General features: G+C 39.5%; 53 protein-coding genes and 1 tRNA gene (1 of these 54 cut by a window edge). 13 read left to right on the top strand and 41 right to left on the bottom strand.

Annotated features, from left to right (window positions below; genetic code table 11):
• Positions 1-59: 59 nt before the first annotated feature.
• From ruvX to P6280_RS03435, 6 genes are all read right to left on the bottom strand, one after another.
• On the bottom strand, positions 60-464 hold the full coding sequence (gene ruvX, locus P6280_RS03460) for a Holliday junction resolvase RuvX (protein ID WP_075645903.1): 405 nt from the start codon (positions 462-464) through the stop codon (positions 60-62).
• Positions 461-1,261 carry a DNA-processing protein DprA gene (gene dprA / locus P6280_RS03455; protein ID WP_283237003.1) on the bottom strand — a complete coding sequence of 267 codons (801 nt, stop codon included), beginning with the start codon at positions 1,259-1,261 and terminating at the stop codon, positions 461-463. Before dprA ends, ruvX begins: the two co-directional genes overlap by 4 nt.
• Before the next feature lie 11 nt (positions 1,262-1,272).
• Entirely contained in the window at positions 1,273-1,506 is a 234-nt protein-coding gene (minE, locus tag P6280_RS03450) for a cell division topological specificity factor MinE (RefSeq protein WP_000051412.1), read from the bottom strand.
• On the bottom strand, positions 1,503-2,309 hold the full coding sequence (minD, locus tag P6280_RS03445; protein ID WP_001019098.1) for a septum site-determining protein MinD: 807 nt from the start codon (positions 2,307-2,309) through the stop codon (positions 1,503-1,505). The genes minE and minD overlap by 4 nt, the downstream gene beginning before the upstream one ends.
• A 24-nt stretch (positions 2,310-2,333) precedes the next feature.
• Complete coding sequence (gene ilvC / locus P6280_RS03440) at positions 2,334-3,326, bottom strand: ketol-acid reductoisomerase (RefSeq protein WP_283237002.1); 993 nt, start codon at positions 3,324-3,326, stop codon at positions 2,334-2,336.
• Between the two features lie 87 nt (positions 3,327-3,413).
• Positions 3,414-3,490: transfer RNA gene (locus P6280_RS03435), tRNA-Arg, on the bottom strand.
• An 84-nt stretch (positions 3,491-3,574) separates the two neighbouring features.
• Between P6280_RS03435 and P6280_RS03430 the strand changes: the two genes are divergently transcribed.
• Positions 3,575-4,357, top strand: coding sequence for an NAD+ synthase (locus P6280_RS03430; protein WP_283237001.1), 783 nt, complete (start codon positions 3,575-3,577; stop codon positions 4,355-4,357).
• Positions 4,354-5,292: a tetraacyldisaccharide 4'-kinase gene (locus P6280_RS03425; protein WP_283237000.1), complete on the top strand. Its 939-nt coding sequence runs from the start codon at positions 4,354-4,356 to the stop codon at positions 5,290-5,292. The genes P6280_RS03430 and P6280_RS03425 overlap by 4 nt, the downstream gene beginning before the upstream one ends.
• On the opposite strand, the gene pseH is transcribed toward P6280_RS03425, so the two are convergent.
• Genes pseH through flgH form a run of 4 tightly spaced genes read right to left on the bottom strand, consistent with a single transcriptional unit; the run spans position 5,225 to position 8,041 of the window.
• Positions 5,225-5,767 carry a UDP-4-amino-4,6-dideoxy-N-acetyl-beta-L-altrosamine N-acetyltransferase gene (pseH, locus tag P6280_RS03420; protein WP_000742663.1) on the bottom strand — a complete coding sequence of 181 codons (543 nt, stop codon included), beginning with the start codon at positions 5,765-5,767 and terminating at the stop codon, positions 5,225-5,227. The two genes, P6280_RS03425 and pseH, sit on opposite strands and share 68 nt — an antisense overlap.
• Positions 5,764-6,636, bottom strand: a complete 873-nt coding sequence (locus tag P6280_RS03415; RefSeq protein WP_283236999.1) for a CMP-N-acetylneuraminic acid synthetase — start codon at positions 6,634-6,636, stop codon at positions 5,764-5,766. The genes pseH and P6280_RS03415 overlap by 4 nt, the downstream gene beginning before the upstream one ends.
• Complete coding sequence (pseF, locus tag P6280_RS03410) at positions 6,627-7,310, bottom strand: pseudaminic acid cytidylyltransferase (RefSeq protein WP_283236998.1); 684 nt, start codon at positions 7,308-7,310, stop codon at positions 6,627-6,629. Before pseF ends, P6280_RS03415 begins: the two co-directional genes overlap by 10 nt.
• A 17-nt stretch (positions 7,311-7,327) precedes the next feature.
• Positions 7,328-8,041, bottom strand: a complete 714-nt coding sequence (gene flgH / locus P6280_RS03405; protein ID WP_000710003.1) for a flagellar basal body L-ring protein FlgH — start codon at positions 8,039-8,041, stop codon at positions 7,328-7,330.
• A gap of 129 nt (positions 8,042-8,170) precedes the next feature.
• Between flgH and P6280_RS03400 the strand changes: the two genes are divergently transcribed.
• Positions 8,171-8,908 (top strand): outer membrane protein, encoded by a 738-nt coding sequence (locus P6280_RS03400; protein ID WP_164543850.1) that lies wholly within the window; start codon positions 8,171-8,173, stop codon positions 8,906-8,908.
• Between the two features lie 6 nt (positions 8,909-8,914).
• On the opposite strand, the gene P6280_RS03395 is transcribed toward P6280_RS03400, so the two are convergent.
• Complete coding sequence (locus P6280_RS03395) at positions 8,915-9,457, bottom strand: phospholipase D-like domain-containing protein (protein WP_283236997.1); 543 nt, start codon at positions 9,455-9,457, stop codon at positions 8,915-8,917.
• A 141-nt stretch (positions 9,458-9,598) separates the two neighbouring features.
• Here P6280_RS03395 and P6280_RS03390 point away from each other — a divergent pair, with 141 nt between their 5' ends.
• From P6280_RS03390 to P6280_RS03365, 6 genes are all read left to right on the top strand, one after another.
• Entirely contained in the window at positions 9,599-11,092 is a 1,494-nt protein-coding gene (locus P6280_RS03390) for a hypothetical protein (RefSeq protein ID WP_283236996.1), read from the top strand.
• Positions 11,085-11,705, top strand: a complete 621-nt coding sequence (gene gmk / locus P6280_RS03385) for a guanylate kinase (RefSeq protein ID WP_000551231.1) — start codon at positions 11,085-11,087, stop codon at positions 11,703-11,705. The genes P6280_RS03390 and gmk overlap by 8 nt, the downstream gene beginning before the upstream one ends.
• A gap of 69 nt (positions 11,706-11,774) precedes the next feature.
• Positions 11,775-12,014 (top strand): twin-arginine translocase TatA/TatE family subunit, encoded by a 240-nt coding sequence (gene tatA, locus P6280_RS03380; protein WP_000508590.1) that lies wholly within the window; start codon positions 11,775-11,777, stop codon positions 12,012-12,014.
• Between the two features lie 2 nt (positions 12,015-12,016).
• Positions 12,017-13,642, top strand: coding sequence for an arginine--tRNA ligase (argS, locus tag P6280_RS03375; RefSeq protein WP_283236995.1), 1,626 nt, complete (start codon positions 12,017-12,019; stop codon positions 13,640-13,642).
• Between the two features lie 60 nt (positions 13,643-13,702).
• A complete protein-coding gene (locus P6280_RS03370) occupies positions 13,703-14,458 on the top strand; it encodes a HugZ family heme oxygenase (RefSeq protein WP_283236994.1) in 756 nt (251 codons plus the stop codon).
• A gap of 487 nt (positions 14,459-14,945) precedes the next feature.
• Positions 14,946-16,091 carry a YbfB/YjiJ family MFS transporter gene (locus tag P6280_RS03365; protein ID WP_283236993.1) on the top strand — a complete coding sequence of 382 codons (1,146 nt, stop codon included), beginning with the start codon at positions 14,946-14,948 and terminating at the stop codon, positions 16,089-16,091.
• 5 nt (positions 16,092-16,096) lie between these two features.
• On the opposite strand, the gene P6280_RS03360 is transcribed toward P6280_RS03365, so the two are convergent.
• Both P6280_RS03360 and P6280_RS03355 read right to left on the bottom strand, forming a co-directional pair.
• Positions 16,097-17,062, bottom strand: a complete 966-nt coding sequence (locus P6280_RS03360; RefSeq protein ID WP_283236992.1) for a CobW family GTP-binding protein — start codon at positions 17,060-17,062, stop codon at positions 16,097-16,099.
• On the bottom strand, positions 17,062-17,421 hold the full coding sequence (locus P6280_RS03355; protein ID WP_283236991.1) for a hypothetical protein: 360 nt from the start codon (positions 17,419-17,421) through the stop codon (positions 17,062-17,064). Before P6280_RS03355 ends, P6280_RS03360 begins: the two co-directional genes overlap by 1 nt.
• Before the next feature lie 95 nt (positions 17,422-17,516).
• On the opposite strand from P6280_RS03355, the gene P6280_RS03350 reads away from it, so the two are divergent.
• Both P6280_RS03350 and P6280_RS03345 read left to right on the top strand, forming a co-directional pair.
• Complete coding sequence (locus tag P6280_RS03350) at positions 17,517-18,626, top strand: DNA-methyltransferase (RefSeq protein ID WP_180387831.1); 1,110 nt, start codon at positions 17,517-17,519, stop codon at positions 18,624-18,626.
• Positions 18,627-18,636: 10 nt separating this feature from the next.
• Positions 18,637-19,329 carry a restriction endonuclease gene (locus P6280_RS03345; RefSeq protein ID WP_180387830.1) on the top strand — a complete coding sequence of 231 codons (693 nt, stop codon included), beginning with the start codon at positions 18,637-18,639 and terminating at the stop codon, positions 19,327-19,329.
• Positions 19,330-19,382: 53 nt separating this feature from the next.
• Here P6280_RS03345 and P6280_RS03340 read toward each other — a convergent pair whose 3' ends face one another.
• The 15 genes from P6280_RS03340 to rplU form a co-directional block, all read right to left on the bottom strand.
• Positions 19,383-20,264 (bottom strand): polysaccharide deacetylase family protein, encoded by an 882-nt coding sequence (locus P6280_RS03340; protein ID WP_220933896.1) that lies wholly within the window; start codon positions 20,262-20,264, stop codon positions 19,383-19,385.
• Positions 20,265-20,276: 12 nt separating this feature from the next.
• Positions 20,277-21,155: a carbon-nitrogen hydrolase family protein gene (locus tag P6280_RS03335; protein ID WP_283236990.1), complete on the bottom strand. Its 879-nt coding sequence runs from the start codon at positions 21,153-21,155 to the stop codon at positions 20,277-20,279.
• An 83-nt stretch (positions 21,156-21,238) separates the two neighbouring features.
• Positions 21,239-21,643 (bottom strand): hypothetical protein, encoded by a 405-nt coding sequence (locus P6280_RS03330; protein ID WP_000336438.1) that lies wholly within the window; start codon positions 21,641-21,643, stop codon positions 21,239-21,241.
• A 15-nt stretch (positions 21,644-21,658) separates the two neighbouring features.
• Positions 21,659-21,922 carry an AtpZ/AtpI family protein gene (locus P6280_RS03325; protein WP_014535352.1) on the bottom strand — a complete coding sequence of 88 codons (264 nt, stop codon included), beginning with the start codon at positions 21,920-21,922 and terminating at the stop codon, positions 21,659-21,661.
• A gap of 4 nt (positions 21,923-21,926) precedes the next feature.
• On the bottom strand, positions 21,927-23,219 hold the full coding sequence (gene hemL, locus P6280_RS03320; protein ID WP_283236989.1) for a glutamate-1-semialdehyde 2,1-aminomutase: 1,293 nt from the start codon (positions 23,217-23,219) through the stop codon (positions 21,927-21,929).
• A 9-nt stretch (positions 23,220-23,228) separates the two neighbouring features.
• A complete protein-coding gene (locus tag P6280_RS03315; RefSeq protein ID WP_000738934.1) occupies positions 23,229-23,783 on the bottom strand; it encodes a YceI family protein in 555 nt (184 codons plus the stop codon).
• Positions 23,784-24,028: 245 nt separating this feature from the next.
• A complete protein-coding gene (locus tag P6280_RS03310; protein WP_180511324.1) occupies positions 24,029-25,024 on the bottom strand; it encodes an alginate lyase family protein in 996 nt (331 codons plus the stop codon).
• Positions 25,025-25,066: 42 nt separating this feature from the next.
• Positions 25,067-26,149 (bottom strand): GTPase ObgE, encoded by a 1,083-nt coding sequence (gene obgE / locus P6280_RS03305; protein ID WP_283236988.1) that lies wholly within the window; start codon positions 26,147-26,149, stop codon positions 25,067-25,069.
• A gap of 19 nt (positions 26,150-26,168) precedes the next feature.
• On the bottom strand, positions 26,169-26,975 hold the full coding sequence (locus P6280_RS03300; RefSeq protein ID WP_180519342.1) for an ABC transporter ATP-binding protein: 807 nt from the start codon (positions 26,973-26,975) through the stop codon (positions 26,169-26,171).
• Complete coding sequence (locus tag P6280_RS03295; protein ID WP_000599882.1) at positions 26,972-27,835, bottom strand: ABC transporter ATP-binding protein; 864 nt, start codon at positions 27,833-27,835, stop codon at positions 26,972-26,974. Before P6280_RS03295 ends, P6280_RS03300 begins: the two co-directional genes overlap by 4 nt.
• A gap of 11 nt (positions 27,836-27,846) precedes the next feature.
• Positions 27,847-28,704: an ABC transporter permease gene (locus tag P6280_RS03290; protein ID WP_283236987.1), complete on the bottom strand. Its 858-nt coding sequence runs from the start codon at positions 28,702-28,704 to the stop codon at positions 27,847-27,849.
• Positions 28,704-29,708 carry an ABC transporter permease gene (locus tag P6280_RS03285; protein WP_000947972.1) on the bottom strand — a complete coding sequence of 335 codons (1,005 nt, stop codon included), beginning with the start codon at positions 29,706-29,708 and terminating at the stop codon, positions 28,704-28,706. Before P6280_RS03285 ends, P6280_RS03290 begins: the two co-directional genes overlap by 1 nt.
• A gap of 10 nt (positions 29,709-29,718) precedes the next feature.
• Positions 29,719-31,368, bottom strand: coding sequence for an ABC transporter substrate-binding protein (locus P6280_RS03280; RefSeq protein ID WP_283236986.1), 1,650 nt, complete (start codon positions 31,366-31,368; stop codon positions 29,719-29,721).
• 116 nt (positions 31,369-31,484) lie between these two features.
• On the bottom strand, positions 31,485-31,751 hold the full coding sequence (gene rpmA / locus P6280_RS03275; protein ID WP_000940602.1) for a 50S ribosomal protein L27: 267 nt from the start codon (positions 31,749-31,751) through the stop codon (positions 31,485-31,487).
• 14 nt (positions 31,752-31,765) lie between these two features.
• The gene (gene rplU / locus P6280_RS03270; RefSeq protein WP_000119313.1) at positions 31,766-32,080 is read right to left on the bottom strand and encodes a 50S ribosomal protein L21; all 315 of its coding nucleotides are present in this window, start codon (positions 32,078-32,080) and stop codon (positions 31,766-31,768) included.
• 230 nt (positions 32,081-32,310) lie between these two features.
• On the opposite strand from rplU, the gene flgL reads away from it, so the two are divergent.
• Positions 32,311-34,797, top strand: a complete 2,487-nt coding sequence (flgL, locus tag P6280_RS03265; protein ID WP_283236985.1) for a flagellar hook-associated protein FlgL — start codon at positions 32,311-32,313, stop codon at positions 34,795-34,797.
• A gap of 82 nt (positions 34,798-34,879) precedes the next feature.
• Here the strand turns inward: flgL and P6280_RS03260 are convergent, their stop codons facing one another.
• From P6280_RS03260 to P6280_RS03200, 13 genes are all read right to left on the bottom strand, one after another.
• Positions 34,880-35,863 carry an aliphatic amidase gene (locus P6280_RS03260; RefSeq protein WP_349306380.1) on the bottom strand — a complete coding sequence of 328 codons (984 nt, stop codon included), beginning with the start codon at positions 35,861-35,863 and terminating at the stop codon, positions 34,880-34,882.
• 211 nt (positions 35,864-36,074) lie between these two features.
• Positions 36,075-37,760: a bifunctional chorismate-binding protein/class IV aminotransferase gene (locus P6280_RS03255; protein ID WP_283236983.1), complete on the bottom strand. Its 1,686-nt coding sequence runs from the start codon at positions 37,758-37,760 to the stop codon at positions 36,075-36,077.
• On the bottom strand, positions 37,761-38,633 hold the full coding sequence (locus P6280_RS03250; RefSeq protein ID WP_283236982.1) for a DUF2156 domain-containing protein: 873 nt from the start codon (positions 38,631-38,633) through the stop codon (positions 37,761-37,763). It abuts the gene before it with no gap.
• A 12-nt stretch (positions 38,634-38,645) separates the two neighbouring features.
• Positions 38,646-38,936 carry a chorismate mutase gene (locus P6280_RS03245; RefSeq protein WP_001171391.1) on the bottom strand — a complete coding sequence of 97 codons (291 nt, stop codon included), beginning with the start codon at positions 38,934-38,936 and terminating at the stop codon, positions 38,646-38,648.
• A gap of 4 nt (positions 38,937-38,940) precedes the next feature.
• Entirely contained in the window at positions 38,941-40,158 is a 1,218-nt protein-coding gene (lysA, locus tag P6280_RS03240) for a diaminopimelate decarboxylase (protein WP_283236981.1), read from the bottom strand.
• 47 nt (positions 40,159-40,205) lie between these two features.
• Complete coding sequence (gene imaA, locus P6280_RS03235) at positions 40,206-48,911, bottom strand: immunomodulatory autotransporter protein ImaA (RefSeq protein WP_283236980.1); 8,706 nt, start codon at positions 48,909-48,911, stop codon at positions 40,206-40,208.
• A 50-nt stretch (positions 48,912-48,961) separates the two neighbouring features.
• Entirely contained in the window at positions 48,962-49,435 is a 474-nt protein-coding gene (locus P6280_RS03230) for a DUF4149 domain-containing protein (protein WP_015643923.1), read from the bottom strand.
• Positions 49,436-49,447: 12 nt separating this feature from the next.
• The gene (gene bioV / locus P6280_RS03225; protein ID WP_283236979.1) at positions 49,448-49,966 is read right to left on the bottom strand and encodes a pimelyl-ACP methyl ester esterase BioV; all 519 of its coding nucleotides are present in this window, start codon (positions 49,964-49,966) and stop codon (positions 49,448-49,450) included.
• Positions 49,967-49,968: 2 nt separating this feature from the next.
• Complete coding sequence (locus tag P6280_RS03220; protein ID WP_283236978.1) at positions 49,969-51,621, bottom strand: AAA family ATPase; 1,653 nt, start codon at positions 51,619-51,621, stop codon at positions 49,969-49,971.
• On the bottom strand, positions 51,608-52,864 hold the full coding sequence (gene mtaB / locus P6280_RS03215) for a tRNA (N(6)-L-threonylcarbamoyladenosine(37)-C(2))-methylthiotransferase MtaB (protein WP_283236977.1): 1,257 nt from the start codon (positions 52,862-52,864) through the stop codon (positions 51,608-51,610). Before mtaB ends, P6280_RS03220 begins: the two co-directional genes overlap by 14 nt.
• Positions 52,861-54,432: a mechanosensitive ion channel family protein gene (locus P6280_RS03210; RefSeq protein ID WP_180430385.1), complete on the bottom strand. Its 1,572-nt coding sequence runs from the start codon at positions 54,430-54,432 to the stop codon at positions 52,861-52,863. Before P6280_RS03210 ends, mtaB begins: the two co-directional genes overlap by 4 nt.
• Complete coding sequence (gene aroB / locus P6280_RS03205) at positions 54,423-55,454, bottom strand: 3-dehydroquinate synthase (RefSeq protein WP_283236976.1); 1,032 nt, start codon at positions 55,452-55,454, stop codon at positions 54,423-54,425. The genes P6280_RS03210 and aroB overlap by 10 nt, the downstream gene beginning before the upstream one ends.
• Positions 55,455-55,460: 6 nt before the next feature.
• Positions 55,461-56,897 carry a COG3400 family protein gene (locus tag P6280_RS03200; RefSeq protein ID WP_000717253.1) on the bottom strand — a complete coding sequence of 479 codons (1,437 nt, stop codon included), beginning with the start codon at positions 56,895-56,897 and terminating at the stop codon, positions 55,461-55,463.
• A 56-nt stretch (positions 56,898-56,953) separates the two neighbouring features.
• Here P6280_RS03200 and tgt point away from each other — a divergent pair, with 56 nt between their 5' ends.
• A protein-coding gene (gene tgt / locus P6280_RS03195) for a tRNA guanosine(34) transglycosylase Tgt (RefSeq protein WP_283236975.1) crosses the window boundary here: on the top strand, positions 56,954-57,671 show its 5' portion. 398 nt of this gene lie beyond the right edge of the window; 718 of the gene's 1,116 nt are visible here — the first part of the coding sequence; it begins with the start codon at positions 56,954-56,956; its stop codon lies beyond the right edge, outside the window.

The raw sequence follows: 57,671 nt of genomic DNA, 5'->3' as shown, positions 1-57,671 counted from the left end.
GACGCTATTCTCCCTTTTAAAAAAAATTAGACTTTATTATAATCAAATTGCAATCAAATCTAGCGCTTTTTTAAAACCTGCTGGCAATAGCGCTCCAAGATCCTGCAAGCGCTCAAAGAGTCTAGCCGGCCGTCTTTAATAGCGAGCCGCTTGTTTTTCTTGCCCAAATGCTCTAAATTTTCATAGGCTTCTATGCTGGATCTGTCTTCATTAATAAAAACGATTTCGCCCTTAAAATCCAAAAGCTTGATGAAATGTTCAATGCGCGCGTTCGTGTCCGCATAGCTTTCATTGGGCTTGCCCACCACCAGCACCTGAATGTTTTTTTCCCTCAATAAATCGCTCAAATCCCTAGAGGCCTGATTCCTGTTGTGGCGCAAAATCGCTTCTAAAGGCAAGATAACGCCGTTTAAAAGCGCAGCGATCCCAATGCGTTTTAATCCTACATCGCATGCCAAAATCACACTAACACCACGATATGATTGATGCGTTTAATCTTACCCAACAGCTCATATTCTAAAAGCTTGTCCCCAAATTTGAGATACGCCTCTTCATAGCTAGGGTTTTTGGCGCAATATTCTAAAAATTCATCTTTGATTTCAGGCATTTCTTTTAAATGGTGGTCTTTTAAAAGGGTGTTTATAAAATTTTGAATATTAAATATCCCTTGAGCCTGCCCTTTTTCTAAAAGCTCATTAGTGCCATCGCTCTCATTCAAGTGCTGGGGTAAAACAAATAAAGGCTTTTGGTATTTTTGAGCTAATCTCGCACTACTCATAGAGCCGCTTTTTAAATCCGCTTGGGGGATAATCACCGCATCGCTTAAAGCGATCACTAGGCGGTTTCTCGCTAAAAAAGAGCCTTTAACGGGCATGAAATCCTTTTCATATTCGCTTAAAATCAAGCCGTTTTGCGCGATTTCTTGGATCACTTTATGGTTGTTCGTGGGATAGATAAAATCCAAACTGCAAGGCGAAAGCATGATGGTTTTTGGTAAGGCGTTTTCTTGAGCGATAATATCCACGCCTAACGCTCCTCCACTCACAATAACCGCACCATTTTTAGCAAGCTCTCTGGCTAGAGTGATGGTGTGTTGCTTGCTGTAAGGGGTGGGTCTTCTTGTGCCGATGATAGCCACTTTTAAAGGCGCGTCTAAAAGCTTTATATCGCCCACACAATAGAGCTTTTTAGGGGGGTCTTTGAGAATGTCAAAGGCTTTAGGGATATTCTCTAGCGTGCTGTATTGGAAGTTGCTTTTCATTCGTTGATCAACTATTTAGGCAATATAATCTCCACTTCAATCGTTTCCACGCTTTGATTGCCATCAAGGGTTTTGAAATGGATGTCTGAAGATTTAGTGTATTTTTGAATGACGGCAATGATTTCTTTACGCATCTCTTCCATGTAGGGTAAATTTAAAGTGCGCTCTTTGGCTAAAATCAATTTTAATCTGTCTGTTGCGGTAGCCGCGCTCCCTTTGTTTTTAAAGAAATCAAACAAACTCATGAAAATATCCCTTTTAACGCGCTAAAAAAGCCTTTTTTAGCCTTAAATTCCACATACTCCACTTCTTCGCCTAAAATCCTTCTGGTGATGCGCTGGTAAGCTTTCGCGCTCTCGCAATCCGTGCGAATCACCGGCTCGCCCTTGTTGGTCGCTGAAATAATATGGTGATCTTCTGGAATGATCCCAATTAAAGGCAGGCATAAAATCTTAAGCACTTCTTCTATGGAAATCATTTCGCCATTTGCCACTAATTCGGGTTTTAAGCGATTGATTATCAAATGCTTATGCACCTCCATGCCCTTTTTGGCCCGATTAGACTTCGCATCAATAATGCCAATCACTCTGTCGCTATCCCTTAAAGAGCTTACCTCCGGCGTTACCACCACTAACGCCATGTCCGCATGCAAAATCGCATGCTCAAAACCGCTTTCAATCCCAGCCGGTGAGTCAATCAAAATATAGTCAAAATCCGCCCTTAAAGCGTTGATTAAAATCGCTACTTTTTCCTTATCTAAAACATTTTTATCCTTGCTTTGTGAAGCCGCTAAAAAAGAAAGGTTTTTGGTCTTTTTATCCGTGATTAAAGCCTGCGAAAGGTTGCAATTTTTTTCCATCACATCCACCACATCATAAACAATGCGGTTTTCTAAGCCTAAAATCATATCCAAATTCCTAAGGCCTATGTCAAAATCAACCGCTACGACTTTTTTACCGCTCTCAGCCAAGCCAATCGCTAAATTAGCCGTGGTGGTGCTTTTACCCACGCCCCCCTTACCTGAAGTGATAGTAACTACTATTGCCATATAATTCCTTTTAATTTAATTGATTTATTTTTTATGATTGAATGGGGCGCGTAAAATTTCCCCAATTTGTTCTATTTTAGTCTCTTTAAGGGCTTTCCTCTCTGTGTTTAACCTGGGGTAATTCAAACTCTTTTCCAGTAAAAAATCCTTAGCGAATGAGCCGTTTTGAATCTTTTTTAAGATTTTTTGCATGCGTTTTTCTAACAGATTTCCCATAGGCTCTCTAGCTTTAATCGCTCCAAATTCAGCGGTGTTAGAAATGTGTTTCCTTAAGCCCTCTACCCCCTTATAATGCAATAAATCCGCTACTAACTTCACTTCATGCACGCATTCAAAATAGGCTAATTCTTCAGGGTATCCTGCCTTAATTAAAGTTTCAAACCCCATCCTCACAATCGCTTCTAACCCTCCGCACAAAACCGCTTGCTCGCCGAATAAATCGCTCTCGCATTCTTCTTTAAAGCTCGTTTCTAAAACCCCCATTCTCCCCCCACCCATTGCTTTAGCATAGCTTAAAGCCACCGCTTTAGCGTTATTTTTTGAGCTTTCTTGCTCTATGGCGATCAAATGGTATAAGCCCCTATTTTTAAGGTATTCTTCTCTTAGAGCGCTCCCGGGCCCTTTTGGCGCGACTAAAATTGCGCCCACGCCTTTTGGAAGAACAACCTGATTGAAATGCACGCTAAAACCATGGGCAAAGCCCACAATTTGCCCCTCTTTTAAAAAAGGGATCACTTCTTTTTCTAACACTTCCTTATGCAATTCATCTGGGAGTAGCGCCATGATCAGATCAGATTGTTGGACTAGTTCTTTGACTTCTAGCACCTCAAAGCCCTCTGCCTTTGCTTTTGAAGCGCTCAAACTCCCTTGATACAAGCCAATACATGCTCTTACTTTAGAGTCCCTCAAATTGAGCGCTTGGGCTTTTCCTTGTGCACCATAGCCAATAATGCCCACTTGTAAGGATTGGATAACGCCTAAATCAATGTCTTTATCATAATAAATGGGTAATGCCAAAATCAAATCTCCTAGCGTGTTTAAGCAAGTATTTATTTTACCATAATGGGAGCGATAATGTTTAAAAACATGCAGAATATTAAGAAATGGTGTGCTCGGAGGGATTCAAACCCCCGACCTACAGGACCGCAACCTGTTGCTCTATTCAGCTGAGCTACGAGCACTTTTAAAGAAGTGAAACGATGATTATAGCAAAAAAAGCTAATTTTTCACTTAAACGATGTGTTTTTTCTATTATAATTTAAGGCATGCAAAAAGATTACCAAAAACTCATCGCTTATTTATGCGATTTTTTAGAAAAAGAAGCGCAAAAACGAGGCTTTAAAAAAGTCGTTTACGGGCTGAGTGGGGGGCTAGATAGCGCGGTCGTTGGGGTGCTGTGTCAAAAAGTTTTTAAAGAAAACGCTCATGCCCTTTTAATGCCCTCTTTGGTTTCTATGCCAGAAAGTAAAACAGACGCTTTAGATTTGTGCGAAACATTTTCTATCCCTTATACAGAATATTCCATCGCTCCCTATGACGCCATCTTTAGCTCTCATTTTAAAGACGCAAGCCTTACCAGAAAGGGGAATTTTTGCGCAAGATTGCGCATGGCATTTTTATACGATTATTCTTTAAAAAGCGATTCTTTAGTCATTGGCACGAGCAATAAAAGCGAAAGAATGCTAGGCTATGGCACTTTATTTGGGGATTTGGCGTGCGCGATTAACCCGATTGGGGAATTATTTAAAACCGAAGTTTATGAGCTCGCTTGCCATTTGAATATCCCTAAAAAGATTTTAAATAAGCCCCCTAGCGCGGATTTATTTGTAGGGCAAAGCGATGAAAAAGATTTGGGCTATCCTTATAGCGTGATCGATCCTTTATTGAAGAATATTGAAGCGTTGTTTCAAAACAAGCCCATTGATGCAGAAACGCTCACCCAATTAGGCTATGATGAAATTTTAGTGAAAAACATCACAAGCCGTATCCAAAAAAACGCTTTCAAATTAGAATTACCCACCATCGCCAAACGATTTAACCCTAAATGAAAAGCGATAAACCCTTTTTAGAACGCTATTTTTATGACCCCACTCTTTTGCAAAAGGGGTTGATTTTTGCGCTCTATCCTTTTTCTTTAATCTATCAAGGCATCGCCACCTTAAAAAGAAAAATGGCGAAAAAACATGATTTTAAAATCCCCCTTATCAGCGTAGGCAATTTGATCGCTGGGGGGAGCGGTAAAACGCCCTTTATTTTAGAGATCGCTCCAAGATACCAAGAAGTGGCGGTTATTTCTAGGGGGTACCAACGAGATTCTAAAGGCTTAGTGGTGGTGAGCGTTAAAGGAAATATTTTAGTTTCCCAACAAACAGCGGGCGATGAAGCCTATCTTTTAGCCTTAAAATTAAAACAAGCGAGCGTGATTGTGAGCGAAAAAAGAGAGCTAGGCGTTTTAAAAGCCCTTGAATTAGGGGCAAAGATCGTGTTTTTAGACGATGGTTTCAGGTTTAATTTCAACCAATTCAATTTGCTTTTAAAGCCTAAAACCCCCCCCTACTACCCCTTTTGTTTGCCTAGCGGGTTGTATAGAGAAAGCATCAAAAGCTATAAAGAAGCCCATTTAGTCATTACAGAAGATAAGGATTATAAAAGAATCACCTCTATTTCTCACCCCACCAAACGCATGCTTTTAGTAACGGCTATCGCTAATCCTAGCAGGCTTGATGCGTTTTTACCTAAAGAAGTGGTTAAAAAATTGTATTTTAGAGATCATGCCCCTTTTGATTTGAAGCTTTTAGAAAAAGAGTTTTATCAAAATAACGCCACTTCCTTATTGGTTACTTCAAAAGATCTCGTCAAATTACAAGATTGCAACTTGCCCTTAAGCGTATTGGACTTAAAGCTAGAAATTTGCCCTAAAATTTTAGAGCAGATCGATCATTATATCCTTTCTTATCCTTGTAATACAAAAGAACATCTATAAATTCCTTTTCTTTAGAGATGAAGCCTTTCAAACGCCCCTCTAACTCATAATGGTTTTTTTCATAAAAAGCGATCGCTTTGAAATTGTTTTCCATCACTTCTAAGTGCAAAGAATTTAATTGGAACTCTTCAAAAGCGATGCGTTCTAAAGCTTTTAAAATAGTTTCTCCCCTATTTTTCAAAAAAGGGTTTTTATAAATCCCCAAATACCCATGCTTATGAAAAAAATTGATTTTAGTGATAGAGCCAACCCCTAAATAAACGCCCTCTTCTTTAAACAAAAAATAGCGGTGGTTGGGCGAGTTTTTTAAATCTTCTATGAATTGCAAATGCGTTTTTAAAGAAATAAAAGCGCTATACATCCATAAGGCAGTGTTTGGATGGTTACGAAACTCTAAAACCAACAACTTTTCTTCATCGTTTAAATGCACAAAATCAATCGCTTGGATATTTCCATAAGAATAATTTTTTTTCAAATTTCTAAAAACTCCCTTAATGCGCCCTCTAGCTCACTCCCAAAGGCCAGGTTTTTTGCCCAGGCTTGATTTTTTTGAATTTGTAAATTTTCAAAATCTTTCGCTAAAGTTTTCAAACTCGTTTGTTTGAAAATACCCAAGCTTTCAAATTCTTGGCTTTGAATGATTTGATTAGAAGCAATGGGAATGATAAGAGAGGGCGTTTGAGAAAGGGCTAATTCATAGAGAGTTTGGCCTGCAGCGCTAATGGCACAAGCGCAAAATTTCATCAAAAAACTGAACTCCAAAGGGTTCAAAGGGCTGTAATAATGCGTGTTTTTGGGAGGATTTTTGGGGATATAAGGTGAAATGATATGCAAATGCATGCCCTTATTTTCTAAAATTTTGACTATCTCTTTGAGTGTTTTTTGCTCGCTCCCCCCTAGAGTGATCAGCACTTCTTTATTTTCTGTATTGATAGGGCGCTCATAGACAAAACGCATATCAACAGGGTAAAACCCCACCCCCAAATAATACTGATAATCTTTTGATAAATAATGATAATGTTTTAAAGCGTTCAGCGTGAAATTTAGGATCTTGGTGTTTTTAGGGTAAAACCCCTTAGCATGTTCTTTATCTTCTATGACCATAAGGCTTTTAGCTTTTTCTTTTAAAAGATAAAAATCCTTTGAATTTAAACAATAACTATCTATAATCAAAAAATCATCATTGCCAACGCCCTCTAAAAAAGCGCTTATATTATTGTGCTTATATAAATAAAGATCCGCTTTAACCTCTAATTTTTCTATACAAGAAAGGATTTTTTCACAACGCCTCACATGCCCTAAACCGCTTGTTAAAAAACAATCGCACAAAATTTTTACTGGCATGCGTTTTTCAAACGGCTGTATTTGAGCTTGGCTAATTCTAAATCTTCTAAAGTGTCAATATCTTGGACTTCTAAGGGCGATAATTCTAAAGCGATAGAATTTTGACTAAAAATAGGCCGCATTTCTTTAAAGGCTTGAGCCTTCCCCATATAAAGCAATCCTGCGTCATGATAGAGCGTTTTTAAATCTTGCGTGCGCGTGTTTAAATGCTCTTTAAAAGCCATTTGAACGCCGTTTTCAAGGCTAAAAGAACGATAGGGCGAAGCGCTGAATGGAGAGCATGTGAAAACATAATCCGTATTTCCTTTTAACATTTCAAAAGCGTTTTTTAAATGCTTTTCTTGTAAAAGCGCTGAAGTGCCATACAAGCAACACGCAATATCTTCATCTTTTAACTCTAATTCTTTCATGTGATAGGCCATCACTTCTAAAGTCGTGGCTCTATCGTGTGCTAAAACTTTAGGGCGCAAATTCAAAAAACTCGCCCCATAATTTTTAGCTAAATGAACATACTCCATGCTATCGCTAGAGATAAACACCTTTTCAAAGAGCTTGGAATTTAGCGCCGCTTCAATAGGGTAAGCGAGCATGGGTTTATTGAAAAAATCAATGATATTTTTATTTTTGATTCTTTTACTGGAACTTCTGGCTAAAACAATAGCAATCGCTCTCATGCTAGGCTTTGCTCTTTTTAATAAGGCATTTGGGTTTCCATCGCATCAGCAGCGAATTTCTTTTTATTGGAATCGCTCAAATGCCCTAAATTCGTGTATTCAATCTTAGCGTCAGCCAAAAACTTGGATTGGATGGTGTTGTTCCTTTCAATATCATAAGGGCGGATCACCCCACTCACCTTAAGGATTTGCTTTTCCCCATCCACTAGCACTTCCTTATTCCCATAGATGAAATAATTCCCGTTTTCTAGCACTTTAATGATTCGAGCGCTCAACACAATCTCTAAATCTTCGCTCTTTTTTTGCGAGCCACCGCCTTTAAAATTCGTGTTATTGCTGGATTTGGTGAAATTGTAATTATTCTTATCGTCTAAATACTGCGCTTCTTGTTTCTTTCTTTCATCTAGCCCGTTATAAGTGAGTCTTGGGGGCGTGGAATTACCCCCTGAAGCGCTTTTATAATCTTTAGAGCTGGAATAATTCGCGCTCGCTTTTTCAGAAACAATGATTGTGATCAAATCGTTAGGCTTCATCGCCCTCCTGTCCGCAAATAAAGGGCGCTCACCCTGCCCAAACAAACTCCCCAACTTGTTCAATTCAGGGATAAATTCTTTAGAGGGGGTCTCTTCTACATAACTAGGAGGGTTAAAATCAATTTTTGGCTCATTGGCTGATGCCATGCTGAATGCAACGCTAAACGCAACAGCCCCTAAATAAAGTGCTTTTTTCATCCATTAGCCTTATTTGAGTTATTTTAAGCCTCAAATTATACTCTCTTATAAAGAATAAATGCTTAATTTTGAGTAAGTTGTTGTAAAATTTAGATCTTTATAATGAAACTTAACTTGCAGGAGATAATATTGAGAACCTTGTTAAAAATGTTAGTTGGTGCAAGCTTGCTGACACACGCCTTAATAGCTAAAGAAGAAAGCGCAGCGCCTTCTTGGACAAAAAATTTGTATATGGGAGTCAATTACCAAACAGGTTCTATCAATTTAATGACTAATATCCATGAAGTTAGAGAAATCACTAACTATCAAACCGGTTACACCAATATCATAACTAGCGTTAATAGCGTTAGAAAACTCACCAACATGGGATCTAATGGGATTGGATTAGTCATGGGCTATAACCACTTTTTCCATCCGGATAAAATCTTGGGCTTGCGCTATTTTGCTTTTTTAGACTGGCAAGGCTATGGCATGAGATACCCTAAAGGCTATTATGGCGGCAATAACATGATCACTTATGGCGTGGGCGTGGATGCGATGTGGAATTTCTTCCAAGGGAGTTTCTATCAAGATGATATTAGCGTGGATATTGGCGTTTTTGGGGGGATTGCGATTGCGGGGAATAGCTGGTATATTGGCAATAAAGGGCAGGAATTATTAGGCATCACTAACAGCAGTGCGGTTGATAACACCTCTTTTCAATTCCTATTCAACTTTGGTTTCAAGGCTTTATTTGTAGATGAACATGAATTTGAAATCGGTTTTAAATTCCCCACCATTAATAACAAATACTACACCACTGATGCGCTCAAGGTTCAAATGCGTAGGGTCTTTGCCTTTTATGTGGGGTATAATTACCACTTCTAAAGGGCTTTAAAACCCAACGCAACTTCCTAACATCTTTTGGTAGTAACTCTTGGCTTTGAGGATCGTCTCTGTGTCATCGGTTTTTAAAAGCACTTCGTAATTGTTTTCAAAAGCGTTTTTGCTCCAATTCGCTGAGCCTAAAAACACGATCTTATCATCAATGATCGCTATTTTTTGGTGCATGATGCCATGATAATTCCCGTTTTTAGCCTTAAGCCCTTTCAATAAGCACACTTTCGTGTTAGGGTATTTGTCCAAATAGCCGATAGTGGATTGATTATTGCTATGATTGCTCCCGTAATCATAAATGATTTGCACCTTAATCCCCTTACTCGCTACGCTTTTAATCGCTCTTGCAATATCTCTGTGCGTGAAACTATAGATAGCGATTTTCACGCTTTCTCTGGCGTTACTAATGCCAGAAATTAAAGAATTGAGAGCGTCTTTTTGCTCATAAGGTAAGACAAATAAGCTGTTTTTAGCTTGTAAAACCCCTAAACAGCCCACCAACACACCCACGCCAACGATTTTTTTAAACTTGTTTAACATCAAATGATCCTTATTTTAAATTACACTCATGATAAAAACAACCAACCAAGTGGATTTTTGATTATAATAAAAGATTTAAAAAAAGCGATAAAAATTGATAGGCTTAAAGAAGCGTTTCTTATCAAATAAGGAGTCCCTAAAATGAAAATGATTCTATTCAACCAAAACCCCATGATCACAAAGCTGCTTGAGAGTGTTTCTAAGAAATTAGAATTGTCTATGGAAGATTTTAACCGCTATCAAGAGCTATCCACACGCCTTAAAGAAGATCCAGAATGGATTTTGATAGCTGATGATGAATGTTTGGAAAAACTAGACCAAGTGGATTGGCTAGAATTAAAAGAGATCATCTCTCAAAATAAAAACAGCGTGTGCATGTATAAAAAAGGCAATGAAGCGCAGCCCTTCTTAGAGGGCTTTGAGATGAAAATCAAAAAACCTTTTTTACCCACTGAGGTTTTAAAAGTCTTTCAAAAAAAGCTTGGTTCTAACGCAAGCGAGCTAGAGCCTAGCCAGAATTTAGACCCAACTCAAGAAGTTTTAGAAACCAATTGGGACGAATTAGAAAATTTAGGCGATTTAAAAGCCTTAGTGCAAGAAGAGCCTAACAACGAAGAGCAACTGCTCCCCACTTTAAACGTGCAAGAAGAAAAAGAAGAGGTTAAAGAAGAAGAAAAAGAAGAGGTTAAAGAAACTCCCCAAGAAGAAGAAAAACCTAAAGATGATGAAATACAAGAGAGTGAAACCCAAAAAAATGAAGAAGTTTCTAAAGAGTTGGAAACGCAAGAAGAATTAGAAATCCCTAAAGAAGAAACGCAAGAGCAAGTCAAAGAACAAGAGCAAGTCAAAGAACAAGAGCAAGTCAAAGAACAAGAGCAAGTCAAAGAACAAGAGCAAGTCAAAGAACAAGAGCAAGTCAAAGAACAAGAGCAAGTCAAAGAACAAGAGCCAATCAAAGAAGAAACGCAAGAAAATAAGGAGGAAAAACAAGAAAAAACACAAGATTCCCCAAGCGCGCAAGAATTAGAGGCCATGCAAGAATTAGTCAAAGAAATCCAAGAAAATTCTAACGGCCAAGAGGATAAAAAAGAAACGCAAGAAAATACAGAAACCCCACAAGAATTAGAAAAACAAGAGTTAGAAAAGCAAGAAAAAACCCAAGAGAGTGCAGAAACACCGCAAGATGTAGAAACCCCACAAGAAAAAGAAACGCAAGAATTAGAAACCCCACAAGAAACCCCACAAGAAAAAGAAATCCCACAAGAAAATACAGAAACACCGCAAAAATTAGAAACCCAAGAAGACCATTACGAAAGCATTGAAGACATTCCTGAGCCGGTGATGGCTCAAGCGATGGGGGAAGAATTGCCCTTTTTGAATGAAGCCGTTGCAAAAACTTCTAATAATGAGAACGACACAGAAACCCCTAAAGAGAGCGTTATCAAAACCCCACAAGAAAAAGAAGAAAGCATAGAAACCCCTAAAGAAAGCGATAAAACTTCCAGCCCCTTAGAATTGCGCTTGAATTTGCAAGATTTATTAAACAGCCTCAATCAAGAGTCCTTAAAAAGCCTTTTAGAAAACAAGACCTTAAGCATTAAAATCACTTTAGAGGATAAAAAACCTGATGCATAATGATTTTAATTTACTCATCCTTTCAGGCCCTAGCGGAGCGGGTAAAAGCACCCTTACAAAGTATTTGCAAGAAAAAATCCCAAAAACCCATTTTTCCCTTTCCACCACCACACGAAAGCCCAGAGAGGGCGAAGTTGATGGCTTGCATTACAATTTTGTCAGCGAAGAAGAATTTAAACAAGGCATAGAAAAAGGGCAGTTTTTAGAATGGGCGATCGTGCATAACCACTATTATGGCACTTCTAAAATCCCTGTAGAAAAAGCCTTAAAAGAGGGCAAAATCGTCATTTTTGATATTGATGTGCAAGGGCATGAGATCCTTAAAAAGCATTACCCCAACGCATGCTCTGTGTTTATTAGCACCAAAAACCAAGAGATTTTAAAAGAGCGCTTGCTCTTAAGGGGGACGGATTCTAAAGAAACGATAGAAAAACGCTTGATCAACGCTTATAAGGAAATGCAGTGCTTGGAGAGCTTTGATTACCTCATCATCAATGAAGATTTGGAAAAATCCAAAGAAATCATCTTAAGCATCGCAAAAACTTTAGTCTATCGCTTAAAAGCGTTTAATTTTGAAAAAATATGCAAGGCTTGGAAAAACGAATCCTTATAAAACCTATCAATTATTTTTTAAAAAAGCTATAATTCAAAGAAAACCAACTAATAGATTAAGGAGTAAAGTATGGGCGGATTCACAAGCATATGGCATTGGGTCATTGTTTTATTAGTGATTGTGTTGTTATTTGGGGCTAAAAAGATCCCAGAGTTGGCTAAGGGTTTAGGCAGTGGGATTAAAAATTTCAAAAAAGCCGTGAAAGACGATGAAGAAGAGGCTAAAAACGAGCCAAAAACCCTAGACGCTCAAGCAACACAAACCAAAGTGCATGAAACTAGTGAGATTAAAAGCAAACAAGAAAGTTAAACATGCACACTCTCATTAAGGGCGTTTTAGAAGAGATTTTAGAAGAAGAAGTCATTATTGAATACCCTAAAGACAGAGAGCATGGGCATTACGCTACGCCCATTGCTTTCAATCTCGCCAAAGTTTTTAAAAAATCGCCCTTAGCTATCGCTGAAGAATTAGCCCTTAAAATCAGCACGCATGAAAAAACTCAAGGGCTTTTTGACAGCGTAGTGGCTTGTAAAGGCTATATCAATTTCACGCTTTCTTTAGATTTTTTAGAGCGTTTCACCCAAAAGGCTTTAGAATTAAAAGAAAAATTTGGCTCTCAACCCAAAAGCGAATATTCTCAAAAAATCTTTTTAGAATTTGTGAGCGCTAACCCTACAGGGCCTTTACACATAGGGCATGCTAGAGGGGCGGTGTTTGGCGATAGTTTGGCTAAAATCGCTCGCTTTTTAGGGCATGAAGTTTTGTGCGAATATTATGTTAATGACATGGGATCTCAAATCCGCTTGCTAGGGCTTTCTGTATGGATCGCTTACAGAGAGCATGTTTTACAAGAAAGCGTAACTTACCCAGAAGTCTTTTACAAAGGCGAATACATCATTGAAATCGCTAAAAAGGCGAACAACGATTTAGAGCCAAGCCTTTTTAAAGAAAACGAAGAGACTATTATTGAAGTTTTAAGCGGCTATGCTAAAGATTTAATGCTTTTAGAAATTAAAGATAATTTAGACGCTTTAGGCATTCATTTTGATTCCTATGCGAGCGAAAGAGAAGTTTTTAAACGTAAAGATGCGGTGTTTGAACGATTAGAAAAAGCGAACGCCCTTTATGAAAAGGATTCTAAAATCTGGCTCAAATCTTCACTCTACCAAGATGAAAGCGATCGGGTGCTCATTAAAGAAGATAAGAGCTACACTTATTTAGCCGGCGATATTGTCTATCATGATGAAAAATTCAAGCAAAACTACGCCAAATATATCAACATTTGGGGGGCAGACCACCACGGCTATATCGCTAGAGTGAAAGCTAGCCTTGAGTTTTTGGGCTATGATTCCAACAAGCTTGAAGTCTTGCTCGCTCAAATGGTGCGCTTGCTCAAAGATAACGAGCCTTACAAGATGAGTAAAAGAGCGGGTAATTTCATTTTGATTAAAGATGTGATTGATGATGTGGGTAAGGACGCTTTAAGGTTTATTTTTTTAAGCAAACGGCTTGACACGCATTTAGAATTTGATGTCAATACTTTAAAAAAGCAAGACAGCTCAAACCCTATTTACTATATCCATTACGCTAATTCGCGCATCCACACCATGCTAGAAAAATCGCCTTTTTCTAAAGAAGAAATTTTACAAACCCCTTTAACCCATTTAAACGCTGAAGAAAAATACCTGCTTTTTAGTGCTTTAAGCTTGCCTAAAATCATTGAATCTTCTTTTGAAGAATACGGCTTGCAAAAAATGTGCGAATACGCAAAAACTCTCGCTTCAGAATTCCACCGCTTCTATAACGCTGGCAAGATTTTAAACACCCCTAAAGCTAAAGAGCTTTTAAAGATTTGTTTAATGGTGAGCTTGAGTTTAAGCAACGCTTTCAAACTTTTAGGCATAGAGATAAAAACCAAAATTTCCGCTAAAGATTAAGCTAATATTTAATTTTTTGTTATAACATTCCCCTTATTTTTTGAAACTAAGGAGAATATTTTGCTTAATCGTATTATAGCACACATGAACGCTCACCATGTAGAAGACATGAAAGGTTTGTTGAAAAAATTCGGGCAAGTCCATCACGCTGAAAATGTCGCCTTTAAAAGCGTGGATTCTCAAGGCGTTGTGATTGGTTATAACAACAATCAAACCTTAAGGATTGAATTTAACCACGAAGTCAAAGACCCTAAAGACTACAAAAACGCTATCATTGAATTGTGCCAAAGCGTAGAAAAAACCCATGATTTAAAAGGCGTGGAAGAAGAAGTTAAAGCCTTTAAAGAAGGCTTTGATTCTGTTTGTTTAGCGACCTTACACCCTAATGGGCATGTGGTATGCTCTTATGCACCTTTAATGAGCGATGGCAAACAATACTATATTTATGTGAGCGAAGTGGCGGAGCATTTTGCCGGCCTTAAACACAACCCACACAATGTGGAAGTGATGTTTTTAGAAGACGAAAGCAAGGCTAAATCAGCTATTTTGAGAAAACGCTTGCGTTATAAAACCAACGCTCGTTTTATTGAAAGAGGGGCAGAGTTTGACAAAGCGTTTGATTCTTTCATTGAAAAAACCGGCGGAGCTGGGGGCATTAAAACCATTCGCACCATGCAAGATTTCCATTTGATCGCATTGGATTTCAAAGAAGGGCGTTTCGTGAAAGGCTTTGGTCAAGCTTATGATATTTTAGGCGACAAAATCGCTTATGTTGGGGGTAAAGGCAACCCACACGATTTCGCTCACAAGAAATAAACTTTCTCACTCATAAGGGGTGAACGCCCCAAAAAGACCGCTTTTTAGAGGGGTTATGGCAAAGTCAAGCCCTTTACCATCCACTCTTAAAAAATGCTAAAGGTCTTTTTATGGGCTAACACCAAACAAAAAGCATCAAAAGCAAAAAATGACAAAATTTTTCCAAAATGACAAAAGAAACGCTTCCATGCTATTCAGTGATGCTCTTTTTAAGCCTAGCCCATAGTTGTTAGCGTCTTTTCAGTAATGATACCGCAAAGCCTTATTCTAATAGAAGCCTTGTTTTTATGAAGCGCTTTTGAAGCAAGCTCTATAGGCGCTAATAACCACCCTTTTTTGCTCAATCGTGGGATCTCTTTAATAATACGGGTATTGATAAAGGACGCTCCTTAAATTTATTCTTATCATGCTTTCATTATGCGCTATCAATTAACAAGTTTCAATATAATATAAGATCTTGTTTTTTATAACTTTGTTAAGGATCAAAATGCGCGTGTTTGTTTGCTTTTTAGGGGTTTTTGTGTCTAACGGCTTGGCTCGTTTTGGCTATGTGGTTTTAATCCCCCTACTCATTTTATCAGGGAGTTTAACCCCAAACCAAAGCTTCCAACTGGGTATTGCGGTGTTAATGGGCTATGTTTTTGGGAGTTTTTTAATCCAATTTTTAAGCCCGCTAATGTCATTAGAAAGCATCGCTAAAATCAGTTTTGGTTTGATCGCTTTGAGTTTTTTAATCTGTTATTTTGATAGTATCCCTTTCTTTTGGCTTTGGATCTGGCGTTTTATCGCCGGTGTGGCTAGCAGCGCGTTAATGATTTTAGTCGCCCCTCTCTCTTTGCCCTATGTCAAAGAAAATAAAAAAGCCTTAGTGGGGGGGTTTATTTTTAGCGCTGTAGGCATTGGATCTGTCTTTAGCGGGTTTGTTCTGCCCTGGATTAGCTCTTATAATATCAAATGGGCATGGATTTTTTTAGGGGGCAGTTGTTTGATAGCCTTTATTCTTTCCTTGGTTGGGTTAAAAAACCATTCTTTAAAGAAAAAATCCGTTAAAAAAGAAGAAAGCACGTTTAAAATCCCCTTTCATTTGTGGTTATTGCTCATTTCTTGCGCGCTCAATGCGATTGGTTTTTTACCGCACACGCTTTTTTGGGTGGATTATTTGATCCGCCATTTAAATATCTCCCCCACTACCGCTGGAACTTCATGGGCGCTTTTTGGTTTTGGGGCCACGCTTGGCTCTTTAATCAGCGGCCCCATGGCTCAAAAACTAGGGGCTAAAAACGCCAATATCTTTATCCTTATTTTAAAATCTATCGCATGCTTTTTACCCATTTTTTTCCACCAAATCCCTTTACTCAATTTAAGCATCTTTATAATGGGAGCGGCCACAACCGCCAATATCAATTTATTCAGCATGATGGCTTTAAAAATTGCAGGCGCAAAGCATTTCGCTAAAGCGTCTTCGTGGGTGGTGTTTTCTTTTGGCATTTTCCAAGCGCTTTTTTCGTATCTTTTCACGATCTTTTTAGGGGATTTGGGCTATCTTTTGATTTTTGTTATTTGTGGGGTGTGTTTGGTTTTAAGCTTTATCGTTCTTTTCCCTATCAAAATGCAAACAGCCATCAATAAATAGAAAAATTATTGGGTTTCAAAACCCTTAATGCCGAGAAAATCCTTAAAACCCTTTAATGAATTTAAGATTTTTTCACGCTCTAAATGGCGCATGATAAAAACGAGGTTAGAGCCGTTTTGATCCTTTAAAATGTGCTTAGGCGGGTAAATGATATGCATCACGCCGTTAATGCTCACCAAAAAGCCGCTTCCAGTGTCAATAATCCCCTTGATTCGTAAAATCTGTGTGCCGTATTTATGCAACAACAAACTCAGCCAAATCCCAAACGCGCTCCATTCCATCGCCCCTTCAAAATTAATGCTCAAAGTTTCAAAGCCTTGCGAGTGCGAATCTTTTGGCATTCTTGGCATGAAATTTCGTGCCCTATTTTTGCGTGAAAAAAAGCTTTCGTAATGGATATTTTTCTTGTCAAAAATTTCTGCATTAGGGTTAATGGCTTGCAAGCGCTCTTTTAATTTGATTAAAGCCACGCTGTCGTTTTGCAAATCCGTTTTGGTCAATAAAACGCTATCAGCAAAAACGATTTGCTCTTTAGCTTCATTGTTTTTTAAATGCATTCTAGCATTCAGTGTATCCACGCAAACCACCACGCTTTGAATCTCAAAATGCACCCCTAAAAAAGTGTCGCTCAAAATCGTCCATAAAATCGGCGCCGGATTGGCTAAACCGGTGGTTTCAATGATGATGCACTTTAAAGTTTCGCCGCGCCATTCATAGTTATTGAGCGTGGCTTTTAGAGATTCCACTAAATCCATGCGTTTGTTGCAACACACACACCCTGCGTTAAGATAGAGCATTTTTTCACCGCAATATTGAACGCTTAAGATGCGCTGATCCAAGGCGGCTTGACCGATTTCATTGATGATAAGCGCAACGCCTTGGTGATCTATTTGGTTTAAATATTCGCTTAAAAAACTCGTTTTACCGCTGCCTAAAAAACCGGTGATGAGCGTGATAGGGATTTTGGGCATCAGTGAATGGCGTTTGTATTTTGATTTAAAAACGCTAACAGATGAGAATCTAGCGCATCCATCTCTTTTTTGGCTAAGTTTTGCGCCTTATCCCATAAATCGCCTAAATCATTCACGATCACGCTTTGCCCTTTTTTATCGCATAGCACAAACTTCGTGCCTTGCCAATCATCAATTTTTAGCCCATAAAACGCCAAGATTCTATTGAGCAATCCCACTCGTTTGAGTCGTGCTCTTTTGCGCTCTCTGGCGTTTTCATTGGCACTAATAAGCACATTTTGCCCCTTCAAATTTTCATCATTCTCATAACTATCAGTCCAATGAAAAGAACGGATAAGCTCCCCGCATAAAACACACATCTTTCAACCTTTTAAATCTAAATCATGCTACAATTTTACTGAAAAAACAAGAATAAATCTCGTGCTGTTTAATTGTTTATTGATTAGGAAATTTAATGCAGGATTATAGAACTCTCACGCTAGAAAATATTTATGCACCAGATGAGATAACAGATGCGCTTTCATTGTTACAATCTTGCGGTATTGAATCGATTGTTAATCCTTCAAATATCACGCTTAATTTTGACATTGTGGATTTAAAAATGCTTGAATCTACTACACAAAATACGCTGGTTCAAAAGACATTAGAAGAGTTATATAAAATTCGCTCATTTTCTAGTCAAAATGGCAAAATCGTGTTTAAGAGCTTCAACAAAGCCAAAAAAGTCGCTAACAAAAAGCAAAACGCAAAGGCAAGATTGGCTTACGAATCTTACAAAAAAGAGTTTAGCAAAGAGACAAATGAGATTCAAAGCTGTCTGAATCAAATTTACTGCGAAGATAGCTTGGAGTTTTTAAAAAAACTCCCAAATAATTGCATAGATATAGTGCTAACTTCGCCACCTTACAACTTTGGCATCAATTACAACGCAACGCAGGATACAAATCTTTGGCAAGAGTATTTCAACACGCTTTTTGCCATTTTTAAAGAGTGTATTCGTGTATTAAAAAGCGGAGGGCGAATCATAGTCAATATCCAGCCTATGTTTAGCGATTATATCCCTACACACCATTTTATCAGCAAATTTTTCATTGATGAAGGGCTTATTTGGAAAGGCGAGATTTTATGGGAAAAGAATAACTACAACTGCAAATACTGCACTTGGGGAAGTTGGAAAAGCCCTGCTGCACCCTATTTAAAATATTCGTGGGAGTTTATTGAAATTTTTTGCAAAAATAACCTTAAAAAAGAGGGCGATAAAAACAGCATTGACATAACCGATGATGAGTTTAAAAAGTGGGTTTATGGCAAGTGGAACTTTGCCCCAGAACGCAACATGAAACAATACGGGCATGATGCAATGTTCCCAGAAGAATTAGTAAAGCGGTGTTTAAAACTATTTTCCTATCAAAATGATATTATACTAGACCCATTTAATGGTGCAGGGACAACGACAAAAATCGCCAAACAATTAGGACGCCGTTTCATAGGCATAGACATTAGCGAGAAATATTGTGAAGTAGCAAGAGCAAGACTAAAAGAAGTAACAAATTTATTTAATTGAGAGATATGATTTGAGTTCTATAGAAGATATTATACAAGTTTATAATAGCGTGGTTAAAGATATTGATAAAGATGCTCTAGAGCAACATGACAGGGCGTATGGCGGAGTTATAAGAAGCGCTAAAGGCAAATTACTAGAACACATCAGCGAAGAGATTGTAAAAATAGCGTGGCAAAATATTGGCACTAAAGCTAATAGGCTTGAAATAAATTCTAATAAAATAAAGATTCCTATCAAAGACAGCTACATAGAAAATATAGCCAACAAACAAGTAAGGGCATATATATTAGAGCGTAAGAAAGATTATTATTACGGATTGAGCGTTGATAAACATATATTTGTGGATAATCAATTGGTTATGGGGATAGAATGTAAAGCCTATACGGAAAACGCTATGCTAAAGCGAATATTAGTAGATTTTCATCTCCTTAAGACTTTATATCCAAATATATCTTGTTATTTATTTCAGCTAGAAAGTCAATTGGGAGGGGATTATTCAGCTTTGCCAGAAACCCTATTAGGATCAAAACCCACGCATTCTATAATGAGCTACTTTGAAAGCGTGAATCTAAATATAGTAACCTTACTCAAAGGCGAAAGAGACATAAACCAACCTATACACAAAAATTTCAAACCTTTAGATGAACAAATTCTCAATAAAACAATCAAACTAATGGAAAATGAATTGAGAGTTTATTTGTAGCAGGTGGTGTGAATCCCACTAAATTCACACCAACTTAGATACAATTCCAACCGCTATTTTTTTCTAGGGTTTCGTTTTAAGAAATCGTCAGCGATTTCATTGAATGTTACCCAACGCACGCCCTCGTGCTTGTTGATATGCTCAATGATTTTTTCATGCATGAGCAACACTTGCGGGCGGGCACTCACATCAGGGTGGATTGTCATGCTAAACACCGCATAATCCATCTCACGATAAACCCAATCAAATTGATCGATCCACATTTGCCCTATATCGTGCGGGCTTACAAAACCAAAACTATTGGGGGATTTTTTGATGAACATCATCGGCGGTAAATCGTCCAAATACCAGTTCGCAGGGATTTCCACCAAATCGGTTTCCACCCCACGGATCAAAGGCTTCATCCAATCCTTAGCTTCCAAACTATAATCAATCTTGCTCCAACTATCCCCCACGCGCACGAAATAGGGCGTGAAATCATTGTGCATGAGCGAGTGGTCGTATTTGAAGCCGTGTTTTAAAAGCAATTCATTAGTGATATTAGAAAACTCCCACCACGGCGCCACATAGCCTGTGGGGGCTTTGCCGGTGAGATCTTTAATCAACTCAATGCTTTTTAACAAAACATCTTCTTCTTGCTTAGCGCTCATAGCGATAGGGTTTTCATGCGAATACCCATGCGCACCCACTTCATGCCCTGCACCCACGATCATTTTCATTTGCTCAGGGAAAGTTTCAATAGAATGCCCAGGCGCAAACCAAGTCGCAGGGAGATGGTATTTTTTAAACAATTTCAAAAGCCGTGGGATCCCCACTTCACCCGCAAAAAGCCCGCGCGAAATATCATCAGGCGAATCCTCCCCACCATAGCTCCCTAGCCAACCAGCCACCGCATCAATATCCACGCCATAAGCCACTAAAATTTCTTTTGCCATAATCGCTCCTTTTTAAGTGAGTTTTCCAAACCCCTTTTTGGTGAGTTTGGTGTCAAAATCTTGTAAATAAGGGATTTTTTGGCGTTGCAGTGCCGCTTCGTTTAAATCCATTTCAGCGATAATGACTTCATTAAGCTTGGTGGCTTGCACGATGATTTTCCCATTGGGCGCGATGATTCTTGAATCGCCGGCAAACTCTAGCGTTTGTTTTAATTGAGCGTTAGTTTCTTCCCCACTATGATTGCACGCGCACACAAAACAGCCATTTTCTAACGCTCTAGCCTTGCTCAATAAATCCCAATTATAAGCCCTAGCCTTGCCAAACGCACTAGGATAGATTAAAACCTCAGCCCCTTGTAACGCTAAAAGATTCGCGCCCACGCCAAAGCCGATTTCATAGCAAATTTGCAAACCCACTTTCGCGCTAAAATCCCCAAAATCCAGCGTAAAAACCTCGTATTTTTTACCCCTTCTAAAGCGCGATTTTTCATCGCCCCACAAATAAATCTTGCGGTGTTTTCCAACGATCCCGCCTTTTGGCGGAATGATATAAGCGCTGTCGTAGAGTTTTTTATCCGTTTTTTCAATGCTGCATGCCACGATATGCGTATCGCTAGATTTTGCAAAATCGCTTAACGCTCTTAACGACTCGTTTTTTAGCTCGCCATGCTCTATCGCTTTAAAATCCAACCCAAAATCCGCATCCTTATCATTCACACAATAACCGCTATCAAACAATTCCGGTAAAACAATGAGATTCGCACCTTTGTCGTGGGCTTCTTTGGCTAGGTTGAGCGCTAATTGCAGGTTTTCATTTAAGGCGTAGGGTTTGGATTGCATTTGAATCACGGCGGTTTTTAGGATTCTCTTAGCGGAATTTTTTGTTTTCAAGATCCACTCCCATTTTTGTTTTTATTGTATAGGATCAGAAATTAAAAGAGGATTAAAGGGGTTAAAATCCATACGAGTTTGTGTCAAAATTTACCATTATTATTCAAAAATCGTAATAACGCGCTAGAGAGCGAGCTTACAAACACGCCAATAAGAAAGATTAACCCGTTAAAAAGATGCAAGAATAAAAGCGCTCCTAAAATGCCTAGTAAAACCCCATACCCCCCTAAACGCCACACATTAAAAGACATTTCCAAGCCCAGGGCGAATTTTTGGAATTTTTGCTTTTCTTCTTTTTCTCCTGAATTTTGTTTCCTTAAATCCAAACGCTTTTTAACGCCGTAATACGAAGACAACGCCACGATAAAAAACCCCAAAAACCCCCCCTCAAAATTCAAAACCCCTTGAAATGCTTGGAAAAAATAAACGATGATCGCGCTGACTATATTGATAGAAAGTAAAATAAGCAAGCATTTGATTTGGCACATGGGCTTTTATGGGATTTATTTTGTTTTGTTTTGTGTGTATTTATGGTCTTTGGCTAGTTCTTCATAGTCTTTTTGCATGTTTTTATAAGCTTTATAGACATTGAGAAAGCTCGCTAACACGCCCCAAATAACCCCAAGCCAAAAAAGCCACGAAACATGAGTGAGCTTTTTAAGCCCATAGCCTATAGCCACGCCCATAAGGATCGCTACCACCATAGAAAGCCCCAAGCTCAAATAATTCGCCCCCTCTATGAATTTATAATACTTTGGCTTTTTCAAAAATTCACACACCTTTTATGATTTCATCAAAACTTTCATCGGCTTTTGCAACCGCTAAATCAATCATCTCTTCAGTCATAGGCTCACAAATAAAGCCGGTTTCAAAGCTTGAACATGCCAAATACACGCCCTTAAAGAGCATTTTTTGGTGGAATTTTGCAAACATTTCCGTATCGCTTTTTAAAGCGTCATCAAAATCACGCACCGCATTTTTGTTAAAGAAAAAGCCAAACATGCTCCCCATGTTGAGCGTTTCTAAAGCGATGTTATAGCTTTGAGCGCTCTTTTTTAAACCTTGAGTCAAACGAACGGCTAAAGCGTTTAAGCGGGTATAAAGGGTTTTATCTCTTTTGATTTTATAAAGCGCGCTCAACCCCGCACACACCGCTAGGGGGTTACCGCTTAAGGTGCCTGCTTGATACACACCTCCAATGGGCGAAAGCAAGTCCATAATTTCCGCACGCCCCCCAAAACACGCCAAAGGAAGCCCAGCGCCTATCACCTTACCAAAGGTTACCAAATCCGGCACCACGCCATAAAATTCTTGAGAACCGCTCAAACTCGCTCTAAACCCGCTCATCACTTCATCTAAAATCAGCACCGCTTGGTATTTTTCACACAAAGCCTTTAAACCCAGTAAAAACTCTTTTTGAGCCGGCACTAACCCCATGTTCCCAGCAATGGGTTCAATGATGACACAACCCACATCACCTTTTTTAAAGCATTCTTCTGTGGAGTTTAAATCGTTATAACGAGCCACTAGAGTGTGTTTGCTAAAATCGTTCGGCACGCCTAAAGAAGAAGGCGATCCAAAAGTCGCACACCCACTACCCGCTTTCACCAATAAGGAGTCGCTATGCCCATGATAGCACCCTTCAAACTTGATCAAATCGTCTTTTTGGCTATAAGCTCTAGCGAGTCGTATCGCACTCATGGTCGCTTCTGTGCCGCTATTCACTAAACGCACCTTATCTAAGCCTTCATAACAAGAAATGATTTCCTTAGCTAAAGTGGTTTCTAATTCTGTGGGAGCGCCAAAAGAAGTGCCTTTTTTTAATGCATTAATAATATTTTTTTCAATCTCTTCATCAGCATGCCCAAAAATCAAAGGCCCCCAGCTTTGCACAAAATCTATATAATGGTTGTTATCCACATCATAAAGATACGCTCCCTTACCTTTCAAAATAAAGGGTGGAGTGCCTTTAACGCTCTTAAACGCCCTCACAGGTGAATTGACCCCCCCAGCGATCACCTGCTTAGCTTCATTAAAATCATTGATGCTGTGCAACAACTCCATGATTTTTAATTATCCCTTAATCATGCTTTCAAATTGGATTTCCACTTGCGACCAAGTCAAGCCCTCATGAAAGCTCTCGCATCGTTTAGCCAAGCTCGCTAATTCGTTTTTCAAGCCAAAACTCAATAGATCCAAGACCCCTTTAACCACGAGCTTATCCTCAGCAATCGTGTATTGCATAGGCACTTTTACCAGCTTTTCATTCATCCTCACATAAGCCGTAAGAGAACCTGCATGATCGCCTTCTATCACATTCCTGAAAGTTACTTTGATGTTAGTGTTTTTAAAAAGAGCGAAAAAAGCTTCTTTAACATTTTTATTTTTCAATTCATCGCCCAAATTGACTTTTAAGCTATCCATGCTCGCGCTCGCTCCCTCTAAAAGGGTTTTTAAACTATCTTGAGATTTACCCAATTTATAGGTGATGCTTTCAAAACTCCCATTTACTGGTGTTTTAGCCTTAGATTTAAAGGCTGTCCATGTTAGCTTAGCCGAAGATAAATCCAAATTCACCGCTTGCAAAAACCCTGCTAGTAAAACCGATACCAAAACCATTTTTTTCATTCATTATCCTTTAATGTGGTCTTATCAATAACGCTTATTATTTTAGTGTAAACAAGCACGCTTACAACTAAAACGATTCGTTTTGATAATCATTTGCACTCTAAAGACGACTCAAGAGATACAATTGCGTTTATTTTAAACTCTTTTTGTAAATAATGCTGACTGAAACAAACTTTCTCAATCATTCATAAAAAGGTTAAAGCGCATGGCTATCCTTAAGACTATAACCTTGAATACAGAAAAATTCACAGCGATCGGAGTTTCAGCCTGAAACCATCTTCGTGTAAATCGCCTTGCTTTAAAAGCTCATCCGCACTAGGGCTAGAATAATGCTTGGCTAAAATAATGAAATAGGCGTTGTTATGCACCCCGATAAGATTAGGCTGGAAATAAGGGAAAGTTTCAGGGTTTAAAATCCATGTTGCGGTTTTGTTATACGCTACAGAGAGCCTTTTCCCGGCTCCACTACCCCACAAATCATACCCGTTTTCAAAAAGCAATTCGCCTGATACAGTTAGCGCAAGAAGCGCAAAATTGGTATAAGCTATCCCTTTAATGCCCTTTGTAGGGCCCCCATGATAATCGCTCGTATCGCTCCTAGTGATCGCACTAGGAATAACCCCATTCTCATCTATGGCTTTAAATACCCACTCTTGCCACCGATTAGCACTGTTTTGCAAAAGGGCATGATCATCTAACGCTAACGCAGAGCTCACATCAAAGAGAATGCCCCACGCCCCATGGTTAGTGTTAAGAGCTGATTGAGAATACTGCTGCATCCGCTTAATAAAATCTTCATATTCTGGGCTAGGAAACGCCTTTTTGACAAACCAATAAGCCATGTTCATATAGGGCATGTAAAAATTGATATTATCCTCGCTCTGATAAGTATCCACGCTTTGAAGCTCTTTAGCCCAAGCGTTTAAGATTTCTATAGCTTTTAAGCCATATTGTTTGTTTTTGCTCACTAAATAGCCTAGCGCTAAGTCATAAGACATAATAGCGGATTTTTTAAAACTCTTTGTGCATGCATCAGGCTCTCTAACCCCAGTAGAAGTGTAGTGTTTTGATGCGTTAAGTTGCGTGCATGGCTGTATTGTTTGGGAGAGCTTTTTATCAAGATGGAGTTTTTGGGGCAAGTCTGTAGATTTAAAATCCCTAAAAAAGTAATCCTGATCGGCGTGAGCTTGAACGCAAACGCAAACACACATGAACAATAAAAACAAAACAATTCTTTTCATTTCTCGCCTTTATTTTTAATGGATTGATCTAAAAATAGCGTTTTATAGTAACGCTTCCAACAACACAAATTTAAGTGCATGCACATTAAGAGCGCTAACCGCTGAAAGGGGTAAGACAAAGAGCGCTGATTTTTCATCAGGGTTATTTTCAAAATCGCTGGTTAAATGGGGGTGTAAAAACCCTAAATACGGCTCTAAACCAAACGCCTCTAATTTTTGCGCTTCTAAGTTTAAAAAGGCGCAAAAATCCTTAGTCATCTCATCAATGTTTTCTACAACATCGCATTTATTGAGCAGCACCCCAAAAGGCTTATTGGCCAAAGCGGGTGAAAATTTTTCCAATTCCAATCTCAAGCGTTGGTATTGCTCTTTAATACCCAAGTCTAGCCTAGAAGCGTCTAAAACAAAAGCTAAAACTTTGGTGCGCTCAATATGCTTTAAAAAGCTAATCCCTAAGCCTTTTCCCTCACTAGCTCCTTCAATGATGCCAGGAATATCAGCCATTAGAAATTCGCTTTTTTCATCCACGCTCACAACCCCTAAATTAGGCACTAGAGTCGTGAATTCATAATTAGCGATTCTAGGCTTAGCGTTAGAGATTGTGGAAATGAGCGTGGATTTACCCACATTAGGGAAGCCCACTAACCCTATATCAGCGATGAGTTTTAATTCCAAACGCACGCATTTTTCAACCCCCTCTAGGCCTTTTTGCGCGTAAGTGGGTTGTTGTTTAGTCGCACTTTTAAAATGTGCATTCCCTAACCCCCCCTTGCCTCCTTTTAAGGCTAACACCCTTTCTTTAGGCTCCACCAAATCAAGCCACAACTTATCATCTGCAAAAACTTGCGTTCCTGGCGGCACAACAATGATCTTGTCTTCGCCCTTTTTGCCCGTGCAATTTCGTGTGCCTCCTGGAGCCCCATTTTTAGCCTTATGGTGTTTGGTGCCTCTAAAACTCGCTAGAGTGTCGGTATTGTTATCCACTTCAAAATACACATCGCCCCCATCGCCTCCATCGCCCCCATCAGGGCCTCCCTTGATGACAAACTTTTCTCGCCTAAAACTCACCATTCCAGGCCCCCCCTTACCCGAAGCGATGATGATTTCCACGCTATCTACAAACACAGCTTAAAAGTCCTTTCTTTTATTCAGCAAATCTTTGCATGGATTTTTCCAAATGCGGCACCGCATTGAGTAATTTCTGCGTATAAGGGTGCTTGGGAGCGCTTATCACGCTATCCACATCTCCCGTTTCTACGATTTGCCCTTGATTCATTACGATGATTTTATCGCTTATATGCTCCACCACCCCTAAATCATGGCTGATAAAAATATAAGTCAGCCCCATTTCTTTTTGCAAATCCAAGAGCAAATTCAACACTTGCGCTTGAATGGACACATCTAACGCAGACACAGGCTCATCGCAAATCACCACGCTAGGATGCAAAATGAGCGCCCTAGCAATGCCGATTCTCTGCCTTTGACCGCCTGAAAATTGGTGGGGGTAACGATCGATCCATTCTAATTTCAAACCCACTTTTTGCATGATCTCTAGCACTTTTGTTTTGATTTCTTTTTTTGAAAAATGAGAATTTAAAAGCAAGGGTTCAGCGATGATCTCGCCCACTTTCCACCGAGGGTTTAGGCTAGAATAAGGGTCTTGAAAAATCATTTGCACCTTTTTGCGGTAATCAAACCAATCCTGTTTGCTAAAATGCAAATGGCGCTTACCATTGAAATAAATCGCCCCGCTATCTTGCCTTTCAATCCCGGCTAAAATTTTGGCTGTCGTGCTTTTCCCGCAACCGCTCTCCCCCACAATGCTTAAAACTTCATTTTGTTCCACTTCAAAACTGATCCCATTGAGTGCATGGATGATTCTCTGGGGTTTGAATAACCCCCTGTCTATCGCATAGGATTTTTTCAGTTCTTTAATTTCTAAGAGCTTCATCGTAACTCCTTTTGAAAACTCAAATAATCTATATTTTCATCCACGGTTTCTAAGCGTTTTTTGCGGTATTCTTTGCCCGGTTTAGGAATCGCGCTTAAAAGAGCTTTCGTATAAGGGTGTCTTGGATCAGCAAAAAGTTCTTTGGCACTCGCTTGCTCCACCACATGCCCTTTATACATCACCACCACTTCATCAGCGATTTGTGCCACCACGCCTAAATCATGGGTGATAAACAAAATAGAAGTGCCTTTTTTTTGTTGCAACTCTTTCATCAATTCTAAAATCTGTGCTTGAATGGTTACATCTAACGCTGTCGTAGGCTCATCAGCGATCAAGATTTCAGGCTCACACACCATAGCCATAGCAATCATCACCCTTTGACGCTGCCCTCCACTGAGATTGAAAGGGTATTCATGGTATTTGTCCCCTGCATGGGGAATGCCTACGCGTTCTAACTCATAAACTACCCTTTCTAAGCGTTCTTTTTTATTAAGGTTAGGGTGGTGGATTTTCAACACTTCATTGATTTGAAACCCCACTGTGTAGGAAGGGTTCAAGCTTGTCATAGGCTCTTGAAAGATCATACCAATCTTTTTACCCCTGATTTCTTTTTGCATCTGCTTTTCTTTGAGTTGCAACAAATCCTGCCCTAAAAATTGAATGCTCCCTCCCACAATTTGACCCGGTTTTTCAATAAGCCCTAAAATAGAAAGCGAAGTGATACTTTTACCGCTCCCGCTCTCCCCTACAATGCAGAGCGTTTGAGACTTTTTCAAGCCAAAACTCACGCCATCTACGGCTTTATTCACGCCCTTATCGGTGAAAAAATAAGTTTTTAAATCTTTAACTTCTAAAATCATGCAAGCTCCTTTTAAGAGGCGCGTTTAGGATCTAAAGCGTCCATGATGCCATCGCCTACCAGATTAAAACTCATAACCGTTAAAAAAATCATCACCCCAGGGAAAACAAGCATCCAAGGAGCGGTAGCGATATATTGCATGGAGTTCATCAGCATCGCTCCCCATTCAGGTTTGGGAGGTTGGGCCCCAAGACCTAAAAAGCTCAGCGCGGCCGCTTCTAAAACCGTGGAAGCAAAACCCATTGTCGTTTGCACGATTAAAGGGATAATGCAATTAGGGAAGATCACCTTACATATCAAACGAAGATGCGAAGAGCCATTGATTTTAGAAGCGATCACATATTCTTTTTCTTTTTCGCCCAACACGGAACTGCGCACCAATCTTGCAAATCCAGGAATCCCCACAAACCCAATAGCGAGCATGGCGTTAGTGAGTGAAGGCCCTAACACAGCGACCACAATCACGATCAATAAAATAGAGGGCAAAGCGAACATAATGTCCATGATACGCATGATAACCGCATCTGTTTTCCCTCCAAAATACCCCGCTATTAGCCCTAATATCGTGCCAAAAAACACCGCAATCCCCATAGAAACAATCCCTATGGTTAAAGAAATCCTAGCCCCATAGATCAAGCGGCTCAAAATATCGCGCCCTAAATCATCGGTGCCTAAAAGGTATTTAGCGTTCCCCCCATGCTCCCATATAGGCTTTAAAAGGCGATCTTGCGCGTTTTGCACATAAGGGTCATGCGGGGCCAAAAGGGGCGCAAAAATCGCGCAAACCACCAATAAAAGCACAATCCATGCGCCAACTACTGCCGCTTTATTTTTTTTGAATTGTTGGATAAATTCTCTAAAAGACTCCATTATGACAACCTTATTCTGGGATCAATAAAAGCGTATAAAATATCCACTAAGAGATTAGCCCCAATATACATCATGGCAATAATCAAAGACATGGACTGGATAATCGGGAAATCGCGCTGGTTGAGTGCATTAACGATCCACTTACCAATCCCAGGCCATGAGAAAACCGTTTCAGTTATCATGCTCCCTCCTAAAAGCCCGGCTAGCATCAAGCCTGCGATAGTCGTTACAGGGATTAAAGCGTTACGCAAAGTGTGCACAAAAATCACCCTAAAGGAGCTACACCCCTTAGCTTTAGCGGTGCGCACATAATCTTCTTTAGACACTTCAGCCATGCTCGCGCGAGTCATTCTGGCAATAACAGCGGTAGAAACCGTAGCTAACACAATGCTAGGCAAAATCAAGTGCTTAATGGTATCCACAAACGCCCCATAATCCCTTGCGATCAAGCTGTCTATCAAATAAAAACCTGTAGGGCCATCTAAATAATACACATCGCTCAAACGCCCAAAAACAGGCAACCACCCCAATTGCACGCTAAAAATATAAATCAGCATGAGTCCTAGCCAAAACACGGGCATAGAAATCCCGGCTAAAGCGAAAGTCATGCTGGAATAATCAAACACGCTATAGCGTTTGATTGCGGCTAACACGCCAACACTAATACCCAAAACAAGAGCCATAAACAGAGCGATCAAAGCCAATTCCACCGTAGCCGGGAAGCGTTGCAAAAATTCATGCATCACGGGCTCACCGGTCATGATAGAAGCGCCAAAATTGCCATGCAACACATTATTGATAAAGAAAAAATACTGCTCTATCAAAGGCTTATTCAAGCCAAATTGCTCTCTTAAAGCGTCAATAGCGGCTTGATTGGCCTTTTCGCCTAAAATCACTAACGCCGGATCTCCTGGCACTAAATGCACCATCATAAACACAATGATACTCACCCCAAACAGCGTGGGAATCGCCCACAAAATACGCTTAATGATAAAACTCAGCATACAACCCCTTTTACTTTTCTAAATACACCTTAAAGAAGCGATTCACGCTCACTCCGGTCGTTTTATAGCCTTTCACTTTAGACAAATGCGGCACCACCGAATAAGGATAAGCTAAAGGCACATAGGGCGCATCTTTATGGATAATTTCTTGAGCCTTTAAATAAAGGGCTTCCCTCTCCTTTTGATCAGAAACCCGTTTAGCCTTTAAAAGAAGATCTGAAAAGGCGTCACTCTTATAAAAGGAACCATTTTGAGTGGGTATGGCTGAAGCGGCTTGCTTGCTCCATAAGGTGTATAAGAAATTATCCGGATCCGCAATGTCTGCCATCCAGCCTGCAAACGCCATTTCATGCTCGCCTAAGCCCGTTCTTTTCAAATAAGCCCCCCATTCATACACTTCAATTTTCACATCAATGCCAATTTTAGCTAGGCTCGCTTGTATGAACACCGCTCCTTTTGGGTTACGAGTGGAAGTGGTAAAAATGGTGGTTTTAAAGCCGTTAGGATACCCCGCTTCTTTCAATAATTCTTTAGCCTTTTTCAAATCGTATTCATAGGGTTTGATGTTGTAGTTATAACCCCATATAGTGGGCGGGAAAGGATTGACCATCTTTTGGGCAAAGCCTTCATAAATCACCTTAATGTAATCATCCACATTAATCGCATGGTTGATAGCCAAACGCACCAAAGGGTTATTAAAATACTTTTTTTGCGTGTTCAATGAAAGCCAACTCGCCAACAACCCGGGGCTTTTATCCACCACGACATTAGGAAGTTTTTCTAACTGCTCCACTTCATTAAGGTTAGGCCCGGTCATGAGCATGATTTCACCGGTGCGTAGCGCTAAAGCGCGAGTGGAAGAATTAGGAATGGTGCGCACCACCACCTTATCCAAATAAGCTTTAGGCCCCCAATAATCCTGATTTTTTAGAAGAATGATTTTCTCATCTTTATTCCATAAAAAGAATTTGAAAGGCCCTGTCCCAATAGGTTTTTTAGCCAACTCGTCTTTTTTATTATTTTGTTCTAAATAATCAGCGTAATCCTTACTCAAAATGCTCAAAAAATCCATGCCTAAATTGGCTAAAAACGGGGCTTCTGGCCCATTAAGCGTGAATCTGATCGTGTAATCATCTAAAGCTTCAATGCTTTTGATAATATGAGACATGCCCATGCCTTCCCAATACTTATAGCTTTTAGCCCCTGGGCTATAGTATCGTTTAGCCTTATCCATCTGGCGCTCAAACGAAAACAGCACATCTTTAGCGCTAAACTCTACTTTTTTATTCCAATACTTCGTCTGGTGGAAATAAACCCCTTTGCGTAAATGAAAGGTATATACAAGACCATCTGGGGATATTTCCCAGCTTGTTGCTAATCCGGGTTCAATTTCTGTGGTGCCGTATTTGAATTGCACGAGCGTGTCATAAATATTGCCCGTTGCCACATAGCTTTCGCCATCAGTTACTAAGGCAGGATCCATGCTTGAGCCATCAGCGCCTCTAGCAAAAACTAAAACGCCTCCAAAACGCTTTTGCTCTTCAACGGAAACATTTTCTTTAGATGGATTAAGAGTAGCGTTTGGGCTTTCTGAGGCTTTCAAAAAAAACCCAAACAACAAAAGAAAAAAAAACAAACCCTTAACAAAAACATTATTCATAAGCCAATCTCCACAACAAATTCTATAAAGGATAGAGATCTAAATTATAAATATTTTATGGCGTTTATAGGTGTTTAACAAACACCTAAAGGTTTAATTGACCTTTAAAGGTTACCCTACTCCCCAAAATTTTGACTAACCACAGAAACCTTTTTGCGGTTTCTGTCTTTATGCTCAAACTTCACAACGCCATCTATGAGCGCGTATAAGGTATGGTCTTTCCCCATGCCCACATTATTACCCGGATGTATTTTAGTGCCTCTTTGGCGCACGATAATATTCCCTGCTCTCACAAATTCTGAGCCAAATTTTTTCACGCCTAAGCGCCTTCCTGCAGAATCTCTGTTATTCTGCGTACTCCCTTGACCTTTCTTGTGTGCCATTGTTTAATACTCCTTTATGCTACAATTTTAGTGATTCTCACACGAGTGAAATCTCTTCTAAAACCACGCTTGGTTTTGCTGTCTTTTCGGCGGCGTTTTTTGAAAGTGATGACTTTTTTGCCGCGCCCTTCATTGATCACTTCCGCTTCAATTTTAGCCCCATTCACAAAGGGCTTCCCGCAAGAGAGTTTGCCCTCTTTGGATACAGCTAACACTTCCACTAATTCCACTAAAGCCTTAGGCTCTTTATTTATTTTATCCAATAAAACAATATCGCCTTCAACGACTTTATATTGCTTACCGCCATGCTTGAATATTGCGTATGACATTTCTATTCCTTAAAAATTGAACGCTCTTTTTAAAATAAACGCTTATTATAGTGAGTATTTGCTAAAATTTAACTTTAAATTTAGATTAAATTCCTATTAAAAGAATTTTTTTACTCAAAATAACCCCATTTAACCCCGCATTATTACCCCACCAAACCGCTCACAATTGTTATTAACTTGTTTTGGAATACTTTTAGCTTGTTTGTTAAAAAACCAATAAGGATTTGATCATGCGCGTTACCTTTGGCTCAAAATACAACCAAATGAATAACTATCAAAACGCTTTACAAAATAAAATCAACGACGCTAACACGCAGATCGCTTCAGGGCTAAAAATCCGTTATGGCTATCAAAACAGCGACATTAACAATCAGAATTTAAAATTCCAATACGAAGAAAACACCTTAGATCAAGGCATTGATGTAGCTCAAAACGCTTACACTTCAACACTCAATACTGACAAAGCCTTGCAAGAATTTTCTAAAACGATGGAGACATTTAAAACCAAGCTCATCCAATCCGCTAACGATGTGCATTCAGAGACTTCTCGCGCCGCTATCGCTAACGATTTAGAACGCTTGAGGGAGCATATGATGAATGTCGCTAACACCTCTATAGGGGGGGAATTTTTATTTGGGGGCAGTAAGGTGGATAGACCTCCCATTGATAGTAATGGGAAATACCATGGCAATGGCGAAGATTTAAACGCGCTAATCAGCTCTGATAACCTTGTGCCTTATAATATCAGCGGGCAAGATTTGTTTTTAGGCGCAGATAAAGACAAGCACAAACTCATCACCACCAACATTAAATTACTCAATCAAAACAAGCTCCACCCTGATGTGATGGACGCTTTAGAGCATTCTTCATTACCTGAAGAAGTTTTTATTAAACCCGGTGATACCTTGCGAGAACTCATCGGCGATAACGATAAAGACCCCACCAACGACCCTAAAGAGTTTTTTTATTTGCAAGGCGTTAGGCCTGATGGCTCTAGTTTTAAAGAAAAATTCGCATTGGATAAAGCCTACCAGAACAAAGAAAGCGCGACTAAAGTGAGCGATTTGTTGGATAAAATCGGTCATGCTTACGGGAACACTTCGCAAAACAAAGTCGTGGATGTGAGTTTGAATAATTGGGGGCAAATTGAGATCAAAAACCTAACGCCTGGCAGTGAAAATTTGGATTTCCATTTGATTTCTAGCGATGGGGATTTTGATGATTTAGACGCCTTGCGTTCAAGCGGTAAAAGGGTTACTGAATACGTCAAAAGCGCGTTTGTAACGGATAGGAGCTTGAGCCAAGTTAAAGCGGTGCCTAACATGTATAATCCTAAAGTGCTTGAAATCCCTAGCGTGTTTGTAACTAAAGACAATGTTTTAGCCAACAAAAACACTAAATTGAGCGAAATTTTTGGCGACAGCGTGGAAACTTTAAAAATCAACGCCAGCCGTTTGGGCGAAACAAGCGCTATTAAAATCCCAAACCTCCCTATTAATTTGGATATTCCCATTCTTTTAGACGTGAAAAATTCTACGATTAAAGATTTGAAAGATGCGATTAAAGAACGCTTTAATGATGAAGTGGATGTGGAAATTGGAACAAACGGGCGTTTGAGGATCATTGACAATTCTTCTAACCAATCGCCTATTTCTTTGACTTTAAGCACTCTAGATCAAAAAGGGCTAGAAGTGGCCGGCATTCCTACTAATAACGCGAGCGAATACCAAAAAACCTATTTCAATAAAGAAGGGGCAAAATTAGAAAGCAATGTCGCTCAAATCGCTCAAAATGGTGCGGCTAATGGCTCTACTAAACTGAGTGAAGCCGCTAAGGGGAGTTTAGAAAATAGCGTTTTTAACATGAAATTAAACGATGTGAATGGTTCGTTTTTAAAAGCGCAAATGATCTTGGATAATAATGGGGCTTTTTTGAGTTTGCCTAATGGCATTAAAATCCCGCTTTATGACCCCACAACCGCTGATATTCAAGCTTCCAAACCCAATGAAGTAACTTACAGGCAACTTATGGATGCGATGAGTATCGCGCTCAATTACAGCAACACTGACCCCGCCATCTACCAACAAATCAGCGATAACCCTACTTCCAAAGAAAGCAAGGAGCGCTTTATTGAATTGTTAAAACAAGCTAAAGACAACCTTTCTATTAATTTGAATGAAGAGGGAAAAGTCATCATCCAAGACAACATGCATTCAAACACCAAAATGCAGTTCATGCTTTTTGATAAAGACGCGAATGATTTTTCTCAAAACGCCTTGCACAGCGACAAACCAAGCCTTAAATTAAACGCTAATAACGCCCTCATTATTGACAAGCCAAGCGTGAATTTTTTTGATCAATTAGAAAATACCATCACTTCTGTAAGAAAAGGGATTTATCGCCCGGACGCTTTAGGGGATACTTACTCTAGCGACATGCGTAATTTAGGCATTCAAAACGGCATCACCCTTATAGATCACTTGAGCGATCACATAGAAAAAATGATCGCTAAAAACGGCGCTCATGGTAAAGCGTTTGAGAACATTATCAGGCGTAATGAAGTTTTAAAAACGCAAGTTCAAAGCATTCGTGGGGAAACGACCGGCACAGATATGGCAGAAACTTATAACAAGTTTTCCAATCTCACTAACAATTATAACGCTGTTCTGGCTTCCACGAACAAAATCAATAATTTGTCTTTAACGAAATATTTGTAACTTTTTGGTGGTTTTTAAGCGTTCTAAAAAAAGATATTAAAAACGCTTTTAAGCTTCTATGAAGCCCCCCTCCTTTTGCCCTTTATTTCGTGGGCAAATCGCCCACAGGACAAGCGGCCACACCCACGCTTGGGCGAGTGATTTTTTCTACATTTTCTTGAGCTTTTTTGGGGTCATTAACCCAAGTCTTATAGAACTCAAAAGGGCATTCCGCCACACCCTTATCCCCATCACCACTAGCAAAAACCCCACTATAACCTCTGTGTAAGAGTTTGAAGAGTTGGTTTTGGCTTTGGTCGTATTTCCTCGCATCACGGATTTGTTGCACAGAAAGTTGAGCGTATTGAATACCATTTTCTTCTTCCCCGCATTCGCCCAAAGTATGCCCGTCAAAACCAATAATGCTAGAATGCCCAAAATAGGAATACACCCCATCAAAGCCGGTCGCATTCGCTACCGCTACATAACATTGATTAGCCCACGCCATAGCTTTCACGATCGCAATTTGTTGCTCCTTAGCCGGATACATGTAACCCTGACAGCGCACAATGAGTTCTGCCCCACGCATCGCGCAATCGCGCCAAATTTCAGGGTAGTTACCATCATCGCAAATAATCAAAGAAACTTTCAAGCCCTTAGGCCCATCAACCACATAAGTTTTATCCCCAGGATACCAGCATTCAATAGGGCACCAAGGCAAGATTTTGCGGTATTTTTGCACGATCTCACCCTTATCATTGACAAGAATCAAAGTGTTATAGGGATTCTTTTTAGCTTGCTCGTGTTTTTCCCCCGTCAAAGAGAACACTCCCCAAACCTTGTTTTTCTTACAAGCCTCAGCAAAGATTGCGGTTTCTTCTCCAGGAATACTTGCGGCTGTGTCAAACATTTCTTGTCTGTCATACATAATCCCATGCGTGCTGTATTCGGGGAAAATAATCAGATCCAACCCGGGCAGACCCTGTTTGACCCCACCAATCACCTTAGCGATATTGCGACAATTTTCCAACACCTCATTCTTAGTGTGGAGTCTAGGCATCTTATAATTAACTACCGCTACACCCACAGTATCTGGGCTGCTACTAATATCTCCATGTCTCATGTTATGTTCCTTATTTTTTGATTGAGAGTTCCTACAAACCCTCTATTTGAATTTATAAAATAGTTGTGTAAATGGATCTATAATGAATATGAAAACTTTAATCATTATTGTGGGCGAGTTTTAATTTTTTGATCTATTTAGTAACCTATTTCTAAAAAATGAGGTTTTAGCCGCTTTATGGTTGTTTGATTTTCACTTCCACTAAGCCATATAGCGCATTGATGCAATAGATTTTAGCCGCTCTTTGCAAGTCTTGTAATTTTAAAGGGGCATGCCCAACAAGACCCTTTCTTAACAATCCCATCACACCCGTCCCATTTAACGCGCCCGCACTAAAATAAGGGGTTAAAAGCCTGTTATGGATTTCTAAAATAAGATTGCTCCTAGCGCCTTCAGTGAGTTCCAAATCCTGGTTATAAAAGATTTCATCAAAAATAACGCCTTTTTTAATGAGCACTCGGGCGTTTTGATAAAAAGGGGCATAAGTGGTCTTATGGTATAAAAAATCATTATGCTTATCAATGGGGGCTTCACTCAAACGAATTTCTAAGCTTTTTAAAGGCTCTAAGGCTTTGTATTCTTTAATGAGCTTGCCCTTTTTATTGAGTAAAACCCTTAAAACCCCTTCTTTTTCTAATTCAAAGTCTAAAAGATTTTCATCATGTTTGAAATTGAAATACTGGGCGCTATTCATTAAGCGTTCTTTATGGGCGTTTTTATTGTTAATCTCTAATTTTTGATCCCTTTTGACAATTTTCATCGTTTCTACAATCTCAAATTCTATTTTGGGCATCACAAAAAAGGATTTTAAAAAGCTCTCTTCGTATTCTTTGGGTGCTTTACTTTTATAAGTTACCCCACTCCCTACCCCCAAATGCAAAAAATCTTCGCGCGCTCTTTTTTCTAAAGTGCGGATAGGCACGCTAAAAAGGGCTTTTTTTTCTTCAACCACGCCTATCGCCCCGCAATACACCCCCCTAGGGCGTTTTTCTAAACTTTCAATGATTTGCATGGTTTTTATTTTAGGGCATCCGGTCACAGAGCCGCAAGGGAACAACGCCTTAAAAATCTCAAACAAGCTGGTTTTTAGGGGCAATTTCGCTTCAATCTCGCTTATCATTTGATACACGCTAGGCAAGCTGATGATTTCAAACAATTGATTGACTTTCACGCTATTTTTTAAGGCTAAACGGCTCAAATCGTTACGCAGTAAATCCACAATCATCACATTTTCACTTCTATTTTTGTCATCATTTTGCAAAAACAATCGGTTTTTTTCATCTATTAAGGGGTTATTTGAGCGAGCGATCGTGCCTTTCATAGGTTTTGTGACAATCTTAATCGCTGTATCTAAAAACTCTAATTCAAAAAACAATTCCGGCGAAAAGCTTAAAACGCTCCCAAATTCATTTTCTATAAAAGCCTTAAAAGGCGTGTTTTGGTTGTGTATCACTTCCTTAAAAACGCGCTCCAGCTTGGCTTTAGTGTCTAAAAATAAATCCATTGTGAGATTCACTTGATAGGTATCGCCGTTTTTGAGATATTCTTTGACGGCTTTAAACTGCTTGAAATAAGTTTTTTGATCTAAAGAGCTGTGGATTTTGGGGTAAAACGCATGCTCTTTTAAAGGCTCTAAAGAATATTTTTTTCTTTCTAAAAATTGTTCAAAATACAAAAAAGGGGTTTGGCTTTGAAAATTTTCATCTAAAAACGCTAAGCGCGCTTCGTATAAAAGATACCCCACAAAATACCCATTCCCCCTATTTTGAGAGATGAAATCCAGGGCGTTTTTCAGCTCATTAAGATTGGTGGCTGTGAGTTTTTTAATCCTTTTTTGATATTTAAAATCCCCAAAAATCATTTAATTTTTAGCAACGGCTTCGTATTTGTCTATCAAAAACACCGGGTTATAGCTCATTTTAGCCCTTCTCAAGCCCTCTAACCCCAGATCTTCTTCTCTGTTAGCGTAAGTCAAATGGCTAAATTCATTCAAAAGCAATTGCTGGTTGATGATTTGATACGCGCCTGCAATATCTGCGCGGGCTTTTTCAATGTGAATGAGCGCGGTCTCTTCGTTTAAAACTTCTCCAAAACTAAACGAAACTATTTCTCCATTAACCCTAACTAACCCCCCTTTCACATCCAAGCTTTCATAATTTTCTAACACGCTTTGAATGCCCTTATTTTCATTGATTAGCCCTATATCATCTGTCTGGCTTTCTAAAAACCATTCTTTAGAGACTTCTAAAACTTCCTTTCTGTTTTGAGAAGAAATTTTTTCATAAACAAAATTCGCGCAATTGGTTAAAAACTGGTTTAGGTGGTTTTTTTTCTTATGGTATTTTTTCCCTTTTAAAGCGATCAATTCTTCAACAGAATAAACATAATCGCTCCTGTCTCTGTTGTAAGTGAAATCAAACACCCCTATAAAATTGTCTTTCAAATCGTCTCTTTGCTCTAAAGTCAAAGAGTGGAATCTTAAATTTTTTTCTAATTTCAAAAGCTCTTTTACGCATTCATGCGCATTCTTACCGATAGGATAGAAATAAAAGGGTTTTTGATTTTCATAAGTGGTTTGAATCACCAAACAATCCCTAATCACCGCCACTTGAATAAGCCTTGCGTGCTGCCATAAAAAGCAATTGGTAAAACTCACATCCGATAAAACGATTTTTTGAGTGCTTAAAAACCTTGAAAACAAGTCCTTATGCGCTAGGGTAATTTTTTCAAACATGGCAACTCTCTTTTATTTCTTTAACTCTTTTAGGGCGTTTTCTTGAAATTTTCTAGAAATCTTAAAAACCTCTGTATAAAAACCCGTAAGAATTTCTCCATTCAAATGCTTGAAATCCCTTTGGCTGAGTCGTTTTAAAATTTCTCGCTCTCTTTTAGGGCAATAAATGGGGCTTTCTTGTTTGATGAGAGCGATTTTTAAAGCGATTTCTAAGCGTTTGTCTAAAAGATCGCTCAATTCATTATCCAACGCATCAATTTCAGCCCTTAAATTTTCTAAAAGACTATCCAAATTCTTTTGCATCTAATCAAACCCCTTTTAAGCCTTCTTCTTCTAACCGCCATAAATCTTCTAAAGCCTCTCTTTTTCTTATCACTCTGATTTTGTGATCTTCTAGGGCTAATTCTAAAAGTTTGGGGCGTGAATTGTATTGACTGGCCATGCTAGAGCCATAAGCCCCAACCTTTTCTATGACTAATTTATCGCCTGGCTCTAATTCTGGCAAATTGGCGTCTTTTAAAAAAGTGTCGCTGCTCTCACACACAGGCCCTACCACATCGCAAGGCGAGATCTTACGCCCCTTAGATGGCGTTATAACCCTTATAGCATGCTTAGCATGATACAAACTGGGGCGTAAAAAATCATTCATGCCCGCATCTACAATCACAAAGCGCTTGTTTTGAGCCTTTTTTTCATACAAAACCTGCGTGATCAATTCCCCACTCTCAGCCACGATGGATCGGCCCGGCTCACAAATAATGGTCAAATCCAAGCCTTGAAGCACGTTTAAAATCCCTTGCGCGTAATCATAAAGCTTAATCGTTTCCTCATTTTCATAGCTCACGCCAATCCCTCCGCCCACATCAAAAAAACGCAAATCTATCCCTAGCGCGATCAAAGATTTAGCGATTTTAGCCACCTTTTGGCTCGCTTCTATAATCGGCTCTAAATCTAAAAGCTGTGAGCCGATATGAAAATGCACGCTAACAGGCTCTAAAAACGCGCTTTTTTTAGCCCAAAGAAACATTTCTAAAGCTTCTTTTTCTCCCACGCCAAACTTATTTTCTTTCAAACCGGTAGAAATATAGGGGTGCGTTTTAGCGTCAATATTAGGGTTGATTCGAATGGAAATCCTAGCCTTTATCCCTAAAGATTGAGCGATTGTTTCAATCGTTGTTAATTCCATAAAACTTTCTACATTCAAAAATAAAATGTTGAGTTTTAGGGCTTGTTCTATTTCAAATGCACTCTTACCCACCCCGCTAAACACGATCCTATAAGGCTTGATCCCGGCTTTTAAAGCCCTGTGTATCTCGCCTATGGAAACGCAATCCGCCCCGCTCTCTAAATGGGCTAATAAAGAGAGGATACTCAAATTGGAATTCGCCTTTAAAGCGTAGCAAATCAAAGATTTACGCCCCTTAAACGCTTCTTTATAATTCAAAAAAGCCTGTTTGATTTTGTCAAAATCATAGAGATAAAAAGGGGTTTTGTGAGTTTGAAACAGCTCTTCATAATTCAACATAGAAAAACCTAACTATAAAATTTGAACGAGGCATTATAGCAAAAAAGCTAAAACGCCACTCGCATGCCCACATTCCCGGTTATATTAATGTCTTGGTATTGCAAGCCCATATTAAGCCCCACCCCCGCATTCACATACATCAAACGCCACAAATGCATTTCGCCCCCTGTAATCACGCTCGCAAAAGTGTTAAAAACTTCCCCCTTGCGATACAATAAAGTGTTTTCGCCCACAAAACGCACCACATTGCCGCCTTTAGATTTGATCAAAAGATCCCTACCTAGTCTCGCCGTTACAAAATAATAGGAATTTTTACCAAAATATTTACGGCTCTCCAACCCCATGTTGAGCGTTAAAACCGATTCGTTAGAGGGGTTTGAATGCATGAGAAATTGTTTGTAAGCGGCATCATTGCCTTTCATCCCACTCAAGCCTATGAAGTAATAGCTCAAGCCTACTTGAGGTTTTAACACCACGCTTTTTTGTTTGAACATGAAATCATAGCCATAATTCCCGTTCACGCTCGTTGTCCAGGTGTTGTAACTATAGCGTTGGTTCAACACAGAAAGCAAGGAATTAGAAGAATTGATATTGCTTGCATTGCCCCCATAAGTTTCATTCGCGCTCAAAGTGAATTCGTTTCTTTTTAAAAAAGCCCTCGCATACATCCCCACATCCACATTATTAGCCAAAGAATGCATGATATTCCCATTAAAACCGCTATACCCATAAGCCACATAACCCCCAAGGATCACATTTTTAACCAACCTGTCATAGCCCACATTCAAGCCATAAAGCGTGCCATTGCCCCCAGAAATAAAGCTCGCTCCCCCAATCCCTTGAACCCAAAGGTTATTTTGGTGTTTGCTAAGTTGAGAGTGTTTGACAAAAACCTCTCCAGGGTTAGGATCGCTAAAACGCTTGTTTTTAAGCTCTAACAAAGAAAAATCAGACTCTCCCTCTCTAGCCCTAAAATCAGAGAGTTTTGTCAAACGGCTGGTTTGTTGGGTGTAACTCGCCAATTCTAAAAGATTGGTAGCGTTATTTCTAAAATTAGGGTTAGAAATCAAGCTCGCGGTGTTTAAAAGATCTTTAGCCACGCCTAAGATTTCATTCAAAGAGTGGTTTTTTAAATAAATCGGCGCAAAAAGCGGGTTTTCTTTAGTCTCCATCATCAATGTTGAAAGCCACTTGATAGCGTTCCCCCCAACAGCTTCAATTTGATTCAATGCGCTTTGCCCTTGAATGCCCACAATGTAATCTTGTAAAGTAGGGGGGGTAAAATCCATCACTTTATCGCCGTAAGACATTTTAATCTGGTTATGAAGAACAGAAAGGCTTAAAATGTTGTTTTGGGAGGCGTTGTTTGAGTCAGGCAGCGCTACACTCAATAATAACCCCTTATCTTGCAACAAAACCCGTTGGCCCAAATAAGTCAATGCGCCGTTTTTTTCCTCTATGTGGTTTCCGTTGATATTGATTAAGGTATAGAGTTTCAAATACGATTGCAAGCTGTTGGGGTTGATGTTGTAATCAATGTAACGGCTGCTTTTCAATAAAGTGTAAGTCGTGTTATTCGCTATGCTGTTATTAATATTCATAAAAGGCGTTTGGGTGGTGTTGAGATTAATGATCCCCTCTGCTTGAATGAGTGGCGTTGGCGTTTGGATATTTTCTAAATTAAAATGGATCGCTCCAAAATGATTCAAAGCCCCCCCTACTCCTAACCCATAAATCCCGGTGCTTAAAGAAGCGTTTGAAGCGATCACTAAATTTTGAAGCACCTCTATTTTTTGCGTGGCGTTATTGTTAAACGCCCCTTGAATGTTTAAATTATTGGCTGTAAAGCTGGCGTTTTTTTCTAATACCGCTTGATTGGAAATAGTGAGGTTGTTGGCTTGGAATTGAGCGTTATTGTAAAGATACAGGTTTTTAATGTTTGCAGAGCCTTTAACTTTTGAAAAATCAACCACCCCATTAGCGTAAATATTGCCTGAAAAATTGAAATCATTCGCCGTAACCATCAAGCTCTCATCGTTATTGTTCAAGGCGATTGGCGCGTTATTTGACGCATTACTAGAAGAAGCGCCATTTGCGCTTTGGGCGTTAAGTGCGCAAGGGTTTGCAATATTAGCTGTAGTTGGATCGCTTTGTTGTGCGCAGCTAGCGTTGATAAACAGATTGCCTTGAGACACCAAAACATTGTTATTAGCGGCGTTAATCTTAAGGCCGTTGCTAGCGTTAAGCGTGGTGATGTTAATGTTAGAAACTTGATCGGACAATAATTGAAGCGTTCCAGCGTGGTTAGTGAATGAAATATGATTGTTTCCGGCAAAAATGAGCGAATTTCCTGCGTTAAAACTAAGCGTGCCTCCATTAGCGTTAGAGAAAGTGGAATTTTGCACAAAAACATTGCCTTGCGCATTGAAATTAAAATCCCCTTTTTGCCACACTTGGCTCAAGCCATAAGGAGCGAAAAGCCCTTTTTTACCAAGACTAGGTATCAAATCCCCCAAGCCTTGTTCATAAATAGACCCCAAACCTTTAGCTGCTAGGACTTTGTCTAAAACGCTTTTAATCTGCTGGTTTTGCAGCAAGCTTTCTAAAGAATTGAGCGTGTCTTGGCCTAAAAATTCGCCAATCATTTGTTTGCCTAAAGCGACTACATCGTTTTGTAAAGCCTCGCTCGGTTTGACAATATCTTGCAATATCACGCTTATCACTTGCCCTATATCGTTAGCGGAAATAAAGCCGGTGATTTGATTGAACAACCCTTTTTTACTCAATAAATCATTGATGGACATGCTCCCTATAAGCTTTTCAGGGTTTTGCAAATCAATGCCCCCCAATCCGGCTAATCCCCCCACTAGCCCGGTCCAAAAGCCTAATTTTTGTCTGATTAAATCCTTAATCGCTGCATTCAAACCGCTATCGTTCATGAGGTTATCAAAATTATTCTGCCCCAAAAGCTGGCTTAGGGTTTGATTTTTTTGTTCAGGCGTTAAATACCCTCCAATCACGCTATCACTCCCTAACATATCCGCTATCAAATTCCCTAATCCCCCGGCTTTGTTAATGGATTGCATCGCCACTTCGCCTAAAATATTAGCAAGCCCGGCTTGATTGAAAACCTTATTAATACCCTCTTGACCCAGCATGCTAAAAATCCCATCAGTTTGCGAGCTTACGATATTAGCCTGATTGAGAATGAGCGAAGTTTGGCTGTTAAAAGTTACGCTCGCGCTCCCCCCAGTCCCCCATGCATTCCCACTCCCTAAAGTGCCGGTAAGATAAATTTCTTTAGCGTTAAAAGTCGTGTCAATATAGCCCAAATCAGCCGAGCTGGACTCTAAAAGCTGCCCTAAATAAGTGCCTCTAAATTTTTGGCATACAATATCGGTGTAATCGCAAGGCTTTTGATAGCCTAATCCCCCAAAAACAACCGCGCTATTGGTGTTTGTTTGCCCTATTTTAGTCGCTCCTACAATCAAAGCGCCGTTATTGAAATTTTGCACCACCGAATTATTTGCATTATTAATCAACTCGTTAATGTTTTTCCAATCGTTAGGCGTGATGAGTTTGGTAAGCTCATTTAGCGCATCAGGGTTTAGATCGCTCAAACTTGAGAGCGAAAAATCATTCCCTAATATCTTTTTGATTTCAGGGTAGAGTTTGAGAGCCATTTGCCCTAACGCTTTGATATTATTGAAATTATAGCCCTTGTTATAGACATGCAACGCGCTAATAGGGTTGCCTTGCGCGTTATAGGTTTGCGAGATGATAGAAGACTCAGAGATGAGATTATTATTTTTCGTGGTGTTATTGCTGCCGTTAGCTTGATAGGATTGGTTGGGGTTGTAATAGCCTTTCACATTGCTAGCGAGATAAAACACGCCTTCTGCATCATCGCTATAAGAATACACGCCATTAGCGTTGTTATAAACTTTTTGGTAGTTAAAGACTTCAGAGCTAATGTTATAAAGCGTGTTTTTAATACCCGGAATTTGAGAAAGCGTAACGCTTAGTTGGTTGTCTTTAAAGCTCTCGGTGATTTTTAGGGCGTTATTAAGGGGGTTAGTGAAACTATAAGTCTGGTTAATAGCATCATAGATCCCATCATTGATGCGCATGCCAAAGAAGTTGATACGCTCATACCAATTACTATTCATACCCGCTTGAATGATGTTATACACCCGATTTTTATTATCGTTTAGATCGCTTAGTAAATCAATGTTAGCGATATTCAAACTCCCTTGATCGCTGAAAACAAGCTGGCTGTTTTTTAAATTCAGCACGCTGCTGTTGTTAGGGGTTAAGAGGTTGCCTCCCAAACTTAAGGGCGCTTTAATGTCAAGGGCTTGATGGAAAGTGATCGGGCTTTGAGAAAAAGCGTCATCATAGAAATTAAACGCCGTGTTAGAAGTGATAGCGCTAGAGCCTTGAAAATCTAAAGAAGAGTTATTGCTTAAATTAAACTGCCCTCCTAAAGAGATCGCTCCCTTAAACACGATAGAAGAATGATTCAAACTCGTAGTGATATTTTCTGAATTGAAATTGGTTGTCCCGTTAAAATTAAGGCGTGAGCCATCATTCACAATCAAACTCGCGTAATCGTTGATCGTGGCGTTATTGGAAACATTGATGACGCTTTGGTTGAGGTTGAGCGAGCTGGTGTCGTTCAAATTCAAATCGCCTTGAAGCTCTAAGGTTGAATGGTTGCTCGCATTGATAGAGGCGTTTTGAGAAAGATTGATCGCACTAGCTTTAATACTGCTTGTCCCCACTGAAACGCTTAAATTGGAATTGTCAAACAACACGCTTTTAGCTTGCATTTGATACAAACCAGAGCTTAAATTCGTGCTGTTGGTGAAACTGATCGCATTCTTGGCATTGAATTTAAAAACAGATTGCGTTTGCCCCACATAGCCCCTAAAAGAGCTGTTAGAAAAATCCAGATTCAAAGCGTTGAAACTGAAATTAGGGTTGCCTTTATTTTGCGCGGTATCGTCTATAAAATAGGAGTTTTGAGCCTGAATGTTCGCGCTGTTAGAAACAAAATTCATAGACGAGCTTTGCGTGCCAGCGGCACGGTTATACAAAGTCGCGTTCGTTAAAAGAATGCCTTGAAGCCCGTTAAAATTAAGACTCGCACCCCCACCGCTAGAAATGCGGTTCCCGCTTTCAATACTACCGGTGATGTAAATCTTTTGTGCTTCATAATGCCCTGTAATAAAGCCTATGCATTGCAAGTTCCAGCAATGCCCGCTCGCATCATTACTCCCTGCTCCCTTATTGTCCCCAAAGCGAATGATCACATTAGACTGCGGCGCATCGCTTAAGCTCGTCCATATATTTTTAGCCCCAAAAACGATCGCGCTGTTTTGCCCGGTGAATGTTTGAGAAAATTCCGCCTTAGTGAATAGAGTTTTCCCGATCGCATAAAAATCAATGCTGTTGTCGTAATAGTAAATGGTGTTGTTTGCATTCCCTAAATTATTGTTATAGCTATTAGGCATGTAGGTCATAAAACCGAGAGCGTTTTGATAATATAAGTGATCCGATTTTTCCATATCCATATAATCAAACACCATGCCAACGCCCAAACGCCGGATAGAAATGCTGTTTTGTGAAAAAATCTCTTGGAAATTGTAGGTTTGGTTATTGAAAGAATACACCACATCATAAACGCCATTACCCACGCTAGAGACGAGTTTTTCACTGCTTGCCCCATGCCCTTGGTAATTGATGAGCTGCCATAGATTTTTGCTAAAAGCGTTGTTGTATTCAATTTCTTTAGAAGAGCTTACAAGGGTGATAGGGTTGCCATTAGTGATAGCTTCACCAATATTAATCACCGAATGAGCGTTAAAACTAATCGTCCCATCGCCAAAAGACAAAGGGGCGTTCAGGTTTTTTAAAGTGATATTATTTAAAGTAACCTGCCCTTTCACGCTCGTGTTCGTAGGGCTATTAAACACCACATTATCAAAAGCTGCATTCCCTGAAATATTAACAGAGCCGGTATTATTAAAATTAGCGTTATTTTGAGAGCCATTATTAGAGTTCCCAAAAACAGCGTTCCCGGCGATTTGCAAATTTGAATTAGCGTTAGTGAAATCCCCCACAAACGAAGTGGTTGCACTAGAATTATTGAAATTAAAAGAAGCGCTATTATTAAAGTTAGCGTTATTAAACGAAGCGCTTTTTGCGCTAATCTCAAACGAACCGCTATTAAACTGGTTGTTGTTTGAAAAATTCAAGCTATCGCCGCTGAATTGATAGCTCCCTCCATTAAAGTTGGTGTTTTCAAAAACTGCTTGCCCTGCATTGAAAATGAATTTCCCGTCTTTAGCGTGGTTAGTGAAAGTGGTGCCATACACCAAAAGCTTGCCGTTAGAATTTAAACCCTTCAAATTCTGCGAATCATCCATGCTTTGCGTGGAAAAAGTCATAGAGCTTGAATAGATTCCGGCGTTATGTTGCGTGATGGTAGCGTTAGCGATATTGACGCTATCTACCCCATTAAAGATTAGATTAGCTGCCCCACCCGTGCCTATGCGATTGCCAGAACGCAGATTCGCTGTGATATACACATGATAAGCGCTATAAGTTCCATTAGTCGTGCCTGTGCATTGATAATAGGGCCAAGGCCCGCAATGCCCATTAAGAGCGCTCCCTGAAGTGTCCCCAAAAGACACCGTGCCGCTAGAAGAAACATTATGATCAGTCCAAGTTGCGTTATACCCGATCACCAGATTGCTATTACTCGCGCTAAAGGTTTGTTTGAACGAGTTAGTATAGCTCCCCCATATTTGAACGCTCGGCAAGTAATAAGTCCCGCTCTCTGTAAAATTTTGGGATTTGGGAATGTAAGATTTATGATCATACCAAGGCATGTCAGAATTAATATAATTTGAAGCGGATAAGTCAAATTTGGAGCCGCTAATAACAGGGGGTGGCGTGTAAGTCCCGCTCTCTAAAGTTTGAATAATGATGGAATTATGGCTAAAAGTTTCTTGCAGTTTGTAGATAGTATCCCCTATTTTATAGCCCACTTGATAGACTTGCGTAGGGTTTGTAGAGGATTTAGAGGGCGAAGAGTCAGCGGGTTTAGAGGCCGCGATGTTTTCATTCAAAAGCTGTCCGGTAACCCCATTGTAAGTGATCATATCCCACAAACCTTGAGCGAAACTTTGCGGATCTGAAGAGTTTTCGTTCGTTTTTAAGGCGTTTGTCAAACCATTGATTGCATGGTTTAAAAGATGATTATAAGTGATCCCACCGCTAGAATTTAAAATCGTTACGCTCTTCTCACTGCCTAAACTTGTGAGGTTGAAAGTCGTCCCTTGAGTGAGAGTGATTTTAGAACTCCCAAAATCAAGGGTTGAGCCATTTTTCAAATCATTCTTACCGCTTAAAGTAACGCTACCGGTAATAGTCATGTTGTTTGTATTAATAGAAGTGTTAAAAGTCGTGTCGTTAAAACTCGCGCTCTCATTAATGGTGATTTTACCGGTATTGTTGAAAGTGGCGTTATTAAAGGAAGCGTTTTGCATTGTCAGTTGGTGGTTTGAATTGTTAAAGGCTTGCTGGAAATCCACAAAGCCCTTAAGAGTGGTAGCATTACCACTAAAAGAGCTGTTTTGAATTTGGGGGTGCTGGGTGCTGTTAGCTTGATTGGTTTGGTTATTAAAAGTAAAAGTCCCCCCATTAAAAGAGCTGTTTTGGAAAGTGGCTTGATTCTCAAAAGTATAGGAAGCGTTACTAAACGAAGCACCGTTAAAGGAACTTGCGCCTTTAAAATTAAAACTACCGCTGTTAAAGGCGGTGTTATTGGTAGCGTTAAACTCTTTATTAAAAGTATAAGTCCCCCTATTCCATTTCGCCCCGCTAAAAGTGGCGTTCTCTTCAAAAGTGAAACTGCCGCTTGCATTACTAAAAGTCGTATTCGTAGCGTTAGTCGTCCCTTTAAAAGAATAGCTAGGCCCAGAAGTGGAGCAATTAGCCCCTACGCCCACACGAGCTAAAGAACTGCAAACATCCCCACTTAAAGAAACCGAACCGATAGTAATAACGCTGTTAGCATTGCCTACATTCACTTGCGAAGTCTTAAACGCGCTGATATTGGAATTGATATTGACCTTATTAGCGTTCAAGTTTAAAGTGGCTGTGCCGGTGTGCGTGCCAGCTCCCGATCCCACACGATTGCCCACTTCTACGCTGTTATTCACATTGATAGTCCCAGCGCTAAAAGTAATATTAGTATGCCCGTTAGGATACCAAGAAGTGAAACTATTCCCACTATGAGCACCCAAATCAAAAGTAGCGTTACTGCCTAATTCAATATTTAAATTCCCCCCATTATTTTCCCCTCCGGTGTAGTTATACAGACCGCTTAAAAAATAAGTGCCGTTATCATTTTTTAAATTGGCTGTGATGTCTTGGTTGTTTTGAGAGTGGTAGTAGTTAGCCGCATTACCCCCTGCCCAAGTTTTTGTAATGAGTTGGTTTCCTGTGAATTGTTGTGTTTTTTCCTCCCATTTATCGCAACTCCATATAGCATACCATGGATGATGCACGCATACCTTTTGGCTTTTTTCCCCCCAACTAAGCCCCAAAATATCTGTTCCATCAGCATACACCCCACTAGCAAACCCACCGATTAATAAAGGTGCAAGCCATAAAGGACGCTTTAAGATTGTTTTTTGATGCGATCGTTTGATACTTTTTGGTTTCTTTTTAAACTTTTTCATTAAATGCTACCCTCTCATTTCCTAGATAGTAAATCCTCCCCTTTAAAAAATCAAAGCGCATTTTTTCCAAGCAAACGCCAAAAAAACAAAGCGCACACCAGCACAAACAATTCTTTGAACAGCCATTCGCTTTGAGCGTGCGAGCGGGCAAATTCAGCGCTTTGGAGCGCGACTTCGCCCACTTTTTGAGCGTTTAAAATATAAGGCGTGTAATAAAAAACAAAGAGCAAACACAACGCCCCTATCGCCACGCCAAGGATCAAATACACTAACGATCTTTTATAATAAATAAACGAAATGATTTCATAAAGTAACACCACAAAACCGATCGCGCCTAAAACATAATTGAAACGCACAAAGATTTGTGCCATGAGTTTCCCGCTCTCAAAGGGAGTTAGATTCAATTCAGGTAAAATGCTTGAAGCTTTGAAAACAATGGGCGCAACTATCGCTCCTAGAATGATCAAAGAGCCGCCCAAAATACCTAAAAGAAGCAAATACACCCCTAAACCAAATTTTTTCATCTTCCACCTTTTTTAAGATTTTTGCAACAAATGGTTGCAATCCTTAAACTGCCACACTTGAACTAAAGGCATAAAAAATTCTAAAAGGGCCTGAATGTCAGTGATCCTGTCTTTTAACCCGATAAACGTTTCAACCTTCACGCCTTTTTCTAATAAAAACCTAATTATAGAATCACTATACTTGTAATTCAATAAAAATTCTAACTCTTCTAAAGAACCCTCTTTTTTAAAACGCTCCATTTTAGCGCTCAAGCCCACTTCTTGATAAAAGTTATCCATGTAGCTTTGCGGGTCTTTTTGGAACGAAGAAAGTTGCAAGCGTTTGAACGCCAAACTCTTATGCGCTAGCATGCAAGGCGAAAACAATAACAAAGAATTGATACGGCGCTGTTGTAAGATTTCATTATAAGCGTATTCTATCGCCTTAATCGCCCCCATAGAAAAGCCTGACACATCATAAGCCCCTTTTAAAAGCCACTCTTCAAACAAAACGCTTTCATTAATGAACCCAAAACCACTAAAAAAACGCATTTTCACCCGTTCAACCAATCATACAAATTAGAATGTTCTAAATATTCTTGCTCCAATAATAGAGCGCTCAAGCGCTTGCAAGCTGCAATTTGCGGCTTTAAAAACTCCAGTTGCTCTTCATAAAGAACGCTTAAAGACTCTTTTGTAGGGGCTAAAAGAAGCTCACTAGCCATAAATTCATTCAAAAATTTCGCTTTTTGCAAGTCTTGTTTAGACAGACTATAACGCTCTTTATAGAGCAACTCTAAAATAATCGTCCCGCTCAAATACACTTTAATGTAATTTTTAATCTCGCTCTCACTATGGATTTTATTTTCATTAAAAGCGATAAATTCCCCCAATAAAGGCGCTTTATCAAATTCAATTTCTAGCCAATACGCGCTCAAGGCTTTCGCGCTTTGATACAAAGCGACCAATTCTTTTTGGTTTTCGTCTAAGGTTTGGGGCTTTTTCTTGCCATAAGCGATCTTGTCTTTCACTTCTAAAATGTCGCCCTCAGTGATTTCAATTCGTTGGTGTTTTAGGGCGTTTAAAGCGCTTTCATTGATTAAAGTCGCCAACATCGCCCCGCTAAAACCCACGCAAATTTTAGCGATCTTAAGATAATTGAGCGCATGCTTTTTGTTTTCTAAAAGCTTTTCTAAAATGCTTTGTCTTTCTGACAAATCCGGTAAAGAAATGAAAATGCGCCGATCAAAACGCTTGCTCCTTAATAGCGCTTCATCCATCACTTCCATTTGGTTAGTCGCTCCTATCACCACCACCTCATCGTTTTGCAAAAACCCATCCATTTCGGTTAAAAACTGGTTGAGCGTGGCCTCTCTTTCATCGCTCCTATGCCCTCCCCTAGCCTTACCCAAAGCGTCAATTTCATCAATAAAAATAATAGAGGGGGCATGCCTTTTAGCATGCATGAAAAGTTCATGCACTTTTTTAGCCCCAGCCCCCACATAAATTTGAGAAAACGCGCTCCCGCTTTCATAAAAAAACGGCACTCTGGCTTCACTCGCTAAGGCTTTAGCGATCATGGTTTTCCCCACTCCAGGAGGCCCGATTAACAGCACGCCTTTAGGGAGAAAAATCCCTAAATCCTGGTATTTTTTAGGGTTTTTTAAATAATCTATCACTTCTAACAATTCTTCTTTAACTTCATCCACCCCTGCAATATCTTCAAAACGCACCCCCAACGCATCGTATCGCTGGAACGAATTTTCTAATTCGTTTTTGTGCGCGCTTTCTAAATTCATTTTAGTGTCCAATCGTTTAGGCAAGCGCCAAAAGATCCCAAAAAGCATGCTAGAAATGAAAAAAAGCAACGCTAAAAAGATTTTAGAAACCTTGTTTAAATTTTCTCGTTTTTCTATGGGCATGCTTTCTGGGATTTTATAGGCTCTTAAAAAGGCTTCTTTGTTGGTTTTATAAAGACCCTTGTTAGCATAAAAATAATTTTCATCTTCTGTTAGAGTTTGCTTAGGGTGAGATTGGATCACATAAAAAAAGTCCTTACTGGATATGAGCCTAGAAACATCGCTCAAGACTAAAAAAAGAAGCAAGCAAAAAGTAAGGATCAAAAACCCTAACGCCAAAACAAGCGAGCGGTTTTTGATGCGTTTAAAGGGAGCGATGAGGTTTTCTAAATTTTTAGAAAACGGCATGGTTTTCCCTCTCCTTAATTTCATAATCCCTAATTTCTAAAAAACTAGCCCTTAAAGGCTTATCGCTTTTGATTTTAATGGGGTTGAAGAATTGATCTAAGGCTTTAAATTCGCCATCTTTTTGCGTTTCCACTAAAGCTTTTAGGGGCGTATTGAGCTTGAGTTGCAATTGCCTGAACGCCTTATTTTTATGTGAAATCAAATCTTTGATCGCATTCAAACGCTTTTTAGAATCTTCCAAGCTCACGCTATCAGTCATCAAACTAGAGGGGGTGTCTTTTCGTTTGCTGTAAATAAAAGGGTGGATGTGCGTTAAGGGTAAGCTTTCTAAATTCTTAAACGCTTCTTCAAAAACGCTTTCGCTCTCGCCCGGATGCCCTACAATAAAATCCGTGCCGATAGCAAAATTCTTAGAAGCGATGACCTCTAATAATTCCCTATCGCTTTTTGTGCGGTTTCTTCTGTTCATTCTTTCTAGCATGAAATCATGGCTGTGCTGTAAAGCGATATGCAAATGTTTTTCTAAAAAATCCTCTTCTAAAAGCTCTAAAAATTCATCGTTGATTTGGTTAGGCTCTAAGCTCCCAATCCTTATGCGCTTTAACCCAGTAATCTGGCTTAATTTTTTAATCAATCTTGCGATATTGCTTCCTTTATCTTTCCCATAGCTCCCCACATTGGTGCCGGTTAAAACCACTTCTTGAACCCCTTTAGAGCATAAAAGGCCCACTTGCTCTAAAATTTTCCTCTCTTCAAAACTCCTAGCCCTCCCTCTCACGCTTGGGATAATGCAATAATTGCAATCAAAATCACAGCCTTCTTGAATCTTGATAAACGCCCTAGTCTTTCCCACAAACTCGCTCACCATCGTGGTGTCTAAGTGCTTGTTTTCTAAATTGTCGTCTATAAAAAAACGCTTTTTTTCTTGTAAAAGCGCGTTAATCTTTTCTTTATTGTCATGCCCAAAAACGCCCTTTAAAAGCCCTTTTTCAAAAAGCTCCTTGCCTTGGGTTTTCACCCCACAGCCAGTAAATAGCACTTCCTTATTTAATTGCGCCATTTTTTTAGCGTAACTCCTTACTGCGCTATCGGCCCCATTGGTTACGGTGCAAGAATTGATGATAATAATATCGGCTTCTTGTTCTTCTAAGGTTACGCTAAAATCCTTCAAATTCTCGCCCATCACTTGCGTGTCAAAAAGATTCGTCCTGCACCCAAAAGTTTTGAAATAGACTTTTTTCATTTTTGTTCCCTTTTATTCCCAAAGCCATCGCCTAAGGCGTCGGCATCCACTTTAAGCAGCTTGCTGGTCGTATAAGCGATATGGATATTTTCTTCTTTCAAAAAAGCTTCAACAATTTCAGCCACAATCTTGCTCCTTAAAGACAGGGTCGCATACGAATTGGTTTGATACCACACTGAGATTTTTATCCCGTTACTTTCAGGCATCAAAAAGCATCGAGGCTTCACGCTCAAACTCCTTAAAGAATACCGGTCGCGCATTTTATTGAGCTGTTTATAGGTAATATCCGTGTATTCTTTAGACAATTCTGTAGCGATATTGAGCGCAATTTTAGAAGCTTTTTTAAAATCAGAATCAAATGTAACGCAAAAATCCACGCCATCCCAAACCGTTTTCATCCCAAAATGGCTGTAATTAGCAAACATGGTGGTGAAAATATAATTATTAGGCACAAAAATAATCCGGCCCGCTCTCCTGTTGTTCGTATAAGTTGTAAAGGTTACATCTTCTAAAATCGTAATGTGCAGCATAGAAATATCCAACACATCGCCAATAAAAATATCCGTCCCCTTAGCGATACGCACCCTATCGCCCACATGCACGCTCCCCCCAATCAAAATAATAAACCACCCAAGCAAGCTCATGAACAAATCTTTCATCGCAATCGCTAAGCCCGCGCTCGCAAAGCCTAAAACCGTGACCAAGTAAGTAACATTTTCTAAATACGAAAAAAGAAAGATTAAAACAATCACGCTCACATTCACGAAGTTAATGGCTTTATTCACGGTATAGACGCGCTCATTATTTTCAATGTATTTACTGGAAATGATTTTTAAAATCCAAGCAAACACCACGCTCAAGAGGGCTGCTAAAAACACATAAACCAATTTAAAAAGCTGGTTTTTAACTTGAGATTTGACAATGCTTATAGCCTCATCGCTGTCTTTTTGGAAAATCCCAATCGTGGTTTTTAGAATGTTTTGAGCCCCTTGCAATTCTAGGCGTTTGGCTTGAGTTTGATAAATCTCATCGCTTAATTTCGCGCTTTTATCCAAAGCGTGCCACTGATTTAAAAGCTGGTGTTTTTGATCTAAAAGCCTTAAAACTTCTTCTAAAGAAGTCTGGTTGTTTTTAAGACTTTCATGCTTTAAATGCATGCTTTTAATGAAAGAAATGCCATCAATGATCGCAATAGGGTTAGCGATATTAGGGATATTGGGGATATTAGGGCGCTCTATCAAATCCTTAAAAGGATTGACCCCATAGCTTTCAAACATTTTTTGCTGGGACTCTAAAGCCTTTAAGGTGTGCTCTAAGGTGCTAATCTTTAATAAATCCTTACTTTTTTTATTTTTTAAACGCCTTAATTCCTGCCTCACGCTCTCTTTTTCGGTATAAATTTGATTGTAGATCTTATAGTTTTCAAATTTTTTCAACCACACATTATCGTCTTTGGCGAGTTTTTTATCCACCAAAGCCATTTGTTTTTGTATGGACGACAGCTCTTGGCTTTTATCTTCTGCTTGTAAAAACAAAAAACAAAAGAATAATAATACCCTTAATGCCATTCTTCTAACACCTTTATGATCGTTTCTTTAGGGATATGAGAGGCAATTTCAAACGCTCCAACGCCTTTGGGCAGAATGAATTTGATTGTCTCATTCTCGCTTTTTTTGTCTAAAAACAAGCGTTCGTAAAATTTTTGAATATCTGTGATTTTGTAATTAAATATCAAATCAAATTTTTTCAATAAATCTTCTATGCGTTCGTATTCTTTTAGAGTGAGCATGCCTAAAGAAAGGGCTAAATCATTAGCCATGCGCATGCCAATAGCGATCGCTTCGCCATGCAAAAACCGCTCATAATCAGTCTCTTTTTCTATTGCATGCCCAAAGGTATGCCCGTAATTGAGCCCAGCCCTGATATTTTGCTCTTTTTCATCTTGCGTAACGACTTGAGCTTTGATACTGACGCTTTGAAAAACCACTTTTTCTAAACAATCTTTTAAATCCTTTGTTTCTAATATTTCTACCAGGTTTTTATCAAAACACACCGCCATTTTAATGATTTCAGCAACCCCTGCTTGAAATTCCCTTTTTTTAAGGGTTTTTAAAAAAGCCAAATCAATATAAACCGCTTTAGGCTGGTAAAACGATCCGATTAAATTCTTGCCATAAGGCGTATTGATCCCTGTTTTCCCCCCCACGCTCGCATCCACTTGAGCGAGTAAGGTCGTAGGGATATTAATAAAATCAATCCCCCTAAAATAAATACTGCTCGCAAACCCCACCATATCGCTTATCACTCCCCCACCAAGGGCTATCATTAAAGAATGGCGGTTTAATTGCATTTCAAAGGCGTTGTTTAAAATGCGCTCTAATGAATTAAAATTCTTGTATTTTTCTCCGGACTCTATCACGCACACTCTCACTTCTAATGCTTTCAAGCGCTTTAATAAATACGATAAATGCAACCCGGCCACGATGCTATCGCTAACGATGAGGGCTTTTTGTTTCAATTCAATTTCAGGCAGTTCCCCCAAAAACACTTTATAGCTTTTTTCTTTTAAAGGGATTAAAATTTCTTGCATTCTTTCTCACTCCGCTATGGGGATAAAAATTTGAGGGTTATCATCGTTTAAAAACGCTAATTTTTCCACTTTAGTGGATAAAAACCACCAAAAGCGCGTGTGCGTGATGCACTCTTCAAAAGGCATGAAATGCAAAATGGGATTTCTTAAAGAATTGAGATACATGATAGGATTTCTAATATCGGTTTGAAAAATCTCAATCTTGCGGTTGAGCGTGTTGGCTAAATTTTCATAATGATTGACAATCTCGTTTTTATAGCGCTTGTTAGGGTCAAAATCATAGAGCAACAAGCCCAAATCCATCTGCATAGACACATCAAAGATCACTGAAGACATGTCCTCATTAATATCCAAGCTTTCATTCAAAACCACCACACTTTGAGAGGTTTTAGACAAGCCGGAAGTGTTGGTTTTATAAACCGGGGTGGCTGTTTTATACAAGGCTTTTCGGTGTTTTTTAGATAAAAAAAGCTCTCTGCCCACCACAATCAAACCCATTTTTTTCTGGTGGTCTTCATGGAGTTTTTGGATAAAACTTTTCCCATAAAAATCAAAATTCACTTCAATGCTTTCGGTTTCTAGCGATAAAAATTTATGATAAAACTTAGGGCTAGTGGGGTGTAAAACCTGGATATAGAGCTTGTAGCTCTTTAAATGTTTGTGCAAAAACAAGGCTTGATACACATCGCGCATCATCGCTTTTCTGCTCTGTAAGCGCATATCAATGTATAAATAAATGCTCTTGCCAAAGGGGGCTGGGAACTGCCCCACATTGCTTTTGACCTGGAGATACACCGCGTTTAAAATTTCCGGATTGCCTGCCACTAAGAGAATGTCTCGCGGCTGGATAACCAAAGATTTAGTGGAGAGCAACAAAACATCGTTGCGATAAAGCCCTACAATCCTGTATTCTTTTTGCCTGATAGAGCCAATATGCCTGTAAGCAAAAATACTCCCAAAAGGCACATCAATCTCCATGATCTCGCCCTTGCCTAACCCAAACTCTCTAGGGGTGCTAGGGATATTAGGCAAACGAGAAATGAATTTATTGGCTAAAACTTCAAATTCATCAATTAAAATAAGCTTCTCATCTTTATTTTCTTCATTATTTTCTAAAGTTTTTTCACCATCTCTTTTCACGCTCAAAACCACGCGCATGCGTTTGAAATGGGTTTGAATGATTTTGTGAATGATGTGCTGTTCTTTAAAATCTTGTATGATTAAAAACGCATCGCTCACCTCATCGTTTAACACTTGCAAAAGCCTGAAACTAGAAGTCGCATCAAAACAATGAAAAGCGAAAGTGCTCGGGTAGTTTTTAGGGATAAGGCTCTCATTTTTGACAACCACTATATAAAAATTATGATTAGAATAATGCCTTAGCACCAAGTCTAAAAAATTTTTTGCTACAATGCCATCTAAAATAAGGGCGATTTTTTTCAATTCCAAACTTCCTAAAAAATGATTACGCCATTATATCCAAGATTAAGGCTTAAACGATGGATTTTCAACTCCAAGCGACGGACAATAACGCGCGAGCTGGTCTTTTAAATTTAGCCCATTCTCAAGTGGCAACGCCTGTTTTTATGCCAGTAGGCACGCAAGGCTGTATCAAATCTTTAGACGCTACTGACATGCAAGACATTTTAGGCGCTAAACTCATTTTAGCCAACACCTATCACATGTATTTAAGGCCGGGCGAAAAGATCGTTGAGGAGTTAGGGGGCTTGCATCGTTTCGCTCAATTTCATGGGAGTTTTTTAACCGATAGTGGAGGGTTTCAAGCCTTTAGTTTGAGCGATAATGTCAAATTGCAAGAAGACGGGATTGTTTTTAAATCCCATATTGATGGGAGCAAGCATTTGTTCACGCCCACTAAAGTTTTGGACATTCAATATTCTTTAAATAGCGATATTATGATGGTTTTAGACGATTTAGTGGGCTTGCCCGCTCCCTTAAAACGCCTTGAAGAATCCATTAAAAGAAGCGCTAAATGGGCGAATCTTAGCCTAGAATACCACAAGCAAAAAAACCGCCCCAACAACAACCTTTTTGCCATTATCCAAGGCGGGACGCATTTGAAAATGCGCAGCCTCAGCGTGGGATTAACGCATGAGGGTTTTGATGGCTATGCTATAGGTGGGTTAGCGGTGGGGGAAAGCGCTGATGAAATGTTAGAAACCATCGCGCACACCGCCCCCTTGCTCCCCAAAGACA

The organism is Helicobacter sp. 219-2 (assembly GCF_030053225.1).
Taxonomy (GTDB): Bacteria; Campylobacterota; Campylobacteria; order Campylobacterales; family Helicobacteraceae; genus Helicobacter; species Helicobacter pylori_C.
This window is presented reverse-complemented; position numbering and strand designations above follow the sequence as displayed.

Coding starts and splice junctions, on each gene's coding strand:
- P6280_RS03230 (WP_015643923.1), bottom strand. CDS start 49,435: ATGAAAAAATTTGGTTTAGGGGTGTATTTGCTTCTTTTAGGTATTTTG.
- P6280_RS03250 (WP_283236982.1), bottom strand. CDS start 38,633: ATGTTTGAAAAAATTACCCTAGCGCATAAGGACTTGTTTTCAAGGTTT.
- P6280_RS03360 (WP_283236992.1), bottom strand. CDS start 17,062: ATGCCCAAAATCCCTATCACGCTCATCACCGGTTTTTTAGGCAGCGGT.
- P6280_RS03290 (WP_283236987.1), bottom strand. CDS start 28,704: ATGGAGTCTTTTAGAGAATTTATCCAACAATTCAAAAAAAATAAAGCG.
- P6280_RS03415 (WP_283236999.1), bottom strand. CDS start 6,636: ATGCCAGTAAAAATTTTGTGCGATTGTTTTTTAACAAGCGGTTTAGGG.
- pseF (WP_283236998.1), bottom strand. CDS start 7,310: ATGAGAGCGATTGCTATTGTTTTAGCCAGAAGTTCCAGTAAAAGAATC.
- P6280_RS03390 (WP_283236996.1), top strand. CDS start 9,599: ATGAAAATGATTCTATTCAACCAAAACCCCATGATCACAAAGCTGCTT.
- minD (WP_001019098.1), bottom strand. CDS start 2,309: ATGGCAATAGTAGTTACTATCACTTCAGGTAAGGGGGGCGTGGGTAAA.
- P6280_RS03220 (WP_283236978.1), bottom strand. CDS start 51,621: ATGCCGTTTTCTAAAAATTTAGAAAACCTCATCGCTCCCTTTAAACGC.
- tatA (WP_000508590.1), top strand. CDS start 11,775: ATGGGCGGATTCACAAGCATATGGCATTGGGTCATTGTTTTATTAGTG.
- P6280_RS03340 (WP_220933896.1), bottom strand. CDS start 20,264: ATGGCAAAAGAAATTTTAGTGGCTTATGGCGTGGATATTGATGCGGTG.
- dprA (WP_283237003.1), bottom strand. CDS start 1,261: ATGAAAAGCAACTTCCAATACAGCACGCTAGAGAATATCCCTAAAGCC.
- P6280_RS03365 (WP_283236993.1), top strand. CDS start 14,946: ATGCGCGTGTTTGTTTGCTTTTTAGGGGTTTTTGTGTCTAACGGCTTG.
- mtaB (WP_283236977.1), bottom strand. CDS start 52,864: ATGAAAAAAGTCTATTTCAAAACTTTTGGGTGCAGGACGAATCTTTTT.
- P6280_RS03395 (WP_283236997.1), bottom strand. CDS start 9,457: ATGTTAAACAAGTTTAAAAAAATCGTTGGCGTGGGTGTGTTGGTGGGC.
- P6280_RS03350 (WP_180387831.1), top strand. CDS start 17,517: ATGCAGGATTATAGAACTCTCACGCTAGAAAATATTTATGCACCAGAT.
- rpmA (WP_000940602.1), bottom strand. CDS start 31,751: ATGGCACACAAGAAAGGTCAAGGGAGTACGCAGAATAACAGAGATTCT.
- P6280_RS03300 (WP_180519342.1), bottom strand. CDS start 26,975: ATGAAGCTCTTAGAAATTAAAGAACTGAAAAAATCCTATGCGATAGAC.
- P6280_RS03330 (WP_000336438.1), bottom strand. CDS start 21,643: ATGTGCCAAATCAAATGCTTGCTTATTTTACTTTCTATCAATATAGTC.
- P6280_RS03355 (WP_283236991.1), bottom strand. CDS start 17,421: ATGTGTGTTTTATGCGGGGAGCTTATCCGTTCTTTTCATTGGACTGAT.
- gmk (WP_000551231.1), top strand. CDS start 11,085: ATGCATAATGATTTTAATTTACTCATCCTTTCAGGCCCTAGCGGAGCG.
- minE (WP_000051412.1), bottom strand. CDS start 1,506: ATGAGTTTGTTTGATTTCTTTAAAAACAAAGGGAGCGCGGCTACCGCA.
- P6280_RS03285 (WP_000947972.1), bottom strand. CDS start 29,708: ATGCTGAGTTTTATCATTAAGCGTATTTTGTGGGCGATTCCCACGCTG.
- flgL (WP_283236985.1), top strand. CDS start 32,311: ATGCGCGTTACCTTTGGCTCAAAATACAACCAAATGAATAACTATCAA.
- aroB (WP_283236976.1), bottom strand. CDS start 55,454: ATGCAAGAAATTTTAATCCCTTTAAAAGAAAAAAGCTATAAAGTGTTT.
- P6280_RS03425 (WP_283237000.1), top strand. CDS start 4,354: ATGAAAAGCGATAAACCCTTTTTAGAACGCTATTTTTATGACCCCACT.
- P6280_RS03295 (WP_000599882.1), bottom strand. CDS start 27,835: ATGATTTTAGAAGTTAAAGATTTAAAAACTTATTTTTTCACCGATAAG.
- P6280_RS03255 (WP_283236983.1), bottom strand. CDS start 37,760: ATGATTTTTGGGGATTTTAAATATCAAAAAAGGATTAAAAAACTCACA.
- imaA (WP_283236980.1), bottom strand. CDS start 48,911: ATGAAAAAGTTTAAAAAGAAACCAAAAAGTATCAAACGATCGCATCAA.
- P6280_RS03430 (WP_283237001.1), top strand. CDS start 3,575: ATGCAAAAAGATTACCAAAAACTCATCGCTTATTTATGCGATTTTTTA.
- lysA (WP_283236981.1), bottom strand. CDS start 40,158: ATGTTGAATTATGAAGAGCTGTTTCAAACTCACAAAACCCCTTTTTAT.
- P6280_RS03310 (WP_180511324.1), bottom strand. CDS start 25,024: ATGAAAAGAATTGTTTTGTTTTTATTGTTCATGTGTGTTTGCGTTTGC.
- rplU (WP_000119313.1), bottom strand. CDS start 32,080: ATGTCATACGCAATATTCAAGCATGGCGGTAAGCAATATAAAGTCGTT.
- argS (WP_283236995.1), top strand. CDS start 12,017: ATGCACACTCTCATTAAGGGCGTTTTAGAAGAGATTTTAGAAGAAGAA.
- P6280_RS03210 (WP_180430385.1), bottom strand. CDS start 54,432: ATGGCATTAAGGGTATTATTATTCTTTTGTTTTTTGTTTTTACAAGCA.
- P6280_RS03245 (WP_001171391.1), bottom strand. CDS start 38,936: ATGCAAAAGAATTTGGATAGTCTTTTAGAAAATTTAAGGGCTGAAATT.
- flgH (WP_000710003.1), bottom strand. CDS start 8,041: ATGAAAAAAGCACTTTATTTAGGGGCTGTTGCGTTTAGCGTTGCATTC.
- bioV (WP_283236979.1), bottom strand. CDS start 49,966: ATGCGTTTTTTTAGTGGTTTTGGGTTCATTAATGAAAGCGTTTTGTTT.
- P6280_RS03315 (WP_000738934.1), bottom strand. CDS start 23,783: ATGAAAAAAATGGTTTTGGTATCGGTTTTACTAGCAGGGTTTTTGCAA.
- P6280_RS03280 (WP_283236986.1), bottom strand. CDS start 31,368: ATGAATAATGTTTTTGTTAAGGGTTTGTTTTTTTTTCTTTTGTTGTTT.
- hemL (WP_283236989.1), bottom strand. CDS start 23,219: ATGGAGTTGTTGCACAGCATCAATGATTTTAATGAAGCTAAGCAGGTG.